Raw genomic sequence first — 57671 nt, 5'->3', positions numbered from 1 at the left:
AGTTCTGGTCGGTCTACATCCCCGCCGATGCGCCCCGCGCGGTCGAGATGACGCTGGAGGAGATCGATATCGTCCGACGCTTCGTTGCCGCCAATCCGGCGACGTTCGAACTCGCCACGACTGCCGCGGATATCCGGCGGATTGAGAAGGCCGGGCGGATCGCGTCGCTAATCGGCGTCGAGGGCGGGCATCAGATCGATGGGCGGCTGTCGGTGCTGCGCCAATATCGCGCGCTCGGTGTCGCCTATATGACGCTGACGCACGGCAAGAGCTTGAACTGGGCGGACAGCTCGACCGACGCGCCACGTGCGAACGGGCTCAGCGACTTCGGGCGGCAGGTAGTCGCGGAGATGAACCGGATCGGGATGATCGTCGACGTCTCCCACGTCTCGGACGCAACGATGGCGGCGGCTTTGGCAGCGACCAAGGCGCCGGTGATCGCCTCGCACTCCAGCGCACGGGCGATCGCGGATGCGCCGCGGAATATCCCCGACGACCTGCTCCGCGCGATCGGCGCGAACGGCGGCGTGGTGATGGTGAACTTCTATCCGTCGTTCCTGTCAGGCGAGTGGCGGGCCTGGGATGTGGCACGCTCGGCCTATGCGAAGTCGGTCGGCGTGCCGGCGAACGTCTACGGTGCGAAATCGCCCGCGCCGCTGGTGGCATGGGACACGGCGCATTCGGAGCCGCAGGTCACCGCCGCAACGGTCGCGGATCATGTCGAGCATATCGCGAAGATTGCCGGTCACGATCATGTCGGGATCGGCGGCGATTTCGACGGCATCCAGGGAACCGGACCGATCGGCCTAAAGGGGGTCGACGGGTATCCGCTGCTGTTCGCCGAACTGGCGCGGCGGGGGTGGAGCGATGGCGATATGGCAAAGCTCTCGGGCGGAAACGTCCTGCGCGTCATGGAGCGGGTCGAAGCGGTCGCGAAGAGCATGGCGGGTATGCCGCCCATCGACGCGACCGACGTGGCGTCGCGGTAAAGCGGGTTCCCGCTCTCAAGTCTGAGCGAAGCCGGACCTCTTCTTCCCTTCCTGGAAGGGAGGGAGCGGGGGTGGGTCGGGTTCCGCGAATTCCAGTGCCGGTGTCTCAAACTGGCCAACCCACCCCCAACCCCTCCCTTCCAGGGAGGGAGAATCTATTCATCAAGGATCCGGCATCCGCTGCGGCGCCGGCGGCTCGACCACCAGCGGCGGCACCGTCCGCAGCACCAGCCCGATCACCAGCGCGGCCACGCCGAGCAACAGGCAGAACGCCGTCACCCCCGGCCATCCGGCATGCGTCCAGGCGAACCCACCGGCGGACCCCAGCACGCTCGACCCCATGTAATAGAAGAACAGATAGAATGCCGCCGCCTGCCCGCGCGAGCCCTGCGCGCGGCGGCCAACCCAGGCGCTCGCGATCGAATGCGCGCCGAAAAAGCCGATCGTCACCACCGCGATCCCTGAGATTACCAGCACCAGCGGGGTCATCGCGGTTAGCGCGACGCCGGCGATCAGCAGCACGACGGGTATCCAGAAGACCTTCCGCCGCCCTAGTCGGCCGGCCAGCGTCCCGAACTTCGCCGAACTCACCGACCCCAGCACGTACAGCAGGAACACGCCGCCGACTGCCGCCTGACTGAGGCCGTAGGGCGGGCTCATCAACCGGAAGCCGGCGTAATTATAGATCGTGACGAACACTCCCATCAGCAGGAACGCCTCGAGATACAGCAGCGGCATCGCGCGGTCGGTAAATAGCGACCCGGCACTGCGCAGTAACGCGCCCGGTCGTCCGACGCTCGGCGTGAAATTGCGCGAGAGCGGCGCGAGCCGGCGGAACGCCTCCGCCATTGCGAGGCCAGCGACGCCGACTGCGGCGAGCGCCCAGCGCCAGCCTTCGAGATCGGCGACGATGCTGACGACCAGTCGCCCGGCCATTCCGCCGAGCGCACTGCCGGCGATATACAGTCCCATCGCCGCGCCGACCGAGCCCGCATCAACCTCCTCCGCGACATAGGCCATCGCCACCGCGGGCACGCCCGCAAGCGCGATGCCGGTCAGGAATCGGAGCACGAGCAATCCGCTCCACCCGGGCACGACAGCCGCCGCCAAGGTCAGTGCGCCCGCCGCGAACATCGCCGCGATCATCAGCGGACGCCGGCCCACGCGATCCGATACGAACCCGGCGAACAATATGCCGATCGCCAAGGGCCCGGTCGCCAGCGACACCGCGAGCGATGCGCCCTCCGCGGTCAGTCCGAACTGTGCAGCGAACAGCGGCAGCAAAGGCTGTACCGAATACAGCAGCGAGAAGGTCGAGAACCCGGCGAACAGCATCGCCAGCGTCAGCCGACGATAGGCGGGCGTGCCGATCGCGATAGGCGCGTCAGAACCCATCGAGGAAGCTCGCGACATTGTGGCCCAGCGCGTCGACCGCGTAGCCCCCTTCCATGACGATGACGCTGGGCCAGCCACGCGCGGCGATGTCGCGCGCGAGGACCGCATAGTCGGGCGTGGTCAGCGCGAAATGCGAGATCGGGTCGCCCTCCCACGTGTCCGCGCCGAAGCTCACCACCAGCAGGCCTGGGTCGAACGCGGCGATCGCGTCGAGCGCGGCCGTTTGCGCGGCCCGAAATGCATCGATCTGCGTGCCGTGGGGGAGGGGGAGGTTCAGCGTGGTGCCGATCCCTTGGTCTTCGCCGGTTTCGTCGGCATGCCCCCAGTAGAACGGATAGTCGGTCTTGGGATCGGCGTGGACCGAGGCGTAGAACACGTCGCCTCGGGTGTAGAATATGTCCTGCGTGCCGTTGCCGTGGTGATAGTCGATATCGAGGATCGCGACGCGGTCGACGCCGGCGTCGCGCGCGGCCTGCGCAGCGATCGCGGCGGTGTTGAGGTGGCAGTACCCACCGCAGTAATCCGCGCCGGCGTGATGACCGGGCGGGCGGCACAGCGCGAATGCCGCGCGGTCACCGTCGAGGACCGCGTGGGTCGCGGCGAGTGCGGACTGCGCGCTGCCATAGGAGGCGGCCCAGCTCTCGGGGGTGATCGGCGTGGTCGCGTCAAAGCTGTGTGCGCCGATCAGCGCGTCGATCCGGGTGAGGTCGAGCGGACGGCGGCCGCGGATCGGGAAGGTGTAGGGGATCGCGTCGCCGTCTCGCCCCGCCTCGCGCCACAATCGCGCGGCGTCCTTCAGGAACGCGACATAGGGCGCGGAATGGACGGCGAGGATCGGCGCTTCGCCGCGGTCCTCCGGTGCCTCGACCAGTCCCAGCGCGCGCAGGATCGCATCGATGCGGGCAGGCGTCTCCGCATAGGCGGTGAACGCGCCGTTGTGGAGTTCGCGTGCGGGCGCATGGGTCCGCTGGGCCTTGTCGAAGAACAGCCGCATCTTTGCTCCTTGGTGCGCGGTCACGAGGGAAGAACCAACCGATCGCTTCCGGGGTCCTACGGGATCGCGCGCGCGCGGCAAATTCGAAGGCTCAGAACAGCGCCAGTTGCCGATCGTCGCCGCCGCTGAGCAGCCAGCGGCCGAGCACGTCGTGTCGCGTTCGCCCTACATGGCTGTGGACCAGTACGAAAGCATCCGCCGTCCAGCCGATCGGCGCGATGTCTTGCGTGAACGGCGCGCCGTCGCGGTAGCCGAGCGTCATGTGAGCACTCGAGCGAAAGTCAGCGCGGGCGCGTAGCCCCGCCGCCTCGCGCGCTACGGCGATCCGCTGATACAATGCAGCGAAGGATGCGTTCTGCCGGCGGGGACGCATCGCAATGGATCGATCGCTGCCGATCACGGTATCGAACTCGATCGCGAACGGCGCTGCCTCGACCGCATCGCCGATCGCCTTCAGGTCCCGCTCCAGCGCGGTCGATACGCGGTCTTGGTCGTCGAGGATATCGATAGTGACGTGCAGATGCTCGGGGCGCAGCTTGTCCCCGTCGGTCTCGAACCACGACGCTGCAGCGGTGATCTGGCGCGCTAGCGGGAGTGGCGGGCGGAGCGCGAAGAACAGGCGATGACGCGCGAGCGGTCGATGGAACATGCCGGTTTCCGAATCGAGGGGGCGGGTTTGTTGCTAATATGTTCTACAATTTTTGTCGAGTGATATGGCCGTCGTACCGACCTTCAGGCCACCACCTCGGCGAAGGCCTGGGCCCAGTTGGAAAGGCCTTGGTAACGACGCTCTGCGCCCGGTTAGGAACGTTTCCCAACTGGGCCCCGGCCTTCGCCGGGGTGGTGTTTCTGAAGGGAGTGGTGCGACTTGGCGAGCTCGGCCTTACCGCGCCAACGCTTCCGCGATCAGTTTCCGCGAGTTCGCCACGCCGTACAGCGCGATGAAGCTGCCCATCCGGGGACCCTGCTCGGACCCAAGCAACGTCTCGTACAACGCCTTGAACCAGTCGCGTAGGTTCTCGAACCCGCCCGTCTTGCCGATCTCGTAGACGATATTCTGTATGTCCTCCGCGCTTGCCTCCGTCGGCAATGCGGCGAGTTCCGCATCCAGCCGCTCCAGCGCCGCGACCTCGACACCCTCGGGCGCACGGCGCGTCAACGTCGGCGCGACGAAATCGCGGCTATAGGCCAGCGCATAGCCGATCAGTCGGTCGAGCTCGGGATACTTCTCCGCCGACGCGTCCGGCACGTAGTTCGCGAGATACCCCCAGACCTGCTCCTCGCTCGCATCGCCCATCACGCCGACGAGGTTGAGCAACAGTCCGAACGTCACCGGCAGCTCGCCCGTCGGCAGCTTACCGTCATGGATGTGATGGACCGGATTGCCGAGCTGCTGCTTCAGGTCCTGGCCCGCGTAATTGCCGCGGAACTGCCAATATTCGTCCACCGCGCGCGGGATCACGCCCATGTGCAACGACTTCGCCTTCTTCGGCTCGCGATACGCGTAGAAGGCCAGCGATTCCTCGGGGCCGTAGGTCAGCCACTGCTCCAAGCTCAGCCCATTGCCCTTCGACTTCGAGATCTTCTCGCCATTCTCGTCGAGGAACATTTCGTAATTGAAACCCTCGGGCGGGCGCCCGCCGAGCACGCGCGCGATCTTGGACGACTGCGTAACCGAATCGATCAGATCCTTGCCCGCCATCTCGTAATCGACGCCGAGCGCGACCCAGCGCATCGCCCAGTCGACCTTCCACTGGAGCTTGGCCTTGCCGCCGAGTACCGACTGTTCGATCCGCTGACCGTCGTCCTCGAACGCGATAAGCCCGGCTTCGGCGTCGATCACTTCGATCGGCACCTGCAACACGATGCCGCTGGTCGGCGAGATCGGCAGCACCGGCGAATAGGTCGCGCGACGCTCTGCCCGCAGCGTCGGCAACATCACGTCCTGGATGCCCTGGAAGTGGCGAAGCACGCCCTTCAGCGCCTCGTCGAAGCGACCGCCGGTATAATATTCGGTCGACGAGGCGAACTCGTAATCGAAGCCGTAGCGGTCGAGGAATTCGCGCAGGATCGCGTTGTTGTGCGCCGCAAAGCTTGAATGCGTGCCGAACGGGTCGGGAATCTGCGTTAGCGGCTTGCCGAGATGCTCGCGCAGCATGTCACCGTTGGGGACGTTGTCCGGGACTTTCCGCAAGCCGTCCATGTCGTCCGAAAACGCGATCAGCCGCGTTGGCGTATCGCTCAGCGCGTGGAAGGCGTTGCGCACCATCGTCGTGCGCAACACCTCGTTGAACGTGCCGATATGCGGCAGGCCCGACGGTCCATAGCCCGTCTCGAACAGCACCGGATCGCCCGACTTACCGTTCGGATACCGCTTGAGGAGTTTGCGCGCCTCCTCGTACGGCCAGGCTTTGGACTCGAGGGCGGCGGTGCGGAGGTCATCGGTCATAGCGCATCGCGACTAGCGCTTGCGCTGCTATCCGTCACCCCCACACTGCCGCATGTGCCTCAGCGGCAACGATCCTTCGCGGTGATCGTCCGGTCTACCGCACGGCCACCGAGCGCACCCGCTGCGCCGCCGGCCAACGTGCCGAGCAAGCCGCCGCCGACCGCGTTGCCGAGCACCGCGCCGCCGACGCCGCCTGCGACCAAGCCGGTCGTGCCGCTCGAATGACGGCAACGCTTGGCGCGATAACGACGGTCATGCCCGCGGTATTCGCGCTTCGAGCGTGCTTCGGCCTTACCCGTGGGGATCACGGCAGCGGCTGGGATTGCGAGCGAGAGCGCGCTCAGCGCCATTAGAAACTTCCGCATGATGATCGTCCCTGTTGATGTAGGTGAAGTTCAGTATCGATGAGTGCGCAACGCACGTGCTTCATGTCGGTTGCGTAACAGCGCGGAGCTGGCGGCGCTGTTTGTAATTAGACGATTAAGCGGCGCATTCTTAGCGGCGATGACTTCAAATTAGCATGTTCACGGCACAAAAGGTTGCCCTTTCGTTCCCCGTCCCGCAAGGTCGGGCGGTGCTTCGCTATCCTGCCCTCCACGCCAGCCACGCCGGCATCTGGATCGCGAACGCGGATGGCGCGCGTCCTATAGGGCGGGGCGAGGCGATCCGGATCGCGGCCGACACGCCGGTCATCATGCTCAACGCGCCGCTGGTCGGGCAGCGGCTCGGCTATCCCGATCTGTCGGGGCTCGACCTGCTCGAACTCTATGCTTTCCTTCGCCCCGCGCAGTTCGCCGTGCCGACGCCGAAGGGGATCGCGCGGGTCACCGGCCTCGACGTGCCGACCGAGGACGCGGAGGTCGCGCCGTTCCTCCTGCGCGCGGCCGAGGCGATGCTGGCGCTTACCGATGACGACTGGCTCGAGCGTGAGGGCGCATGGACCGCAGCGCAATCGCTGTTCCGCCTGCGCTGGCCCTGGGCACCAGTCGTTGCCGAACGGCTGAAGAAACCCGCGGTAAACGAACGCTGGCTGTTCTCGTCGCTTCCCGAATGGGAGGAGCACGCCCCGCGACCTGCCCCGCGTACTGTCACGATCGAGCCCGGCGATGCCGAGGCGCGGCTGGTCGACCTCACCGGCCACGGTGCCGAGGAACGTCCCGGGCAGCGCGCCTATGCCGGCGCCGCCACCGCGGCCTTCGCACCACGGGCAATGCGCGATACGCCGAACCTCGTCCTCGCCGAGGCTGGTACCGGGATCGGCAAGACACTCGGCTACCTCGCCCCAGCCTCTCTCTGGGCGGAGAAGGCCGGCGGCGCGGTGTGGATCTCGACCTATACCAAGACGCTGCAACGCCAGTTGGGACAGGAAACCGCGCGCCTTTATCCCGACGCTGCGATCCGGAAGGCCAAGGTCGTCACGCGGAAGGGGCGCGAGAATTATCTCTGTCTGCTGAACCTGGAGGACGCGTTGCAGGGCGGGTTCGCAGGCCGCGCGGCGATCCTCGCACACCTCGTCGCGCGCTGGGCTGCCTATAGCGCGGATGGCGACATGGTCGGCGGCGACCTGCCCGGCTGGCTGCCGACGCTGTTCCGCCGCAACGGCTCGACCGCGCTGACCGACCGGCGCGGCGAGTGCGTGTATGCCGGCTGCCCACACTACCGGAAATGTTTCATCGAGCGCGCCGCCCGCGCCTCGTCCGACGCCGATATCGTCATCGCCAACCATGCGCTGGTGATGGTCAACGCCGCGAGAGGGCGCGAACTCGCGACCCGACCGACGCGGTATGTGTTCGACGAGGGGCATCATATCTTCGACGCGGCCGATTCGATGTTTGCCACCGCACTGACGGGTGCGGAGACGATCGAACTTCGCCGCTGGATTCTCGGCCCCGAATCGAGCGGTCGCGGGCGGCGGCGGGGTCTTGCGGCGCGCTTGTCCGATCTCGCCAGTTATGACGAACAGGGCGCGCGGGCGATCAGTGATGCGGTCACCGCGGCGGGGGCGCTGGCGTCCGACGGCTGGCTGCAACGCCTCGGCGAGGGCGCGCCGTTCGGACCGATCGAGACGTTGCTCGCCGCCGTCCGTGGCCTCACCTACGCGCGGGCTGAACAACCGGGCGACGCGGGGTACGGTCTGGAGACCGAACTGGCCGAACCCGACGCGACTCTGATTGAAGCCGCCGCACCTGCCGCTGCGGCACTCGACGCCCTCGTTCGTCCGCTCGTAACGCTCGGTCGCCGGCTTGAAGCCGTGCTCGCCGAAGCCCCCGACTGGATGGACGCGCCCGCCCGCGCGCGAGTCGAGGGCGCGATCGCCTCGATCGGCTGGCGTGCGGAGACGGTGGCGTCGTGGCTGTCGCTGCTCGCGCGGGTCGGCGGACCCGTCGACGGCGATTTCGTCGACTGGCTGGCGGTCGACCGGATCGAAGGCCGCGAGTTCGACATCGGCCTCCACCGGCACTGGCTCGACCCGACCCGTCCGTTCGCGGAGATCGTGCTCAAGCCCGCGCACGGTGCGCTCGTCACGTCGGCAACGCTCACCGGCGGCGGCGACTGGGAGGTGGCCGAAGCTCGGAGCGGCGCGCCGCATCTGCTTCGCCCCGCCGCACGGTTCGAGGCGAAGAGCCCGTTCGATTATACGCGCCAAGCCGAAGTTCTGATCGTCACCGACGTGAAGCGCGGCGACATCGGCGCGCTTGCCAACGCCTATGCGCAGCTGATCGTCGCCAGTCGGGGCGGGACGCTCGGGCTGTTCACTGCGATCCGGCGGTTGCGCGGCGTGCATGGCCGCATCGCCGATCGACTCGCCCGCGAAGGCCTGCCGCTCCACGCGCAGCACGTCGATCCGATCGACACCGGCACTTTGGTCGACATTTTTCGCGACGATCCGGGGGCGAGCCTGCTTGGCACGGATGCGCTGCGCGACGGCGTCGACGTGCCCGGCGAGTCGCTGCGGCTTGTCGTGATGGAGGGCGTACCCTGGGCTAAACCTTCCGTTCTGCACGCCGCTCGCAGGCTGGCTGGCGGTGGTTCTGCCTATGACGACCGTCTCGTTCGCGCACGTCTGGCGCAGGCGTTCGGCCGGTTGATCCGCCGCGCGGACGATTCGGGCGTCTTCGTGATGCTCTCCGCCGCAATGCCGTCGCGGTTACTCAGCGCGTTCCCACCAGGCGTGCCGATCGCCCGCGTCACACTCGAAGAAGCGGTCGCCCGAGTCGCAAGCCGGCTTTCCTCGCGGGCATCGGTAGGGCATAAAAGCCGCGAACCGGCTTGAGGATTGCCATGAAGACGTTGACGCTGTTGCGCCACGCCAAGTCCGGCTGGGACGATCCGGTCGCACGCGATTTCGACCGCCCGCTCAACGCCAAGGGCAAGCGCGCCGCGGCGATGGTGGGGCGACACATGCGGTCACTGGGTCTCGCGTTCGATCATGCGATCGCGTCGCCGGCGGTGCGGGTTTCGGAGACTTTGGAGCAGATCGAATCGGGCTATGGCCGGACGATCGCGCCGGACCTGGATCGGCGGGTGTATCTCGCGTCGGCGGCGACCTTGCTGGATGTGGTCCACGGGTTTCCGGCCGAGGCGGAGAGTGCGTTGCTGGTGGGGCACAATCCCGGGTTGGAGGATCTTGTTTTGATGCTGGTCGCCGATGGGGCCGATCCGCTGCGCGACGCGGTCGAGGACAAGTATCCGACGGCGAGCATTGCCGAGCTTCAGTTCGAGGGGGAATGGGGGGATGTCGCGGCCGGTACGGCTCGGCTCACCCGCTTCATCCGGCCGCGCGATCTCGACCCGACCTTAGGCCCCGACGCGGACTAAAGCATTCGCGGGAGAACAAGGGGGTGGTAGATTCCTCCAAACTCACACCACCCCGGCGAAGGCCGGGGTCCAATTGGGGGACGTTGCTAACGAAGGGCAGCGCTTCGTTACGACCACCCTTCCAACTGGGCCCCGGCCTTCGCCGGGGTGGTGCAGGTGGTTGGGGTAAGCTCACTCTCAACAAGATTAAGGCGCGGAAGATACTCAGCTCTTCCCCGCCATCCGCGCCTTCAGATCCGAAAAAGCATTTGCCGGCCGGAACTCGTCCTCGCTGATGACCCCCGCCGCCGCCAGCGCCGCCGCCGCATTGGGCCCACGCGGGAACGGATCGATCGCCAGCGCAAGCGTGTCCGCCGCAGCTTCGCCAAGGTCGATCGTGCCGCCCTGGATCGCGACCATGTCGAGTGCGTCGTCGGACAGTTCGACCTCGTCACCCTCGGATACCAACTGCGCTACGAACAACAGCGCGACCGGCTCGTCGATCTTCGTATCGAGCGGTTCGTCGGTCACCGAGCACGCCTGCACCGCCGCGCCGGTCACGCGGCCCTTCACGACAATGCCGCTGTCGGTGCGCTTGATCCCCAATCGCGCGTCGAGCCGCTTGATCGAAAGCAGCGCGAACCGCTTCGCCAGCGCCGCACGCTCGTCCTCGGTCGCGGCGATCTCGACGATCCGCTCGCGCTCACCGATCGTGTCGAGGCGTTCGGGGCGGCTGAACTCGGGCTTCACGGCAATTCTCCAGATAACAGATTCGGTAAAGGCATCGCCGCCAGCCCGGCATGGAAGGCAATCACCGAGTCGCGAACATGCGTCAGCGCGGCGTCGTCTGGTGCTGCGCCCCGGTACAGGTTGCGCACCAGGGCCGGCGCGATATCGCCCGCTCCGAGCCCGTCACGATATGCACCGAGCCGCCCGCCGAGCATGCTCATCATCTTGCCGATATGCTTGCCGACGATGATGTCGCCGATCCCGATCTCGCGGAGCTGTCCGTCCATGTCGTCGACGAAGCGTTCTGCAAGGCGGGCGGCAGGCTCGCCACCCGCCGGTTCCGTCTCGAGCCGCAGCATGACGATCGCCAGCAGCGTCGCGATCATGTCGAAGCGGCCGTCGACGGTGTCCGGCACAGCGCCCTCCCGGTACCAATGTTCCGCGCGGGCCCGGCCGACGACGGCGGTGTACAGCGGCAGCGCCTCGTCGGGCTTCTCGCCGAGCAGTCTTCCCAACCAGCTCAAAATCTATCGTCCTCAACACGAAGCCGCGCTTCGGCTTGTTTGCCCGCGCATCCTCGCATATCGAGGCGATCGGCGGCCGATGCAATCGCGTGGGACCCGTCACGTGTTTTCGCGTGCCCCGGTTGGGAGTTTATATGAGCGTGTTTTCCGCCCGTACGGGTCTCGCCGCCGCACTTGCGGTCGCCGCATTGGCCAGCGGGGGCTGCACCCAGCTGCGCTCGCACCAGGGCTATGTGGTCGATACCGACCTCGTCAACTCGGTCCAGCCCGGCGTGGATAACCGCCAATCGGTGCTCCAGACGCTCGGCAAGCCGACCATCGCCGGTCAGTTCGACCAAGGTGACTGGTATTATCTCGCGCGCGACAACCGCAACTTTGCCTTTCGCAATCCACGCCCGAACGCGCAGATCACGCTGCAGATCAGCTTCGACCAGAAGGGCACCGTCACCGCGATCCGCCGTGGCGGGCTCGAGCAGGTCGTCTCGATCAGCCCGTACGGCAAGAAGACGCCGACGCTGGGTCGCGAGCGCGGCTTCTTCCAGGATCTGTTCGGCAATATCGGCACGGTCGGCGCGGCAGGGGCGGGCGGCGGTGGCAACACCGGCGGCGGCGGCGGTCGCAACCGGCCCTAAAGATCTGCTGCCGATGGCCGGTATGGTCCTGGCCTAAACCGCACCACTCGCGACGGGGTGGTGCGGTCAGGCCGGGCATCGTCGGCGTTGATCCCGAAAGGGGAAAGGGATCCACCGTGTAACGTCCACCGAACGCGATGGTTCGCGGGGGTGATGCTTTCCTTGCAAAAATCGTGAAACATCCGATTTCGACGCTACTGAATCCGGAACGGACGTAAATCTACTGTATCCCATCGGCGGGGGTAGGATGTGGCCGAGTCTCTGTGGGTGATCGATGCATTCGCACGCGAAACGATGTTGTTCGCCAGCGTCGGGCTGTTCATCGGCGGCATCGACGATCTGCTGGTCGACCTGCTCTATCTGGCTCAGCGCGTGCGGCAGGGCGGTCGGCGCCGTCTGACCATCGCGACGCTGCCGCCGCCGCGCAGTTCGGGACGAATTGCGGTATTCGTGGCCGCCTGGGACGAGATGGCGGTGATCGGGGCCATGCTCTCGACGGCGCTCGATCGCTACGACCATGACGATTACCGGATATATGTCGGCGTCTACCCCAATGATCGCGGTACGATCGATGCGGTCGCGGCGGTCGCGGAGCGGGATGCGCGCGTCCGTGTCGTGATCGGTGCGCGCGACGGGCCGACCACCAAGGCCGACTGTCTCAATAGTGTGTGGCGGGCCCTCCGACGCGACGACGCGCGCGATGCGGTGAAGACCAAGGCGATCGTGCTGCACGATGCGGAAGATGTCGTGCATGCCCAGGAACTGCGCGTCTTCGACAGCCTGATCGACCAGTACGAGGTGGTCCAGCTTCCCGTCCTGCCGTTGGTCCATTGCGGGTCGCGCCTGGTCTCGGGGCATTATGCCGACGAATTCGCGGAGTCGCATGCCAAGCAGATCCTGGTGCGGACCGCTTTGGGGGCAGGCATGCCGCTTGCCGGGACGGGATGCGCGATCGCCCCTGACGTGCTGGCGATGATTGCGCAGGCGCGGGGTGGGAATCCGTTCGACGCATCCAGCCTGACCGAAGACTACGAACTCGGGCTGCGACTGGCCGAACTCGGCGCGCGGGGAGTCTTCGCACGCGTTGCAGCGGACGATGCCGGCACGGTCGTCGCCGTCCGCGCGTATTTTCCTGGCACGATGCGCGAATCGATTCGCCAGAAAACGCGCTGGATGACGGGTATCGCGCTTGCCGGTTGGGATCGAACCGGCTGGGCGAGGCCGCGGGCGTTGGCCGACCACTGGATGCGGATGCGCGACCGGCGGGCACCACTCGCGGTCGTGGTTCTGGCCGTCGCCTATGTCGCGATGCCGCTATGGACCCTGTCGATTATGGTCCATTGGCTGATGGGCGCGCCGGTGCAGGACGCGAGCAGAGCCGATACCACATCGCTCTGGTTGTTCCTCGCCAACGCCGCGCTGCTGTCGTGGCGACTTGCGCTCCGGATGCTGTTCACGGGCCGCAGCTATGGCGTGCGCGAAGCCGTCTGGTCGCTGCCGCGTTTTTTCGTCGGGAATTTCGTGTCGCTGGTCGCAGCACCGAACGCCGTGTTGCGCTATATCGGCATGCTGCGCGGCGCGGCGCCGGTGTGGGACAAGACCCGTCACGAATTTCCCGATCTCGCCCCTCCGGCGAGCCAGCACGCCGGTGACGCGGACTTTCGGGATGCCGCAGGGTTTGCGGGGGGATGACGGGCGGTCGCCCGTTACGCTTCCTGGCTGTGTCCCTGGGCGGGTGGGTGATGATCCGGATTGCGGTGTTGCTACCCGAGATAGGGTCGCACCCGAGCATCGAAATCTTGCCGCGTTTGATCGCAAGTCTCGTCCCCGCCAGTGTCGCAGCCGGTCATGCCGGACCCAAGTTCGTGGCATCGACCGTCCCCGCCAGACCGCTTGCGCGTCCGATCGTCCGATCCTTGCCGCAACAACCGGCGCCACGCCGCGCTCGATCGATCGAACAGCCGCCGGACCCGGTCATCATTCTGGCCGCGCACGTCGCCCCTGGTCTTCAGACCGTCCGAATCCCCTTGGCACTCGCGCCGCCGACATCGGTTCGAGGGCCGGGTCGGCTGAACGGCAGCGCGTGGCTGCTCGTCCGCGGTGGACCTGCCGGGACCGTATCGGGCGGTCAACTCGGCGCGTCGCAGGGCGGCATGCGGTTCACCTACGCGCTTGGCGAGCGGCGCAGGGTCGCCCTGGCCGCCCGTATCGCGGCACCACTCAAGGGCCGCGGCCGTGAAATCGCACTGGGCGTCGATTGGCAGCCGACGACGTTGCCGATCCGCCTGATTGCGGAACAGCGTTTCGTCCTCGATGGGGGGCGCGGCGGACCGACGGTCGGCGTCATCGCCGGCTATGGTCCGTCCGAGATCGCGCGCGGCGTCCGGATAGAAGCCTACGGCCAGGGTGGCGCGATCGCGCGGGGCGGCATCGAAGGCTTTGTCGATGCCTCGGCACGGGTCACGCATCCGATCGGCAGCATCGCGGGTGGGCACGTCGATATCGGCATCGGCGCCTGGGGCAGCGCGCAACGTTCGGTCTCGCGCTTCGACATCGGACCGTCGATCGTCGCCACGCTGCCGATCGCGCATAAATCTCTTCGGCTCGCGCTCGACTGGCGCGAAAGGGTCGCCGGACGAGCGCGCCCCGGTTCTGGCCCCGCGTTGTCGATCGGTACCGATTTCTGACGCGGTTCATCGTCAAGTGCGTGCTCGCGAGCTAGCGCTGGTTGGACTGTATGGTTTCGAACCGGCGAGAAACATCGGCTCGAGGGCTGCGGCAGCGCCGTATCGATGCGATCATGGCCGAGTCCCGCTAGCCCCGCCTGCGCAAATCGGTGTAACGCTATGTCCGTGGATCTCTATCTCCCCGTCGCCAACCTGTCGGTCAACGCGCTTGTCATCATCCTGCTCGGCGGCGGCGTCGGGTTGTTGTCGGGCATGTTCGGGGTCGGCGGCGGCTTTCTGACGACGCCGCTGCTGATCGTCTACGGGATCCCGCCGACCGTCGCCGCCGCCTCGTCCGCGAGCCAGGTGACCGGCGCGAGCGTGTCGGGGGTGTTCGCGCATTTCCGGCGCAAGGGCGTCGATACCAAGATGGGCGGGGTGCTGGTCGCGGGCGGTATCCTCGGTTCGTTCTTCGGTGCCTGGCTGTTCCGGCTGCTCCAGCAAAGTGGTCAGATCGATACGGTGATCGCGATCGTCTATGTCGTCATGCTCGGTTCGATCGGCGGCCTGATGGCGAAGGAATCGATCGGCACGATCGGTCGCGCGCGTACCGGGCGCCCGCCGAAAGCGCGCAAACGCCGCCATCACCCGCTCGTCGCCGCACTCCCGCTGCGCACGCGTTTCTATGCGTCGGGCCTCTATATCTCGCCGCTCGCACCGCTGTTGCTCGGCTTCTTTACCGGTATCCTGACGATCCTGCTCGGTATCGGCGGTGGTTTCATCCTTGTCCCGGCGATGATCTATCTGCTCGGCATGGCCACCTCCGTGGTGGTCGGCACGTCGTTGTTCCAGACGCTGTTCGTGACCGCCGTCGCGACGATGGTGCATGCGACCACGACCAAGGCAGTCGACATCGTCCTCGCCGGGCTTCTCCTGCTCGGCTCGGTGGTCGGCGCACAGATCGGTGCGCGGTTCGCGACCAAGTTCCGCCCCGAATATCTCCGCCTCGCGCTGGCCGTGATGGTGCTGCTGGTCGGCGCGCGTATCCTGCTGGGGCTGGTCTGGCGGCCCGAGGAGATCTTCTCGGTCACGCTTTCGTGAGGCGCGCGCGCTGGCTCATCCTGCTTGCGCCGTTGCTGATGGCGCAGGCGAAGCCGGTGCTCGTCCCCGACGTGTCGCAGCGCAATATCGAGATCGCCTACAGCTTTACCGGCGCCGAGCTGCTGCTGTTCGGCGCAATCCTCTATCCTGGCGGGCGGTTGCCGAGCGACGAGCATCCGACCGATGTCGTCGTCGTGGTGAAGGGCCCGACCCAGTCGGTCCTGATGCGCGAGAAGGAGAAGGTCGCGGGCATTTGGGTCAACGCCTCGCGGCTGCGTTATCGCTCGGCCCCCAGTTTCTACGCGATCGCCTCGTCCAAACCGATCGACCGCCTCGTCGACGATCGGACGCGCGCAATCTACGAACTCGGGCTCGACAGCCTGCAATTGTCGCCCGCGTCCAGCGCGCCGGCCGATACGCAGGACCGTTTCCAGAAAGGCCTGGTCGATCTCAAGCGCCGCGCCGGCCTGTATTACGAGGCGCCACGCGCAGTCGAGATCACCGACGGCGTGCTGTACCGCGCGCGCGTCTCGATCCCGGCGCGCGTGCCGGTCGGCCGCTTTACCGCGGAGACGTTCCTGATTCGCGACGGCCGCGTGCTGGCGGCGGCGGTGCGTGACATCGAGATTCGCAAATCGGGCTTCGAGCGATTCGTCGCCCGCGCCGCGGAGCGCTCGTCGGTAATCTACGGGCTGGTCACGGTCGCGCTGTCGGTGTTCCTTGGCTGGGCGGCAGGCTGGATCGCACGAAGACTGTAGCGCGCGTTCACCATCGTCACCGGATGTTTACGCCTTTGCGGGCAGGGTATCGATGGAATGACTGGGGATCTTGCCCGAATGAGCCAAATGCCGGGATCGGACGCGTTCTTGCGCGCAATGTCGCTGGACGCTGGTCGCGCCAGCGCGGATGCGGTTGCCACGCCGATCGGGGTCGTCTTCGCGATCGCCGGATCGAGCAGCCGCGTGCTGTTCGATCGTGCATCGATCGGGGGGCTGTTCGACGATCCCGACCCCGTCGTCGCGGCCGCCGGCCAGGTCGGTAGCCAGGTCAAGATGCGGGTCGGCGGAACGTGGCTGGTCGCCAATGTCCGCTCGCTGAAACTCGAGGACGCGGCTGGCACATGCATCGCCGCCGAGGTCGATTTTCTGGGCGAGGGCGACGAGGAAAAACTCACCGGCAAGCTCTACCGCTTCCGTCGCGGCGTCACGCGGTATCCGATGCCGGGCTGCGAAGTGTTCCCGATCACCAGTTCCGATCTGGAACAGGTCTATGCCGCCGACGACCGCGTCAACATCACCGTCGGCACGGTGTATCCGACCGAGGACATCCGCGCCGCGCTGTACGTCGACGCGATGCTCGGCAAGCATTTCGCGCTCGTCGGATCGACCGGCACGGGCAAGTCGACCGGCGCTGCGCTGATCCTCCACCGGATCTGCGAACTCGCGCCGCAGGGTCACATCGTGATGATCGATCCGCACGGCGAATATGCTGCCGCGTTCAAGTCCAACGGCGCGATCTACGACGTCTCGAACCTGCAGATGCCGTATTGGCTGATGAACTTCGAGGAGCATTGCGAGGTTTTCCTCACCAGCAGCGGCTCTGCGCGGCAATTCGATGCCGACATCCTCGCCAAATGCCTGCTGGCGGCGAAGGCCAAGAGCCGGCTCGGCCAGGAGATCGCCAAGCTCACGGTCGACGCACCCATTCCCTATCTGCTCAGCGACCTGACGACGATCATCAACGCCGAAATGGGCAAGATGGACCGCGCCGGCGACACCGCGCCCTATCTGCGGCTGAAGACCAAGATCGACGAGATCAAGGCCGATCCGCGCTATGGCTTCATGTTCTCGGGCATGCTGGTCGCGGACACGATGGCGAGCTTCCTCGCCCGCATCTTCCGCCTGCCTGGCGACGGCAAGCCGATCTCGATCATCGACGTTTCGGGCGTGCCGTCGGACATCACCGCGGTCGTCGTGGCCGTGCTTGCGCGCATGACGTTCGACTTCGCGATCTGGTCGCGCAACGAGCCGCAACGCCCGATCCTGCTCGTCTGCGAGGAGGCACATCGCTACATCCCGGCGGGCCAGGAAACCAGCAGTGCGGTCGGGCGGATCCTCGGCCGGATCGCCAAGGAAGGCCGCAAATACGGCGTCTCGCTGGGTCTGATCACGCAGCGTCCGTCGGACCTCGCGGAAGGCGTGCTGTCGCAGTGCGGGACGATCATCGCGATGCGCCTCAACAACGATCGCGACCAGGCGTTCGTCCGCGCGGCGATGCCGGAGGGCGCGCGCGGATTTCTCGATTCGATCCCCGCGCTGCGCAATCGCGAGTGCATCATCTGCGGGGAAGGCGTGACGATCCCGATCCGGGTCAGCTTCGATCGGCTCGAGGAATCGAAGCGACCGGCGTCGAGCGATCCGCTGTTCTCCGAACTCTGGCGCGACGTCGGTGACGAAGACCAGATCATCGGCCGCATCGTCCAGCGCTGGCGTGCCCAAGGGAAATAGCGGCGCAAATCGGCGAACGGAGTTTTGCGGCGGGCTGCGACGCCAGTATGGTCTCTTCGCTATCGGCGGCCAGGCATCGTCACCCGGGTCGTTGCGATCGCACCGAGCACCATCAGTGCGCCGCCGAGATACAGGATGTTGCGCGGTTCGCCGCCGAGCAGCGAGTGATAGAACAGCGGCACGGTGAGGCTCTCGATGATCATCGGGATGACGATGAACATGTTGAAGATGCCCATGTAGACGCCGTTGCGCTCGGGTGGGATCATGTCGATCAGCATGATGTACGGGTTGCCCATCATGCTCGCCCAGCCGATGCCGATGCCGAGCATCGCCACGAACAGCGCGGGTTCGGTGCGCAGGCCGGGGATCGCCAGCATCGCCACGCCCGACGCGAGCAGGCAGGCGGCGTGTGCGCTCTTGGCGCCCCAGCGACGGGCGAGCGGGACAAGCGCGATCGCCGCGACGAACGCGACGGCGTTGTAGAACGCGCCGAGCTGGCCGACGGTGAGCACGGTATCGCGGAACGCTTCGCTCTTGGCATCCGACGTGCCGTGCAGCGACCTTGCGACCGCGAAGGTGATGAACTGCCAGTACGCGAACATCGCATACCATTGGCACAGCATCGCCAGCGCCAGCTGTCGCATCGGCTTCGGCATCTCGACCAGTGCGGTCTTGAGATCACGCAGCGTGCCGCCGAGCGTCAGCGGTTCCTTCGCCAGCCGTGCCTTTTCCTCGACCGGCAGCGGCAGTTCGGGGACGCGGACGACCGACCATACGATCGTCGCGAGCGACAGCACCGCGCCGATCAGGAACGCGATCCGCGTGATGTCGGGGATGCCGTTGCCGTCGATGGCGTCCTTGTTGAAGCCAATCCACACCAGCAGCGACGGCGCCAAATAGGACAAGGTCTGCGCGAGGCCCGTGAACGCGGATTGCGTCAGGAAGCCGGCGGCGCGCTGGTCGTCGGGGAGGCGATCACCGACATAGGCGCGGTACGGCTCCATCGTCACGTTGTTGGCCGCGTCGAGTACCCACAACAGGCTGGCGGCGACCCACAGGGTCGGGCTGTACGGCATCGCCAGCAGGCACAGGCTGCACAGTATCGCGCCGACCAGGAAATAGGGGGTGCGGCGGCCGATCCGGGTCGAGGTCCGGTCGCTCATCGCGCCGATCAGCGGTTGGATCAGGAGCCCGGTCATCGGTCCGGCGAGCCACAGCAGCGGCAGGCTGGCTTCGTCCGCACCGAGATAGCCGTAGATCGGCGCCATGTTGGCCTGTTGCAGGCCGAACGAGAATTGTAGCCCGAGGAAGCCGAGGTTCATCTCGATCAGCCGCATCAGCGAGAGGCGGGGCTTGGTCAGGAGGCCGAGGTTCATTGTCATGCCTCTTGTGCGAGATGGCCCGGCGTGGACCTATCGATCCTCCCCCGCCAGGGGGGGGTGGCGCCGAAGGTGACGGAGGGGGAGGACACGGAACCCGCGTTTCGCATGCCTCCCCCTCCGTCTGGCAAGAGCCAGCCACCTCCCCCTTGCGGGGGAGGATTGTGGGTTCGCAGGTTCATGCTGCGGGGCCTGCCCAGATGACGCCCCAGGGTTCGACCGCGAGCGTCGCGCCGCATGGCTGTTCGGACAACCGATCTTGGCAGCCCGCCAACCCTTCGATCGAGACGGGCGTGTCGGAGAAGTTCAGGAACACCCTGTCGCTGCCGCAACCGATCCCGAGCAGTGCGGGGGAGCCCGTCGCTATCGTCGTCGGCGAACCCGCGCCGCCGCTCGCTATACGTGCCGCGCGTAACGCTTCCAGGTCGCCGCTGATCCGCCGCGCGACCACGCCATCGAGCGCCTTCCAGTCCATCTCTGGCCGGTGCAGCCAGCGGCCTTCATGCGCGCGCTCGGGGTCGCTGAGATAGCTGGTGTCGTTGAGCAGTCCCGCCTCGTCACCCATGTACGTCGTCGCCAGACCGCCGCTCGCAATCGACAGCGCGTTGAGCAACGCGATCCGCCGGAACGCCATTTCGCGGGCATCATCGTCTTTGGCCGCTTCAAGTCCGGCCAGCGATGCCATCGTTCCGTTCGAGCCGTGCAGCACCGACCCGTCCGACTGGAACGGCGCGCCGCGTGCCCAGCTGCCGTCGCCGCCTTCGAGGAAGCGCGCCGCGACCTTGAGTCGCGCGACCGGATCGGGGTCGATCCCAGCGAGGTCGCCGATCACTGCGCCCCAGCCGATATCGTCGTGGCACCGCGCGTAACTGAGCCAGTTGGCACCACGCGGCAGGCCACCGCTCGCCTCGACGATCGCGTGGGGGAGGGTGGCGGACTGTTCGGCCAGTGCGACCCAGCCGGCGACCATCAGCGAGTTGTTGTAGACGAGATGGCATTCGGGCTCGAACCCGCCGTCCCAGTCCGCGCCTTCGTCGGCGCCGAAATAGGGCGGTACGAGCGCGGTCGGGACGATCGCCTCGGCCTTCAGCAGCGTTGCCGGAGCGACGATGTCGAGTGCCGCCCTGAGCGCGCGGACGATGAAATGCGCTTCCGGACGGTTGCGGCAATCGGTGCCGATCTGCTTCCATAGGAACGCGATCGAGTCGAGCCGGAACGCCTCGAAACCGTGGTTCGCCAGCCTCAGCATCGTGTCGACGATGGCGAGCATGACTTCGAGATTGGACCAGTTCAGGTCCCACTGGAACGGATAGAAGGTCGTCCAGACCTGCCCGCCCATTGCCGGCACTTCTGTGAAGTTACCCGGTGCGGTCGTCGGAAACACTTGCGGAAGGTCGGCTTCGTACGCCTGAGCCTCGTCTGCGCTCAGGACATGATAAAAGGCACGGTAGTGCGGGTCGCCCGCCAGCGCCGCCTTCGCCCAGGCGTGATCGTCCGCCGTATGGTTGAGCGCGAGATCGACGCAAAGGCTGATTCGCCCCTCGCGCAGCCGCGCTGCAAGCCGCTCGACATCGGCCATCGTCCCGAGCCGGGGCTCGATCGCGAGATAATCCGCGACCGCGAACCCGCCATCGCTGTCGCCCTCGCGCGCCTTGAGCAACGCGAGCAAATGGAGGTAACGCACGCCGAGCGATTCGAGATGGTCGACGCGGTCGATCAGCCCACCGACGGTGCCGGCGAACCGGTCGACATAGGTCGAATAGCCGAGCATGTCGGGCGCGACGAACCAGTCGGGATCGGCCAGTCGCGCTTCGTCGAGCGCGACCATCGCCGCCGGCCGCTCGGCCGCCCGGCCGCGGAGGATCGTCTCCATCCGCGGCCAGAGCGTCGCCAGCCGATCGGTGCCGTACAGCCGTTCGAGCTGGCGTTTGAGGAGGGGGGCGAGCGCATCGAGACGGCGCTCGGTGGAGGTCATAGTCACGCTCACCCGCCCGATCAGAAGCCGACGCGGACCGCGGCGGAGATCGTCCGGCCGGTGATCGAGCGCGCGCGGACGATGCCGTTGGTCGGGATCGCGCCCTCCTCGGCTTCGGTGATGCCCTTCACGTCGAACAGATTGTTGCCGTTGACCGACAGCGTGACGTTCTCGGTCGGATGCACCGACACGAACGCGTTGACCTGCGTGTAGCCCGGCATCTTGAGGACGTTGTTGTCCTGCGCGAAGCTGTCGGTGGTGCCGATCACGTTCGCGCCGACGGTGAGCCGGCCGACATCGACCTGCGGGGTCGCCTGGAAGATGAACTTGGCCTGGCGACGCGGGCGATTGCCCTCGACAGCGGGGTTGAGCACGTCCTTGGTGATCTCGGCATCGGTGTAGGTGCCGCCCGCCGACAGCGAGAACGGTCCGCGTGCGATCCGACCCTCGAGCTCGACGCCCTTCGCTTCATATTGGCGATTGAAGAAGCGCTGCGTCGTCGCCTCGAAATTCTGCTCCTCGGTGCGTGCCCAGAAGCCGGTGGCGTAAAGCGACAGGCCGTTCTGGCGGAACTTGAAGCCGCCTTCGAGCTGGCGGACGAAATCGACTGCCGCGCCCTCGTCGGTCAGGCCGCCGGTGGTCGTGTTGATCGACGGGCCGAACAACAGGCGATCGGCATTGGCGCGACCGCCGCGGCTGTAGCGACCGAAGATCGCGGTGCTGTCGGTCAGGCGGAAGTTCGCGCCGCCCGAGTAGGACAGGTAATCATAGTTGTAGTCGAGCGGCGAGCGGCGGTTCGGGATCACCGCGACCTGGCGCTCGGCGGCCGAGATCACGCCGTCGCCGTTGATGTCGAAGGTCGTGATGCCGCTGCCGAAGCCTGCACCGAGATCGGCGCCGGCAACGCTGCCGCGTGCCCGACCGAAATCGTAACGCAGCGAACCGTCGATGTTGAACCGACCGATCTCCAGACCGAGCTGCGCGAACGGTGCGTAGGTCGTGTAGTCGAGATCGTATGACCGGCGGCAGCAATTGCCGAAGCCGAATGCCGAGTAGCCCGGCGTGCCGTTCTGCGTGACCGGAACGCCGGCTGCAGTGCGGATGTCGACCAGCTGCGAGCGGCCGTCATCGGCGACGGTCTGGACGAACGAGTTCCACAGCCAGTCGCTCTTGATGTCCTGACGCGAGGCGTAGAAGCCGCCGGTGATCGCCAGCGTTCCGGTACCCACCGGCACCGAGCCGTTGAGGCGGATGTCGTTGGTGATGTTGTTGAGGCTCTTCAGGTCGACGTCGAACAGCACGACGTTGGCGAGCAGGCCGTTGCCGTTGAGCGACGCGGGATTGGTGATCCGCTGACCGGTCTGCGGTCCGCTCGCGTAGAACAGCTGCGACCCTGCGCCGCCGATACCGTTGGCAATCGTCTGCGCCGAACCGACGGCCGATGGGAAGGGCGAGGTGAAGCCGCCCGAGATATCCGAATAGCGGAACCGCTCGACGATGTTCCAGCCGTCCGCGACCGGGATCTGCGTCTCCAGACCCGCCGAATAGACCACTGGGTGCTGGCCATCGCGGATCGAGCGCGTGACGAGCTGGTTGTTACCGTCGAGCGTCTGGACGGTGCGGATGTCGGCGCTGTGCAGCGTGCCGTTGTTGATCGAGAAGTTGGTGATGTTGCTGTAGGTTGGGTCGCTGTTCGTGCCGGTCACCTGCACCGGGTTCGGCAAATAGCCGATCGCGCGGTCGTCGAGATACTTGCCGTACAGGCGGACATAGCCGCCGTCGCCGAACGACTTGGTGATGTTCGCCTTGAACTGGCCGCCCTTGACGCCGTCGAAGCCGACTTCGCGCTGGCCGTCACCGATCCGGTAGAAGCCGCCGAAATGATAGGTCAGCGTATCGGACAGCTTGCCGCCCTGGTCGAAATCGACGCGGAATTCACGGTAGTCGAGCCCGCTGGTCAGCTGGAACGCACCGCCTTCCTGATCACCGGTTTTCGAGATGAAATTGATGACGCCGCCGGGCGAGTTCGACGCGAAGGTAGAGGCGGAACCGCCGCGAACCGACTCGATCGTCCGCACGTTGAAATCGGCGCGCAGAAAATTGTCTGCGTTGCCGAACGTGATGTCGCCGAATTCGAGGATCGGCAGGCCATCTTCCTGCAACTGGAGGAACTTCGAGCCACCCGATGCGACCGGCAGGCCGCGGACCGAGATGTTGGCATTGCCGTCGCCGCCCGATGCCTCGACCCGGATGCCGGGGAGGTTGCGGAGAAGTTCACCCGAGGTGCGCGGCGCGAGCTGGACCAGCGCATCCGACGTGATCGAGCTGGTGGTGATCGATGTGTTGAGCTTGTTCGTGCCGCGCGCGACCGCGGTCACGACGATATCGTCCTGCGGCGCATCTGCGGCGGGAGCGGCAGCGTCGACCTGCGGATCAGCCTGCGGTGCGGTTTGTGCGGCGCCTGCGGTGGCGAACGACGCGGCGGCGATGCCAGCCAGCAATGCGTGACGAACTTTCATGCGATCCTCCCTGCGACGGCTTTCTGAGAAGCCCAAGGCCGCCTCCTACGCTCTTCGCAATCGATTTCAACACGGATCTTGCAATCGATTGCGAAAATCAGGCGGACTGTCTCGTAATGAGCACAGGCGGAACGATCGCGGACTCGGTCGGCTCGCCGGCGATCCGCTTCAGCAGTCGGTCGACCATCAGTTCGGTCCCGATCTCAAGGTCCTGGCGGATCGTCGTCAGCGACGGCGAGGTATGTGCGGCGAGCGTCACGTCGTCATAGCCAATGACGGCCGTGGTCCCGGGAATGTCGATCCCGGCCTCGGTCAGTGCGCGCAGCACGCTCATCGCGGCGACGTCGGACGCGGCGAAGATCGCGTCGGGAACGCGACTTTCAGCGAGCCGCCCGGCCATGGCCGCATGCACCATTTCAGGCATCATCGGCGTTGCCAGCACTTCGCACGACAGCCCGGCCTCGGCGGCGGCCGCGGCGAATCCGGCCAGCCGGTCTGCGAACTCGGGCGGGGCAGGGTCGCCGACGAACAACAGCCGTGTGCGCCCTTGCGCGATCAGGTGTTTCGCCGCCATCGCACCGCCCGCGAAATTGTCCGAGCCGATCGTCAGATGATGCTGGCCCTCCCGGTGCGCGCCCCACACCACCAGCGGACGATAGCGTTGCGCGACCCGCTCGATCGCCGCGAACTGGTCCGACTGGCCGACCAGCAGCAAGCCGTCGATCCGGCCACTGTCGACCAGTCGCTCAAGCCAGTCGTCGGCATCGGGAATGACGCGCGACAACAGGATGTCGTAGCCGCGCTCGACCAGCAGGTCGGCGAGGAAGCCGAGCAGCGACAGGAAGAACGGATCGGTCAGATGCTGCGTCCGCGCGTGCCCGAGCGGCAGGACCAGCCCGATCGCGCCCGTACTCTTCAGCCGCAGATTGCGTGCGAGCTGGTTGGGCCGCACGTCATGCTCGCGTGCTAGAGCCAGGATCCGCGCCTGCGTCTTGGCATTGACGGAGCTATGCCCTGCCAGCGCACGCGATACGGTCGCGGTCGAAACGCCGGCGAGCACGGCCAGATCGGCGAGTTTCATTGCGATGGGAAAGTCCTCGTCGTCGCGGTACCTGCCCACGTCGTACAGTCGACGCCTGCGGGCGGCAATTGCATGCGCGTCGTATCGATCTGCACGCTTTTCTGTCCCGACCCGGCCCTATGTAACAGGAGTGTCGCGGAGCGTTCGCTGAAATGACGCGGACGATACCTAGGGCGCCGACGTGGCAGCGGTGCCACCGGGGACCTTATTGCAATGCGTATGTTGAAGAGCCTGCTTCGGGCATCGGGATCGCTGATCCTAGTATCGGGCGGCGTTGCCGCGCAGGCACAGGACCGCGTCGATGGTGTGAAGCCGACGAGCACAGTCGCGTCCGACAAGACTGGTGCGACAGCCACCGGCACCGACGAAAACGGCGAGATCGTCGTCACCGGCAGTTACGCGCGCAGCCTGCGCGCCGCGACCGAGACGAAGCGCCGCGCCGATTACGGCGTCGACTCGATCAGCTCGACCGACATCGGCAAGTTCCCGACGCAGAACGTCGCCGAGGCGCTGCAGATGATCCCCGGCGTGACGATCACCCGGCCGCGCGGCGAGGGGCTGTACGTCAGCGTCCGCGGGCTCGGGCCGCAGTTCCAGAGCACGCTGCTCAACGGCAGCACGGTCGCGCTCAACGACATGATCGAGAATGGCGGCGCGAACGGTCGCCAGTTCCGCTTCGAGATGCTTCCCGCCGAATTCACCTCGAGCATCGACGTCGTCAAGACGCCGACCGCGAACATGACCGAGGGTGCGCTGGGCGGGAACATCGACGTGAAGACGTTCCACCCGCTCGACGTCGGCACCAAGACCACGGTCAACCTGCGCGGCACCTATACGAGCCAGACCGACAAGGTGAAGCCGAACGCGACGGTGATCACCAGCGCGACCAACGCCAGCGGCACGTTCGGCATCCTGGCCGGCGCGCAATATTGGCAGAAGGCGGTGCGCAACGACCGCTTCCTGAACTTCGGCTGGAACCTGGACAAGTTCACCGCGCCCGCGTCGGGCGGTCTCGCGACCGGGCTCTACACGCCGACTCGCACGCGGCCGACGATCGAGACCGAAGATCGCAAGCGCATCTCGGGCATGGTCTCCGCGCAATGGCGGCCGAGCCCCGAGTTTCTGACGACGCTCGACATTCTCGCGACCCGGCTCGACGTCGCCTATGACGAATTCGGTCTCGACATCTATCCCGACGACGCAAGCGTCGCGGGGCATCGCCCGGTGATCGTCCCCGGCAGCGTCAAGCTCGACGGCGATACGGTCGTCGGCGCGACGATCAACGACGTGCGCTTCATGGCATCGCGCGAATACAGCCTCAACCGCCACGACCTGCTTAACATCGGCCTGCGCCAGACCTGGGATTCGGATGCCTGGCATGCGTCGGGTGCGGTGAACTGGTCGAGCGCGCACAGCTATCACCCGAACTACGACGAGGGCACGGTTCGCAGCCGCGCGATCTTCTTCGCGCCGCTGACCTATGACGCGTCGGCCGGCTACAAGACGATCCCGACCTTCACGACCACGACCGATGCGACCAACCCGGCCAATTACCAGCTGTACCAGTTCAACATCGCGCCCAAGGACAGCAAGGACTGGGATTTCTACACCCGCGCCGACCTGTCGCATGATTTCGACGGGTTCATCACCAAGCTGGCGGCGGGCGGCGAATATCACTGGCGCAAGCGCGACTATTTCCGCCGCGACTTCAACGTCAATCCGGCTGCCAACACGCCGCTGTCGAGCCTCGGGTCGGGCGCCTACGAGCAACTGCCGTACGACGATTTCCTGAAGGGCGTCTCGGGCAACACGGTGCGTACATTCCTGGTGCCCGTCACGCAGGCCTATCTCGACGCGTTCTTCACCCCCGCGGTGCAAAATTCGCCGCTGACCGCAGGCGACCTGCGCTCGTCGTTCGTCGTGAAGGAGAAGATCTGGGGCGCGTATGCCCGTGCCGACTACGGCTTCGACGTCGGCGCGGTGCCGGTCACCGGCAATCTGGGCGTGCGCTATGTCCACACCGATCAGGTCGCGAGCGGCACGCTCACGACGGGTAGCGTTGCGACGCCGGCGAGCTTCCCCAAGACGTTCAACAACTGGCTGCCGAGCTTCAACCTGCGCGCCGAACTGACGCACGACCTGATCGGGCGCCTTGCCGCGAGCCGCGTGCTGACCCGCCCGAACGTCACCGACAGCGCGCCGCGGATCACCGTGTCGACCGACGCGCCGACCGCGAGCGGCGGCAATCCGCAGCTGGTGCCGTTCCTGGCCACGCAGTTCGACGGATCGCTCGAATGGTATTTCAACCGCGCGGGGTCGCTGACGGGCGCGGTATTCTACAAGGCGATGGACGACTATATCACGCAGCAGAACGTCAATATCGACATCCCCGGTCGCGGCACGGTGTTGCTGTCGACGCAGGTCAATGGCGGCGATGCCAAGGTGTACGGCGTCGAGGCGGCGTACAACCAGGTCTTCACCTTCCTGCCGGCGCCGTTCGACGGTCTCGGCGTGCAGGCATCCTATACGCACACCTCGGTCAAGGCGCGCTACACCGCGGGCGCGCGACCGATCCGCGACGAACTGATCGGGTTGTCGAAGAACAGCGCCAACATCACCGGCTTCTACGAGAAGGGACCGATCTCGACGCGGCTGTCGTACGTCTGGCGCGACCGGTATCTGTCGGGCACCGGCAGCACGACGCAGGCGCCGGTCTACACCGCGCCGTTCGGATCGCTCGACGGCAATATCTCGGTCAAGGCGAGCGACCGGGTGACGTTCAGCCTGGAGGCGATCAACCTGTCGGGTGCGCATCTCTACACGTATAACGACGACGAGAACCGCTTCGGCGAGATCAACTATTGGGGCCGGACCGTGTTGTTCGGCGTGCGGGCAGAATTTTGATGCGGACCTTCGTACGCGTAGCGCTGTTGGTCGGTCTGTCGATCGGTGGCTCGACCCAGGCCGCCAGACCCGATCGTGCACCGGGGCAGGGGCCGGCGCGGATGAACGACGTCCAGGTCGTCGGCTCGCACAACAGCTTCAAGGCGAAGATCCCCGATGCGGTGATGGCCGAGCTGCGACGGCGGGATCCGAAGACCGCGGCTGGGCTCGATTATTATCATCTGCCGCTGACCGCGCAGCTCGATCGCGGCGTGCGGCAGCTGGAGATCGATATCTTCGCCGATCCGAAAGGCGGGCGCTATGCCGATCCGAAGGGCGAGCGGATCGCACGGGCGGCGGGGGAGACGACCGCGTTCGATCGCGCGGCGATGCTGCGGCCGGGGTACAAGGTGTTTCACGTTCCCGACATCGACTATATCTCGACCTGCGTGACGTTGCAGCGCTGCCTCGGCGAGGTGAATGCCTGGTCGCGCGCGCACCCGCGTCACCTGCCGATCATGATCACGATCAACGCCGCCGATACGCGGGCCTCTGCGCAGGTCGCAGCACCGCTGCCGCTCGACGATGCCGCGCTGCTCGACTCGCTCGACCGTGAAATCCGACAGGCGATACCGGGGCGGCGGCTGATCGTGCCGGACGAGGTTCGCGGCAAGGCCAAGACGTTGGCGGCCGCCGTGCACGGCAAGGGCTGGCCGACGCTGGAGGCTGCGCGTGGGCGGATCTACGTCCTGTTCGACGTCCGCTCGGCGGTCTCGAACGTTTATCGCGCGGGTCATCCGTCGTTGCGGGGCCGGGCGATGTTCGGCTGGTATCCCGACGGCGAGCCCGAAAGCGCGATCCAGATCGTCCAGGATCCGCTGGTCGACGGCGCCCGCATCCGCGACTGGGTGAAGGCCGGCGTGATCGTCCGGACGCGGACCGACGCCAATACGGTCGAAGCGCGCACGCACGACATGACCAAGGCGAAGGCGGCAGCGGACAGCGGCGCGCAGGCGGTCAGCACCGACTATTATCCGGGCGCCCCCGACCCGCAGGGGTTCGGGTTCGCGGTGACGCTGCCCGGTGGAGCGATGGCGCGGTGCAATCCGGTGCTGGTCGCGGCGCCCTGCACGATGGAACCCTGAGATGCGCTTGACGAAACTTCTGGTCGGGCTGGCGATCGTCAGCGGCGCGGCGGTGCCGGTGCGCGCCCGTCTCGTGACCGAACGCGCGGTGCTGGTGATGCGGCACGGCATTCGCGCACCACTGCCGGGGGAGGTGCCCGACGGCACGCGCACCGCAGCGCCCTGGCCGCGATGGGCCGTCGCCGACAGCCGCGTGACACCGCACGGCGTTCGAGCGCTGGAGATCGTCGCCGCGGAGGACCGCAAATGGCTTGCGGCACGCGGGCTGTTTGCTGCGAAGGGATGTCCACGCGAGGGGACGATACGGATCGCCAGCAACAGTTCGGACCGCACGATCGCCAGTGGCGACGCCTATGCGCAGGGCTTCGCGCCTGGTTGCGGTCTGCGCGTCGAGCACCGGGCGCCCGGCGTGGTCGATCCGATGTTCGAACCGCTGCGCGCGCATGCGACCGCGTTCGACGCGGCCAAGGCGATCGCCGATATCGACCGCGCGACCGGCGGCATGCCGGCGCTCGTCCGCCGGCACCGCGACGCGATCGCCGACCTCGACCGCGTGCTCCGCTGCGGAGGGAGATGCGTACCATCGGGACCGGCGCGAATCGTGTCCGATGACGATGGTCACGGCATCACGCTCGAAGGGGCGATCCGCGGCACGTCGGGCGTCGCGCAGGTCTTGCTGCTGCAGTATCTCGAAGGCCTGCCGGCGCGCGACGTCGGCTGGGGACGCGCCGACGCCGCGACGTTGAAGCGGCTCGGGGCGCTGCATGCGGCCTTGTTCGCGGTGTTCGCCAAGCCGCCCTACATGGCGGCGCACCAGTCGTCGGTGATCGGGCGGCGCGTGATCCAGTCGCTCAACGACGGTCCGCGGCTCGACGTGCTGATGGGCCACGACACCAACGTCGCCGCGCTGGCGGCTGCACTCGGGGTCGATCTCGTCACGCCGGGCTATGCGACCAACGACGTCCCGCCCGGCGGCGCGCTGTTGTTCGAACGGCTTCGCGACACGCGTACCGGGCAGATTTCCGTGCGGGTATCCTATCGCACGCAGTCGCCCGAGGTCCTGCGTGCCGGCGGGCGTCGCGTGACGATCACGCCGCTGCGGATGGCTGGCTGTGCAAGGACACTCTGCCCGGCGGCGATCTTCACCCGGTCGCTCGAACGGCACCTCGCTCCGATCTGGAACTGATCATCCGGGCGGGTCGGACGCTACCCGCCGACCCGAACGGCGAGCAACTGCGCGACCTTCGCCTTGAACGCGCGCAATTTCTCGCCGGACAGTTGCGCGACGCTCGCGAACGAGACCGAGCGCGGATTGATCGCGCCGCCGTTCTTCCACACTTCCCAGTGCAGATGCGGCCCGGTCGACATGCCCGTGGAGCCGACATAGCCGATCACCTGGCCGGCGCGCACGCGCGTGCCCGAGCTCACCGCGATTCGGCTCATATGGCCATAGCCGCTCGCCATCCCGCCGCCGTGCACGAGCTTGACGAAATTGCCATAGCCGCCGGTCCGCCCGGCGAACGCGACCACGCCGTCGGTCATCGCGTGGATCGGCGAGCCGTAGGGCGCACCGATGTCGAGCCCCTTGTGCATGCGGGTGAAGCCCAGCAGCGGGTGCATCCTGAGCCCGAAGCTCGAGGTGATCCGCCCGATCACCGGCATGCCCGAGACGGCGCGGCGCTCGGTCTGGCCGTTGGCGTCGAACCAGCCGCCGCGGCTGGTCTCGTCGTCGACGTTCGCCGCGTCGGGGGCGAACCGTACGAGTTGCACCGCGCGGCGGCCCTGGTCGATCCCGGCGAACAGCAGGTCGCCGATCCGCGTCTCGCCGGTGGCGGCACGCTCGCGTTCGACGATGAGGTCGAACCGGTCGGCGGCGGTGACGTCGCGGCCGATCGACAGCCGTGTCGAGATCGCCTTGATGAACGACTCGACCGCCTTTGCGGGTACGCCGGCGGCGCGGGTGGACCGGTAGAGGCTGGAACCGACGAGGCCCTGGATCCGCAACGGCGTCGAGTCGACCGCGATCGGCTTGCGGTTCACGGTCAGTCCGCCCGCACCGCGCGTCAACGACAGCGCGAGATCGAACCGCGCGCGGACATCGAGTTGCTCCAGCGGCCGCGCAACGGTGCGGTCCGGCCGGCGTCCGAGGGTGAGCGCGATCCGTGTGCCGGCGGGGATGGCTTTGGGATCGACGGACTGTGCGACGAGCGCGGCGGCGGCCTCGGCATCGTTACGGCCGACGCCGGCGCGGATCAGTGCCCGGTCGAACGCGTCGCCCTGGCCCAGCGTCGCGGACAGTTCGAGCGTCGGGCGTTCGGGTACGTCCGCGAGCGGCGCGACGAGATCGTTCGCCGCCATCCGCCGCCCGGTCGTCGCGCCCTGTGCCAGCGGCGCTATGCCTTGCGCGCGCGTTTCCTCCCACTCGGCGCCGGCGAGCGGGGTCGGCACCGCGCCGACCAGCGGCCGCATGCCGGGCGACAGCATCCAGGTCGCGGCACACAGCGCGGTGCAGGTGACGAGGCCGCGCCACCAGTCGAGGCTGCCGATCCGCGCACCGAGATCGGGCACCCAGTCGATCCGCGTCGCTCGCTCGCGCAACAGGTCCGCGCGCGTCGGCTGGGGCGGCGGCGGTGCGAGCGCGCGGCCGAACCCAGGCGCAGCGCTCGCGAGTTCGAAACCCTGATCGTTACGAAGATACACGCAGGCCCGCCCCGATAGTGCCGGTCCCCCCGGCGTCAGGCGGTGGTTGTGGTCGCAACCTGCTAAAGTCAAATTAACCGATGTGTACGCCCCGCTCCGATTGCGGCGAGGTGTGCCCGCGTGACGACAAATCGTTAATGCCGATGAAACTCGTTGCAGGTCATTGCGCCGCCACGCTTTACCCCCGATGTTGCGGCGATGAACGACGGCGCGAACGACTTGGTCACGGCGGTTCTCGGCCCGACCAACACCGGCAAGACGCACCTCGCGATCGAGCGGATGTGCGCACACTCCAGCGGCATGATCGGCTTTCCGCTGCGCCTGCTCGCCCGCGAGGTCTATGACCGCGTGGTCGCGATCAAGGGCGCGAACCGGGTTGCGCTGGTCACTGGCGAAGAGAAGATCGTGCCGCCCGACGCGCGCTGGTTCCTGTGTACCGCCGAATCGATGCCCGATCGCGACGTCGCGTTCGTCGGACTGGACGAGGCGCAGCTGGGGGCCGACCCGGAGCGCGGGCACGTGTTTACCGATCGCCTGATGCGCGCGCGGGGGCGGGAGGAGACGATGATCCTTGGCTCGGAAGCCTTGCGGCCGATGATCAAGAAGCTCGTCCCCGGCGCGGAGATCGTCAATCGACCGCGCTTCTCGACTCTGACCTATGCCGGCGCGAAGAAGATCAGCCGGTTGCCGAAGCGCTCGGCGATCGTCGCGTTCTCGGCGGAGGAGGTGTACGCGGTCGCCGAGATGCTGCGGCGTCTTCGCGGTGGTGCGGCGGTGGTGATGGGGGCCTTGTCGCCGCGCACCCGCAACGCGCAGGTGGCGATGTTCCAGGCGGGCGAGGTCGATTATCTGGTCGCGACCGACGCGATCGGGATGGGGCTCAACATGGACGTCGCGCATGTCGCGTTCGCCAGCCTCAACAAATTCGACGGCAAGCGCCAGCGGCGCCTGACGGTGGCGGAGATGGCGCAGATCGCGGGCCGCGCCGGGCGGCATCAGCGCGACGGCACGTTCGGCGCGCTGTCGGACGATGGTCCGGGCGCGTTCCTGCCCGAGGAAGTGCTGGCGATCGAGGAGCATCGGTTTCCGCGACTCGAGAACCTGTACTGGCGGCAGGGCGAGCCTGATTTTTCCAGTATCGATGCGCTGGTGGCGAGTTTGGAGGCGCGGCCGCCTGCGGGCGTCCTGCGCGCCGCGCCGCAAGCCCTCGATCTCGGGGTGTTGAAGCGGCTGGCCGAGGAGGGCTGGGTGCGCGAGCGGGCGCGGCACCCGGCGATGGTCGCGCGGTTGTGGGCGGCGTGTGGTTTGCCCGATTTCCGGAAAGTCGGTCTCGATCCGCATGCGCGGTTTGTGTCGCGGGTGTTCGGGCATCTGAGCGAAGGCCGCGGGCATATCCCGCACCAGTGGTTCGCCGACGAGATCGCGCGGCTCGATACGGTGGCGGGCGATGTGCCGGTGATCGCGGGGCGGATCGCGGCGACGCGGATCTGGGCGTATATCGCGCAGCGCGCCGACTGGCTGGCCGAGCCGACGCTTTGGGCGGCGCGGACGGCGGCGCTGGAGGAGCGCCTGTCGGATGCGCTGCATGCGAGCCTGACGCAGCGGTTCGTCGACAAGCGCACGACTGCGCTGATGCGTCAGATCGGTGCGGATGCAGGCGCGTTGCCGGTGGTGATCGGGCCCGAGGGCGAGGTGATGGTCGAGGATCATCCGATCGGTCGGCTCGACGGGTTCCGGTTTACGGTCGCGGCTGATGCGCGGGCGAGCGACAAGCGGTTGCTGCTGGCGGCGGCTGAAAAGCGGCTGACCGGCGAGCGGTCGCGGCGCGGGCAGTCGCTGGTCGATGCGCTGGACGCCGATATCGCGCTCGACGATGCGGCGCAGGTTATCTGGGCGGGGCATCCGGTCGCCAAGCTTGGCGCGGGACCGTCGTTCGCGCGGCCGAAGCTGATCCTCGATCGCTCGCTCGACTGCCTCGACAAGGCTGCGCGGGAGCGGATCGAGGCACGGCTGGCGCGCTGGCTTGGCACGATGCTCGACCGGCGACTCGGGGTTCTGGTCAAGCTCGCCGAGGCCAGTCGCGATCCCGCGGCGACGTCGGCGTTGCGGATCGTCGCGAGTACGATGGAGGCGGCGGGCGGGATCGTGCCGCGGCTGCCGTTGCGATTGTCGCTCGACGCGATCGACGCCGACGAGCGGAAGTGGCTGCGCAAGATCGGGATTACCATCGGTGCGCTCGATCTGTTCGATCCGCGGCTGACGAAGCCCGAGGCCGCGCGCTGGCGGCGGGTGCTGGCGGTCGCGCGCGGGGCGATCATCGCGGCACCGCGCGAGGGCGCGACGGTGTTGGCGCGGGGCAGCGAGGGCGCTGTGCTGGAGGCGGGGTTCCGCCCGCTGGGGCTGCAAGCGGTGCGCGTCGACCTGATCGAGCGGATCGCGCGGGCGGCGCACGACTCGCGGCAGGGACGGACGCCGTTCGCGCCCGATCCGGCGCTGGCGACGTCGATCGGGCTCGACCCGGCGTCGCTGGAGCGGTTGATGGCGGAGCTCGGGTTCAAGGCTTTGGCGGGGGACAGGCCGAGGTGGGTCTGGCGTGGACGCCCGCCCGCGCGCGCCGTCGCGCCGACGCCGATCGATCCTTCGCGGCAGAATGCGTTTGCCGGACTTGCCGCACTGGTCGGCCATGGTTGAAGGCGCGATGCGGATCGATCGGTTCCTGTGGTTCGTGCGGCTCGCAAAAACGCGCAGCGCCGCGCAGACGATTGCGGAGAAGGGGCATCTGCGGATCGATGGACGCCCGATCGATCGTGCGCATTGTCCGGTGCGGGTGGGTAATGTGCTGACGTTTGCGGTGGAGGACCGGGTGCGGGTGATCCGGGTGGAGGCGCTGCCGGCGCGGCGCGGGCCGGCGCCCGAGGCGCAAGGGTGCTATCAGGATTTGATCGCGGGGAAGACGCCGGCCGGTACCGTCCGCGATCCGGCTTCCGAGTGACCGACAAGGCTCACACGAGCGGCCGCCGTCATCCTGACGAAAGTCAGGACCCAGAGCCACGAGACGCTGCCCTTGGTATCCTGGGTCCTGACTTTCGTCAGGATGACGGAGGAGGGGTTGGGCAGGGTGTGATCGGAGCGACAAAGCCTGATAACGTCTCGCAGAAGGCTTGCTATGATTGACGCGAGGGGCAGGCGCGCATAGTCGCTGGCGCGTTCGTCGCCGGAAAGGAATCCGGCCCAGGAGTTCTGCAATGACCTACGTCGTCACCGATGCCTGCATCCGCTGCAAGTACATGGACTGCGTGGAAGTGTGCCCGGTCGACTGCTTCTACGAAGGCGAGAACATGCTGGTGATCAATCCCAGCGAGTGCATCGACTGCGGCGTGTGCGAGCCCGAATGCCCCGCCGAAGCGATCCTGCCCGACACCGAGAGCGGGCTGGAGCAGTGGCTCGAGCTGAACACGACGTTCTCGGCGCAATGGCCCAACGTCACGCGCAACGACAACCAGACGCCGCCGGATGCCGACGCCATGAAGGGCGTCGAGGGCAAGTTCGACAAGTATTTCTCGCCCGAACCCGGCGCAGGCGACTGATAAGAGGCGGCGAATCCCGAAAAGGGCAAGCCGCCTGCCACGTTCGGCTGGTAATTTTGTTGCAAAGCTGCTAGATGGGTCCGCGACGGGCGCGATGATTCACGTCATCCGCTTGACGTGTAGACCTATCCCTCCCCCGATGCAGCAGCGACGAGTCCTTCGTCGAGGCGTCGCGGCGAGGCTTGATCCGGAAAGGCCCCAAATGGCTGCCAAGGCACTGTCCTTCGATGTCGGTGATTTCGTCGTTTATCCCAAGCACGGAGTCGGCCGTGTGATCGAGCTCCAGCGCTCGGAAATCGCCGGCATGACACTGGAACTCTACGTCCTCCGGTTCGAGAAGGAGCGCATGACGCTCCGCGTGCCGACCAACAAGGCCGAAAGCGTCGGCATGCGCAAGCTGTCGTCCGACAAGACGATGCGCGAGGCGATGGACACGCTCAAGGGCAAGCCCAAGGTCAAGCGCACCATGTGGTCGCGCCGTGCGCAGGAATATGAAGCGAAGATCAACTCGGGCGATCTCGTGTCGATCGCCGAAGTGGTCCGCGATCTGTTCCGTGCCGACGACCAGCCCGAGCAGAGCTATTCGGAGCGCCAGATCTTCGAAGGCGCGACCAGCCGTCTCGCGCGCGAACTGGCGGCGATGGAAGAGCTCGACGAGCCCAAGGCGCAGGAGAAGATCCTCGACATTCTCCGCGCCGCGGCCGCGATCTACAACAAGGACAAGGTGCCGGCTTAACTGCCGGGCGCTTTGCCGAAACGAAAGGGCGGTCCTGCGGGGCCGCCCTTTTTCGTTTGCACCGAACTCAGCGATCCTCCCCCGCAAGGGGGAGGTGTCGCCGAAGGTGACGGAGGGGGAGGGCGCGGAACAGAGGTTAGCCTTTCCGCCCCCTCCGTCTGGCAAGCGCCAGCCACCTCCCCCTGGCGGGGGAGGATTGCGCCGTACCTCTCCTGCCACCCCGGCGGAGGCCGGGGCCCAATTGGAGGACGTCGCCAACTTAAGGCAGCGCTCCGTTACCCCAGCTTTCCCAATTGGGCCCGGCCTTCGCCGGGGTGGCGCAAGTGGGGGTGTGCAACTATTGCAAGTATCCGTTGCAATATACGTTCTCGGTTCCGCAAATCTGAACGTAACCTTGCCATACATCAAGAAAGCGACCGGCAGTCTCGTTACGCCTCAAATTCAATCGCAGGCTCCATCGCTGGCCAACTCTCGCCGCACGGAGCGAACGTCTCGCCGGATATCGATTGTTATTCCGCCGACTCTCCGCTGACTGACGCCATCCATGTTTGGAAAGGTTAAGTCTATGCGTACGAATCTCCCGAAATACCCGACGGTCGCCCTGATCCTTATCGCCGGTATCGGCCTTAGCGGTTGCGCCACCAAGGGCTTCGTCCGCGATCAGATCGCGGTGGTGAACACGCGGATCGACGGCATGGACGGCCGCCTGCGCACCGTCGAAGGCACGTCCGGCCAGGCACTCGCCCAGGCACAGGCCGCCGCCGGCCAGTCGCAGCAGAACGGACAGCGCATCGATCAGCTGACCGGCCGCGTCGACGGCATCGACCAGCAGGTCCAGCAGCAGGCGAAGCAGCGCCAGCGCAAGCCGCGCGGCTAAGTCTATCTTCGCACGCGCTTGCATCGACGGACGGCCCTGTTGGACACGCCTATCTTGATCCAGGGCATCTTGATCCGGGGCATCTTGATCCGGGGCGTCAGGTCCACAGGGCTGTTTCGTCACGCTTGTCGTATGGCGGCGACCGTCGGGGTAGCGCTGGCGCTGGTTGCACCGGCGTCGGCGGCTCCGACCAAGGTTGCCCCGAGTGCGACCAAGGCGCGCGCGGCCAAGGTTACGGCGCGCTCGCGGGCCAAGGGCAAGGCGAAGGCCGTTGCCGTGGTGGCGCCGCCGTTGCTGCTCCCCCCGCAGTCCGAACCAGCGACCCGTATGCTCGCGTGGATCGCGGCCGAGCATGACAATAAGGGCCTGCCCTATGTCGTGATCGACAAGCCGGCCGCGTCGCTCCTCCTGTTCAGCGCGAAGGGCGAGTTTCTCGGCCAGACGCCGGTATTGCTTGGCGTCGGGATCGGAGATGATTCTTCCCCTGGGGTAGGGGCGAAGGACCTTGCCGACATCGGTCCTGCCGAACGCACCACCCCGGCGGGACGATTCGTCAGCAAATTCGGGCGTGCCTTCGGGCATCAGCGCGTGATCTGGGTCGATTATGCCAACTCGGTCGCGCTCCATGCGGTGATCACCACGCACAAGAGCGAGCACCGCATCGAGCGGCTGTTGTCGCCGACCCCCGACGACAACCGGATCAGCTTCGGCTGCATCAACGTCGGCACCAAATTCTACACCGGCAAGCTGACGCCGGTGTTCCAGAAGAAGGGCGGCATCGTCTACATCCTGCCCGACACCAAATCGCTCGACGACGTCTTCCCCCGCGTGCGCCTGCTGCCCTATGTCGGCGCTGGGGTCGCCAGCTAGAATGCCCGGCCCGAAGGGAACGTCATGATTCTGCTGATGCTTGCCGCCCTGTCTGCGGCGCCCGATCGACCGGTCGTGGTGAGTTCGCTGACGACCCAGCAGCTGCTTGAATATTGCGAAGGCAAGGACAGCGATCCGACCGCCAATTTCTGCACCGGCTACATCCTTGGCGAGTTCGATGCCTTATCGCTGTCGGGCGGCATCTGCCCGCTGCCGGCCCGCGCCTCGAACATAGAGGTCGCCGCCACGGTGCGCAGATACATGCGCGCGCGCGCGAAGAAGACCGGAACCGGCGCACCGTCCTTCGTCGTCCGCGATGCGTTGCGCGACGCCTATCCCTGCAAGCGCAAATAGAGCGACCAACACGTTCCAGTTGACCGTTCGGCGAAGGATTTGCAACTGCGGCGGCGCGCGCGATTTCGCTTTGTCGCACTGAAGTTCAGGTGTATTGCTAAAACAATACACAGGAGGATGCGATGAACTTTCTTGCGCTCGGGCTGATCATTCCTCTCGCGGCATGTTCGTTCGCCTGGAACGGCGACGGCGATAATTCCGGCGCTGCGGCGGCGGGGTCGGGGTCGGGGACAACCCGCACCTTCCAGGTGGCAGGGTTCAACGGCATCGACCTGCGCGGTTCGGATGATGTCGACGTCCGCGTCGGTACCGGCTTTTCGATCCGAGCCGAGGGACCGAGCGAGCAACTCGATCGCCTGCGCATCGAACGCGATGGCAACACGCTGAACATCGGTCGCAAGAACGGCGCGAGCTTCGGCTGGAGCAAGGGCGCGAAGGTGAAGGTGTACGTCACCCTGCCGCGGCTGACCGATGCGAACGTCTCGGGATCGGGCAACATGGCGGTGGATCGCGTCGAGGGCGGCGGGTTCAAGGGCGGGGTGGCGGGATCGGGCAACCTCGACATTGCCGCAATCCAGGTCGACGACGCGAAATTCTCGATCGCGGGATCCGGCAACGCGCGGGCGAGCGGCATCGCGCGCGATCTGAAGATCGAGATCGCGGGATCGGGCGATGTCGACGGCACGAAGCTGCAGGCGCAATCCGCGACCGTCGAGATCGCCGGTTCGGGGAGCGCGCGCGCGGTGGTTAACGGCGCGGCAAAGGTCGACCTGATGGGTTCGGGCGATGTCGATCTCGGCCCGAACTCACGCTGCACGATCTCGAAGATGGGCTCGGGGAACGTCCGCTGCGGGCGGTGAACCGCGGTCGGACTTGCGCGCGGACGGAGATACGGCGACGGTCGCGCGCATGAGATATCTGCTCGCCGTGCTGCTCCTGTCGTCGCCTGCATCCGGCCAGTCGGTCGCGACGAGTCGAACGGTTTCGGTCGGCAGCTTCGACCGGGTCCGGGTCGAGGGACCCTTCGAGGTGCGCGTCACGATCGGCTCGCCGCGCGCGACGATCACCGGCGATCCCAGCATCGCCGAAAGCGTGGCGGTCCGCGTGGACGGGACGACGCTATCGGTGCGCAAGGGTACCGGCGGCTGGGGCGAGCAACCGCGCGGCGGTGGTAGCAGCAGCGGCAGGGGCGGGGCCGGGCCGATCCTCGTGACGCTCTCGACACCCGGGTTGACCTCGGCAAGCGTCGCGGCGGGCGGGCGGCTGACGATCGCGAAGATGCGCGGGATGCGCGTCGACGTCACGGTCACCGGCAACGCCAGCCTGGCGCTGATCGCGGCCGATACCGACCAGCTGAACGCGACGCTGATCGGCACCGGCCAGATGACGCTCGCCGGCCGTGCCGCGCGGGCGCGACTCGTGACAAGCGGGCCGGGGGCGATCGATGCGTCGGGTCTGGTGGTCGACGACCTGACGGTGCACCTCGACGGGGTAGGGGAGACGAAGGCCGCAGCGCGCTATACCGCGCAGGTGACGAACAGCGGGCTGGGAAGCGTGACGGTAACCGGCAATGCGAAATGCCGAGTGGATGCCGCGGCCGGCGGGCCGGTGGTTTGTGGAACAAGAGGGGCTGGCGTTTCTGCGCCCTGAAAGTCTGCTCTCCGGAAACGCATGCGGTTTCCGGTAGATGCCGCTGCTCCCCCTAAACCCATCACCCCAACGAAAGCTGGGGTATCTCAAGTGGCACGCGACACACGTCGAACGGGGGAGACGAAGCTTTCGCCGGAATGACGGGGAAGGCGGCAGATACGCCTCAGATCAGCGCAAGCTCGGCTAGCTTCGTCATCAACGCCGGCGGCATCACGTCCAGCCCGGTCGCGTCGCCACCCAGATCGAGCGGGGCATCGGCGCCTTCCAGATAGCGCCATCCCTGATGCGCGCGCTTGGGTCGCGCCTGGACCAGCACCAGCTTCGGATCGATGTGGATCGCGACGCGCCCCTCTTCGGCCTCACCGAAACCAAGAATCGGCGAGCGGGCGATCAGCTGGTGCTTGAGGATCCAGAACATCGACCCCTGACCCGCGACCTCTTCATGCCGCTTGGGCAGATAGCGCGTGGTGAGGAACACCGGCCCCTCCTCGCCGCGCAGGCGGAGCCGCTCGGCAAGATGGTCGACGCTTTCCGCGCCGAACGCGACTTTGGTGAGGTGGAGCGGCATGGCGTTGGAAATGGGGCCTAAAGACCGACGATCAACCGTGCAGACCCCAAAGACTGGCGAGCCCGAGGAACGAGAAGAACCCCATCGTGTCAGTCATCGTGGTCACGAACACCGCGGACGACACCGCCGGATCGATCCGGAACTTGTCGAGCGTCACCGGCACCAGCACGCCGCTGAGCCCCGCGGTGATGTTATTCACCAGCATTGCCGCGGCGATGACCAACGACAGGTCGGTGTTTCGGAAAATGACATACGTCCCGAGTCCGATCAGCGTGCCCAGCATCACGCCATTCGCCGCGGCGATGCGGAACTCACGCCCGATCATCCGCGCGGTATTCGAACTCGTCAGCTGGTTGGTCGCGAGCGCACGCACCACCACCGCCAGCGTCTGAGTCCCCGCATTGCCGCCCATCCCCGAGACGATCGGCATCAATACCGCAAGCAGCGCGAAGCTCGCGATCGTCCCCTGGAACAGGCCGACCACCGACGACGCGACCATTGCGGTGCCGAGATTGACCACCAGCCACGTGAACCGCGTCCGCACGGTCAGCCGGATCGGCTCGTTGATGTCGCCGTCGCCGGCGCCGGCCAGACGCAGCGTATCCTCGCCTGCTTCTTCCGAGATGATGTGGACGATGTCGTCGACCGTGATCATCCCGACCAGCCGACCGCCATGATCGACCACCGCCGCCGAGATCAACGCGTATTTCTGGAAGCGCAGCGCGACTTCTTCCTGGTCCATGTCGACCGGGATCAGCGTCTGCTCGCGCTTCATCACGTCGGCGATCGCGATCCCGCGCGGGGTGCGCAGCATCCACGACAGCTGGCATGTGCCGATCGGCTTGTGCGCGGGATCGACGACGAAGATTTCCCAGAAATCGGTCGTCAGTTCCTCATGACCGCGCAGGTAATCGATCGCGTCGCCGACGGTCCAATGCTCGGGCACCGCGATCAGCTCGCGCTGCATCAGGCGACCGGCGGACTCCTCGGCGTAACTCAGCGCCTCCTCGATCGCCGCGCGATCGTCCGGATCCAGCGCACGCAGCACCGCGCGCTGTTCGTCCTCGTCCATGTCCTCGATGATCGCGACGGCATCGTCGGTATCGAGTTCGGAGGCGAGATCGGCGACCTGGTGCGGCTCGAGCGCGTCGATCAAATCCTCGCGGACGTAATCGTTCATCTCGGCGAACACGTCGCCGCCGAGCAGGTCGGTGACCGCACGTGCGAGGGCCGCGCGATCCTCCTGCGGGGTCAGCTCGAACAGATCGGCGATGTCGGCCGGGTGCAGCGGCTCGACCAGCGCGCGCGCGGCCTCGTCGTTGCCGTCCTCGACCGCATCGAGCACGGCGCGGACGAATTCTGGCCGCAGATGGTCGTCGCGATCGAGCTGGTTTTCGGGCTGGGTGTCGGTTTCGACCTCGGGAAGCTCGAGTTCGCTCATGGCTGCCTCCCTTAAAAGATGCGCGTCTGGGCCCTAACGCGGTGCGCGGGCATTTGCCAGTCAGCGCGCGGCTCCCTATCTGCCGCGCATCAATTCAGGAGAAGAGACAAATGGCTGACACCCCAGAAACGCTGACGCTGACCCTCGAAGGCGGCGACGTCACGATCAAGTTCCGCCCCGATCTGGCGCCCAAGCATGTCGAGCGGATCGCCGAGCTGGCGAACGAAGGCTTTTACGACGGCGTCCCCTTCCACCGCGTGATCCCGGGCTTCATGGCGCAGGGCGGTGACGGTGGTAACGGCGACGGCACCGGCGGCTCGACCAAGCCCAACCTCAAGGCGGAATTCTCGGCCGAGCCGCACGTCCGCGGCGTCTGCTCGATGGCACGCACCAACCAGCCCGACACGGCGAACTCGCAGTTCTTCATCGTGTTCGACGACGCACGCTTCCTCGACAAGCAGTACACCGTCTGGGGCGAAGTCACCGACGGCATGGACCTGATCGACGCGCTGCCGAAGGGCGAGCCGCCGCGCACGCCGGGCACGATCGTCAAGGCACGCGCTGCCTGAGCTGAATTCCCCTTCCGCTTGCGGGAGGGGCTAGGGGAGGGCGCGACGTACGTACTGGCGTCCGGTCAGTGCGCCACGCCCTCCCCCGACCCCTCCCGCAAGCGGGAGGGGAGTAGCGGGTCAAACCTCCGCCACCGTCCGTATCAGCCAGTCGTGAAACAGCTTTACCGGCTTGGTCTGCAGCGCCCGTGGGCGGCACACGAACCAGTAGCTGTACGGGCTCTCCACCTCGATATCGAACAGCCGGACCAGGCGAGGATCGTTCGCGTCCTCGAAGTGGCTCGCGTGCATGAACGCGACGCCCAGACCCTGTGCGGCGGCCTCCAGCATCAGCGCTCCCGAATCGAAATGATCGATCGCCAGCGGCTCGATGTCGTCTAGCCCCGCCGACGTCCGCCAGGCCGTGAAGGTGTCCGTCATGTCGCGGTGCACCAGCGCCGTCAGCGTCGAGAGTTGTTCGGGCCGCGTGACCGGGTCGGCGCGCTCGAGCAGGCTCCGCGCGCCGATCACATAGACCGAATTGCGGTCGAGCCGCCGGGCGTAAAAGGCCGGATCGATCTCGCGCGACAGGGCGATCACCGCATCGAGCCCGTCGCCGAGCCGCGAGACCAGATGCGCCGCGGTATCGATGTCGAGATGCAATTCGGGATGCGTCGCACGCAACTCGCCCAACCGGGGAAACAGTTTTTGCGACGCATAGAGCGGCAGTATCCCGAGACGCAGCCGCAGCACCTCGCTCGTGCTGGTCAGCGATTCGACCGCGTCCGACAGCGAATCGAGTACCGGCGCAATCTGCGCCAGCAGCCGCTCGCCATCCGCGTTCAGCACCATCGCCTGATGCCGCCGCGCGAACAACGGTTTGGCGATGAAGCGTTCCAGGCTCTGCACGCGCCGGCTGAGCGCAGGCGCGGACAGCGCCAGATCCTCGGCGGCGGCCTTGATCGACCCCAGCCGCGCGACCTGCACGAACGCCTCGATAGCCCCCAGTGGCGGCAGCCTGCGCATGATCCCTCTTTCGACTCGACGAGTGTGACACTGACCGCTGAACGCATTCATGCATGCGATTGCAGTTAGCGCAATCGTAGCTGATCCCTTCGCACTTGCAACACGAACCGTCTCGACGCAAAAAGACCTCGCCTTTCAGGCATCCTCTCCTAAAAACTTTCATGGGCTGGCCTTCATTGGCCGGCCCTTTTTTTGTGTTTTCAACCCCTGACAAGGCTGGAACCGGCCCCCTATCTCGGACGCTACGAGATCGAATGGAGTCGACATGGCCGATAGCGAAACCCCCACGCGGAAAATTCAGGTCGCCAACGCGCGTCCCGAAGACAGCGGCCGCGGCCTGGCGCATGTGCCGCGCGCTCTGATGGCGACGCTCGGCATCGGCGAGGGCGACGTGATCGAGATCCTCGGCAAGCAGAACACGCCCGCGCGTGCGGTCGGGCCGTATCCTGAAGACGAAGGCCTCGACATTCTCCGGCTCGACGGGCTCCAGCGTGCCAATGCCGGCGTCGGCTCGGGCGATTACGTCGAAGTGCGCAAGGCCGAGTCGAAACCGGCGACACGTGTCGTCTTCGCGCCGGCACAGCAGAACCTCCGTCTCCAGGGTTCGACCAACGCGCTCAAGCGTACCTTCCTCGGCCGGCCGATCTGCCAAGGCGATATCGTCGCGACCGCGGGGCATCAGCGCGTCGGCAACATGCCGCCCAACGTCCAGCAGTTCATGAACGCGCCGGCGTACGCGCTCCAGGAGATCCGCCTCGCGGTGATCGCCGCCAGCCCAAAGGGCGTGGTGCACATCGACGAGAATACCGAGATCGAACTGCGCTCCGAATATGAGGAGCCGCAGGCCGCACGGCGTGCCGACGTCACCTATGACGATATCGGCGGCATGGCGCAGACGATCGACCAGTTGCGCGAGATGGTCGAACTGCCGCTCCGCTACCCCGAACTGTTCCAGCGGCTTGGCGTCGATCCGCCCAAGGGCGTGTTGCTGCATGGCCCTCCCGGTACCGGCAAGACGCGGCTCGCGCGTGCTGTCGCCAATGAATCCGACGCGCAGTTCTTCCTGATCAACGGCCCCGAGATCATGGGCTCGGCATACGGCGAGTCGGAGTCGCGTCTCCGCGAAGTGTTCGAGGAAGCGGCGAAGGCGGCACCCTCGATCGTGTTCATCGACGAGATCGATTCGATCGCGCCGAAACGTGGCCAAGTTTCGGGCGAGGCGGAGAAGCGTCTTGTCGCGCAGTTGCTGACGCTGATGGACGGTCTTGAATCACGCGCGAACCTCGTCGTGATCGCGGCGACCAACCGCCCGGAGGCAATCGACGAAGCGCTGCGTCGTCCGGGCCGGTTCGATCGCGAGATCGTCGTCGGCGTGCCGGACGAGCGTGGCCGCCGAGAGATCCTCGGTATCCACACGCGCGGTATGCCGCTGGGCGATCGTGTCGATCTGGATGAGTTGTCGCGCACCACCTATGGCTTCGTCGGCGCCGATCTCGCCGCACTGACTCGCGAGGCGGCAATCGAGGCGGTGCGGCGGATCATGCCCAAGCTTAATCTCGAGGAACGGACGATCCCGCCCGAGGTGCTCGACGAACTGTCGGTCACGCGCGAGGATTTTCTGGGGGCGCTGAAACGCGTCCAGCCCTCGGCGATGCGCGAAGTTATGGTGCAGGCGCCGACCGTGCGCTGGGCGGACGTGGGCGGTCTCGACGATGCGCAGATGCGGCTGAAGGAGGGCGTCGAGCTCCCGCTCAAGAACCCCGACGCGTTCCGCCGTCTCGGCATCCGCCCGGCCAAGGGCTTCCTGCTCTACGGCCCGCCCGGCACCGGCAAGACGCTGCTCGCTAAGGCAGTCGCGCGCGAGGCGGAGGCGAACTTCATCGCCACCAAATCGTCCGACCTGCTGAGCAAATGGTATGGCGAAAGCGAACAGCAGATCGCCCGCCTGTTCCAGCGCGCACGTCAGGTCGCACCGTGCGTGATCTTCATCGACGAACTCGATTCGCTGGTGCCTGCGCGTGGCTCAGGTGCGGGCGAGCCGCAGGTGACCGAGCGCGTCGTCAACACGATCCTCGCCGAGATGGACGGACTGGAAGAGCTACAGTCGGTCGTCGTGATCGGCGCGACCAACCGCCCCAACCTGATCGATCCGGCGTTGCTGCGGCCGGGCCGGTTCGACGAACTCGTCTATGTCGGCGTGCCGGACAAGGCCGGCCGTCGCCGGATCCTCGGCATCCAGACGCAGAAAATGCCGCTGGCATCGGATGTCGATCTCGATCGCCTGGCCGACCGTACCGACCGGTTTTCGGGTGCGGACCTCGAGGACGTCGTCCGCCGTGCGGGCCTGGTCGCGCTACGCCGCTCAATCGACTCGACCGACGTGACGATGGCCGACTTCGACGGTGCGTTGAAGGAGTCGCGCGCCAGCGTGACGCCGGAGACCGAACGCGAATACGAACAGATGGCCGCCCGTCTCAAGCAGGACGCGACTGCGATCCAGCCAATCGGTTTTGCCTTTCCCGCGAAGAGTGCGGAATGACTAGCGCCCCCCTCCCGGCGGAGGGGGGCTACCCATCGGCGATCCGTGTCTGCGCCGCTATAAGTTGACATTACGTCATCCCGCTCCGATGTAACTTTCATGTACGCTCCTGCGACACATAAGCGTTTCCGCGACCATTCCGGGCAACTCGCCGCACGTGGTTAGCCCGAGCTCGCGGCTATAGGCCGTTCGAGTTCGGGCTTTATTCGATCTGACCTTTGGGCGTTGTTCTGCACGCCCATGATCTCGAGTAAAACGGAAACCACATAATGTCAGACTCCGCCTCGAAATCCGGCGATCATCCGTCGGTGCGTCAGGATATAGACGATCACGCTTATTCGCCTCGGCCCTTCTTGCGGATGCGGCCAAGGCATTTCTTTTCCAACAAGTTCGACATGGATATCGTCGAAGACTATTCGGAAGCGGATGCGGACGATCATTCCGTGCAGCGGCCGAAATGGCTGAACCGACTTATCCAGATGAACTTGTTGTTGATGATCCTGCTGATCGGCGTGCCGGTGCTTTTGTACTGCATCATGGTTTCCGCAAAATAGCGGCCGATTGCGAGGCGGTAGACCGGAACACGAGCGCTGCCTGAGCGAGTGGAGGGCGCACGCGTAACGATAATGCGTGCGCCCGAGATGCGTTTCGGGCCGATCCGTTCTAACTGTCTCTGGCATCTTTCAGCGACGCCCAGGCATAGCCGATCATTACGACGCAGGCCGCGCCCGCGACCAGATAGGGTAGCGAGTGTTGCGCTTCGTACAGGCCGACGCCGATCGACGGCCCCAGCACGAAGCTGGCGCCGTTGATCGACGTCACCTTGCCCGCAACCGAGCCTTGCGCATTGGCGCCGACCGCAAGCGATGAGCCCGCGGTAAAGCCTGGCCGCGTGAAGCCGAAGCCTAGGCTCGCCAGCGCATAGGCGGTGGCGATCGTGTACAGCGATGTCGCGATACCGGTCAGCGCGGTTCCTGCCGCCGCCAGCACGAGCCCGGTCAGCACGAGTTGACGCGGGGTCATGTTAAGGCGCGGGATGATGCCCCATTGCGCGAGCAGCGCGGCGCCCGCCCCCATCATCAGGACGATGCCGGTCGGCTCGAGCGCGAGGGCAGGGGCGAGGTGGAGTCGATCAATCACGAGGAAGCCGATCGCCTGGCCCGTCATCGCCTGCGCGTGGCCCATCACCAGCCCGGCGATCATCCACGCGCGGATGCGGGGATCGGTGTAGCCGACATGCTCGACATGCGATCCCGTCGCGGCGGCGACCGAGGCGCCGGTCGGGGCACCGCCGATCGAAGGGTAGGCCGAACTCGCGCCGTGTGTGTCATGCGGGGCGACGATCTTGTCGTCGGGGAGCATTCGCCGCACCGTGATCCACACCGCCACGCCGAACACCGCGAACAGGAACGCCGGGCCGGCCAGCCCGATCTCGACTCCGCCGATCGAGCCGAGGATCAGGTACGGCGCGATCGCGGGGCCCAGGATGGTGCCGAGCCCGAACGCCGAGGCGAGCAGAGTCAGCGCCTTGGTCCGTTCGTCGCGCGTCGTCTCGCCGGCGACCAGCGCTTGCACCGCCGGGGGCGCAGCCGCGCCAAACGCCCCGTAGATCAGCCGCCCGCCGATGAAGCACAGGAACGCGGTCGTGCCGCCGATCCAGGCGTTGATCCCGGCGAGCAGGAACACACCGCACAGCGTGAGCGATACGCTGAACCCGCCGACGCCGAGCAGGATCATCGCGCGCCGACCGTGCTTGTCCGACCGGTTCGCCCAGAACGGCGCGGCGATCACCCACAGCAGTGCCGACACCGAGAACGCCGCCGCGACCGCGCTGTCCGCAACCCCGAGTGACCGCCCGAGCGCGGGCAGCACCGATTGCAGCGCGGTATTCCCCGCCGCGATCGTCAGCATGACCAGGAACATCAGGGCGAAACGGCGATCGATTTTGGGGCCTTCCGTTGCGGAGCCGATCATGGTCGCACCCAGTCATAGGCCCGTTCGATCCGCGAGACGTTGACGAAATAGCTGTCGTACCAGAGTGCCCGTCCGTACTCACGAATCGCGGTGTGCTCGGGATGGTCGCGCCACGCGATCGCCGCGGCGTCGTCGGCCCAATAGCTTACGGTGATCCCCATGCCGCCTACCTCGCGCGCACTGTCGATCCCGCGATAGCCCGGCTGCGTTGCGGCGAGTGCATCCATGGCCGCCGCCGCTTCACCATAGCCTGCGGCGTCCGTGTCGTTACGGATCGACACGAAAATAACCGCAATCTGTCCTGTACGATCGTCATTCATGCTCGGTGCTTAAGCGATGCCGTACACTTGGCAAAGCTGCCAGAACCGCTTGGGGCCGCACGACTTCCGCTTCGGTTCGTCGCCCGATGCAACCTGCGGGCCTTGAAACGCGTTCGGAATTCGTGCGACGGGAGGGCCAAAGCCTCGCCAGCGTGCGGGACCCCTGACCGTAAGGAACGCGATGCCCAGTTCGACCACCGCCACCCGGCGTGCACGCAGCCGACCAGCCGGCGTGCCGTCCCCGTGGCAGATGTTCTTTTCAGGGTTCCTGAAACACCCGGTGATGGTCGGGTCGATCGTGCCGTCGTCGGACAAGCTGATCCGCAAGATGCTGGGACCCGTCGACTGGGCGAACTGCAAGCTGTTCGTCGAATACGGCCCTGGCGTCGGCACGTTCTGCCGTCCGATCCTCGACCGGATGGCGCCCGACGCCAAGCTGGTGGTGATCGATACCAATCCCGAATTCATCCAGTATCTCCGCCACACGATCACCGACCCACGCTTCTTCGCGGTGCTGGGGTCGGCTGACGAGGTCGAGACGATCGTCGCGGATCACGGCTTCGAAAAGGCGGACTACGTGTTGTCGGGTCTCCCGTTCTCGACGCTGCCCCCCGGCGTCGGCCCGGCGATCGCGACCGCGACGCATTCGGTTCTGCGGACTGGTGGCGCATTCCTGGTCTATCAGTTCTCGCCCAAGGTTAAGGACTTCCTGACCCCGCATTTCGACGCGATTGATCACGACATGGAGTGGTGGAACGTGCCGCCGGCGCAACTGTATTGGGCGTGGAAGGCCTGACGCAGGCGCGGCCACGCCCGTGCCGCTGGGCAAAGCGATAGCGGCGCACAGCGTCAGGCCCGGCCGGCGGATCGGCTGATAGCCGAACCCGTCCGACGGCGGCTTTGCCGTCGGCGATGGTGTTGCTCCGGGTCAGGTAAATAGAAACCTCGCCCAAATCCCCTCCGTCATCCCGACGGAAGTCAGGACCCAGAGCCAATCAGGATGGCGTTCTCGACCCTGGGTCCTGACTTTCGTCAGATGACGGGAGAGAGTGGATTTCCCTTGGCCCTTGGCCCCCTATTCGTCGATCCCGAAGTTCAGTCCGCGCGACAGGCTCGGGTCGACCACCGCCACCACGAAGTATGCCCCGAGCTGCTTCAACCGCTGCATCCAGCCGGTGTTCGCCTGGTACAAGGCCTTGGTCACCTCGGTCGACTTCGCCACTTCGCCGTCGATATACCCCCGGACATGCGCCGCGAACGCCGCATCCTCGATCCGCAGCATCAGCTCGAGATTGATGAACAGACTGCGCATGTCGAAGTTCGCCGAGCCGATATGGACCGCATCGTCGATCACGTAGAGCTTCGTATGCAGCTTGGTCGGCTGGTATTCGAACAGCCGCACGCCTTTGCGCAACAGCCCCGCATAGGTGAACCGTGCGGCCGCGATCGTCGCGTTGTTGTCCGATTTGCTGGCCGTGACGATCCGTACCTCAGCCTGCCGGCGCCCGGCCTTGTCGAGCCGTCGCAGCAGCGCGGGGCTCGGCGTGAAATACCCGGCGATGATATCGATCCGGCGTCCCGCTCGCATGTCGTCGCGCACCGCTCGTGCCCAGGGCGACAGTTTCCGCGTCGGGCCGCCGATCAGCCACCGCGTCGCGCCCCTGGTCTCGCTCCAGTGCGACAGCGCGGCGTTGAGCCGGCGCAGCTTGCCCTTGGGCTCGTGGATCCAGTCCTTCAGCGCATCGAAATACCCGGCCAGTCGTCCAGCCGCCGGCCCTTCGACGAGCAATCCGAGGTCACGCCAGGCTTGTTCGGCAGCGGTGCCGAAATAGTCGTCCTCGATGTTGAACCCGCCGATGATGATCCGCGCTTCGTCGGCGAGCGCGAGCTTCTGATGGTTGCGGAGCAGGTAGCGGCGGCCGAACCGTGCGGAGAACCGGCATACGGAGATGTTGGCGGCTTCGAGCGGTTCGAAGAAGGCGTGGGGCGCGTCGTCGCTGCCGAATCCGTCGACGATCAGCGCGACCTCGACGCCGCGCTTGGCAGCCGCGATCAGCGCGGCGTTGACGCGCTTCCCGGAGTCATCGTCGGCGTAGATGTAGTAGAGCACGCGCAACGTGCGCTCGGCGCCGTCGATGAGTGCGAGCACGGCGTCCAGACGGCGAGGCCCGGTGTCGAGCAGCGTCATCTGGTTGCCGTCGACGGCGAATGTCGGCTGTTCGGTGGGATCGTCCATGGCGTGCGTGATGGACATGGGGGGCTCGGGTGGCAACCCAGGTACGCTGATCCGCGCATTTCTTGACTTTGCAGGCCACCCCCCGTAGGCGACGCATTCTCATTCTATCGTTGTTACGAAGGAAGCCGCATGGCGCGCGTTACCGTCGAGGATTGTGTCGACAAGATCCCCAACCGGTTCGACCTGGTGTTGTTCGCGGCCCAGCGTGCGCGCCAGATTTCGGGGGGCGCCGAACTGACGCTCGACCGCGACCGCGACAAGAACCCGGTCGTCGCGCTGCGCGAGATCGCCGACGAGAACGTCAAGCCGACGCATCTCAAGGAACAGGTCATCCAGGGCCTGCAGAAGGTTCGCGTCGACGACGACGACGAGGTCGATGCCGTCGGCAGCCTGGCGGCTTCGGCCGAGGCGCTGCGGCTTACCGCTGCTGCGCCGCCGCGGAACCAGAATCTGGGTGCGGATTACGAGGGTTGAGGCAGCGGGATTAGCGAAAGCTAATCCGCGGCTCGGCCGAAACCCCGGCCGGCGGGCATAGCCCGACCGACGACGCCGCTTTGCCGCGGCGCGAAATAGAGAGAGCCCGTGGACCCAAGTCCGCGGGCTTTTTCTATGCCGTCTTCCTGAAGGGGAGAGGGAAGGGGCCCGCGGCGCTTGTCGTGAGAAGGGTGAGGACACGCGATCGGCCAGTCTGCCTGCCCCAGCCGTCATTCACGCGGAGGCGGGAATCCATACCGGCTGGCCTCGCGAAGGATCGCAGACGCCCGAGCATATGGATCCCCGCAGCTGCGGGTTGTTGATCGACGTATTACTTTAGGCGAATCGCCCCCCTTGTTCTCCCGTGAAGGCGGGAGCCCAGTCTGGATCCCCGCCTTGGCGGGGAAACATGCTTGTGCTTCATTCCAGCAGCATCGCTTGCGACTACCCTGAGGTAGAGCGCCACGGCGAAGCCGCGTCGTCAGTCGTTGCTGCGCAACGCTGGCCGGGCTTTCGACTGGTCCGAAAATAGCTGCGCTATTTCGGGTCTCGGCCTTTAAACCCCTGCGCCACCACGAACCACTCGACCGACCCCTTGCGGCTCGCCGGCGGCTTGGCATGCTTCACCGTCTTGAAGTTCCGCTTCATCTCCGCGACCAGCTCCGAATCTGCGCCGCCCGCGAACACCTTCGACACGAAGGTCCCGCCTGGCTCCAACACCTCGCATGCAAAATGCAGTGCGGTTTCCACTAGCGCCATCGTCCGCAACGCATCGGTCTGCGGATGCCCGACCGTATTCGCTGCCATGTCCGACAGCACCAGGTCCGGCGCACCGCCCAAAGCTTCGATCAGCTTGCCCGGCGCCGCATCGTCGAGGAAATCCATCTCGAAGATCGTCACGCCCTCGATCGGATCCACCGGCAGCAGGTCGATGCCCACGACCGTCGCCTTGGGAATCCGCCGCCGGATCACCTGCGCCCAGCCACCCGGCGCGAGGCCGAGATCGACCACGCGCTTCGAGCCGCGGATCAGCTCGAACCGCTCGTCGAGCTCGATCAACTTGTATGCCGCCCGGCTGCGATAGCCATCGGCCTTGGCGCGCTTCACATAGGGATCGTTCAGCTGCCGCTCGAGCCAGCGCGTCGACTGCGCGGTCCGCTTGCGCGCGGTGAGCACGCGGACATGTCCGCCGGACCCGCCCCGGCTCATGCCGCGACTCCCGTGGCTTTGCCGGGCTTGGGCGAACCCATCAGTCCGCGCAGAATACCCTCGCGAATACCGCGGTCGGCGATGCCGAGCCGTTCGGCGGGCCACAAATCCATGATCGTCTCCAGAATGGCACAGCCCGCGACCACCAGGTCGGCGCGCTCGTTGCCGATGCACGGCAGCTTGGCGCGCTCCGTGATCGACATATGGGAAAGGTCGGCGCTGATCCGGCGCATCGCCGACGCAGGCACGATCAGCCCGTCGACTACCGAGCGGTCATAATGGCTGAGTCCGAGATGCACGCTGCCAAGCGTCGTGACGGTGCCGCTGGTGCCGAGCAGCCGCGGCCGCTCGATATGCCGGGGCAGGCGGCTAGCGAACCCTGCGAAACTGTCCGCGACGACCTGCCGCATCCGCGCATAGGCGGCGCGGCGACCGTCCTCACCCTCGCCACCACCAGCATGTTCGGTCAGCGACACCACGCCCCAGGGAGCCGAATGCCAGTCGAGCACGGTCGGGATCGGCGTCGAGGTATCGACCAGCACAAGCTCGGTCGACCCGCCTCCGATATCGAACACGAGCGCAGGGTCATCCCCCGGCTCGATGAGCGCGTGGCAGCCTAGCACCGCCAGCCGCGCCTCTTCCTCCGCGGAAATGATATCGAGGTGGATCCCCGTCTCGGCGAGCGCACGCGCAATGAACGCGGGCCCGTTCGACGCCTGCCGACACGCCTCCGTCGCGACCGACCGCGCCAGCGTCACGTTGCGGCGCTGAAGCTTTTCCGAACATACGCGCAACGCGGCAATGGTCCGCTCGATCGCCGCGTCGCTCAACTTGCCGGTCGACGCCAGGCCCTCGCCAAGCCGGACGATTCGCGAGAACGCATCGATCACCGCGAATCCGCCGGCCTGTGGTCGCGCGATCAGCAATCTGCAATTGTTGGTGCCGAGATCCAGCGCGGCAAACGCCTGCGCATCGGCCCACCGCCCACGAGAGGGCCGGGTCGCCGCCGGACGGGCAGGACTACCCTGCCGGAACGGCATTCGGGCGGAAACATCCCCCATCGCCGTAAAACTCGCTATCTATGTCTGCCGCCGCGGGAAAATACCCGCCCGGTGCTTGGATGCGAATGTAGCGCAGCCGCACGATTACGCAAGCGAAGTGGCGGATCGACATCATCTTGGCGTTGACAGCGCGAAACCGCCCGCCTAGATCGCGCCCTCGCTGATGCCCCGTCGTCTAATGGTAAGACTGCGGTTTCTGATACCGCCTATTGAGGTTCGAATCCTCACGGGGCATCCAGCGGTCGATTCGGTTCGAACGACCTGCGGCGATCCATACCTTCCATTGTCCGTCATATCCGTCGCTGTCAGGCGCGCGTGATCACTCTCGAAACGTAATGCCGCGTGTGATCGTTCGGCCATCGCTTCGACCGTCGGCCCATCGACGCCGGCACTAAGGCGACGGATTCCCTTCAGCGCGCCAGCATTTCCTTGCTCCGTCGCGCGCACCTTCATATGGTAGCGCTATCTACCGTAGTTCATCGCTCGGCAGGCCTCGCAGAAGGTCGCCCGACAGGAAGGATATACTGACTATGCGCCTTCGACCGCCCGCTTTCATCGCGACGTTGCCGCTTCTGTTCGTCGCCGGCCTCGCGCTCGCACAGAGTACGACCAAGGCCGAGCCCCGCAGCCCCGACGGCAAACGCTATCTGGCGCAGCCGCTCGTCACCAAGATCTACGTCGCCGATCCCTCCGCGCACGTCTTCGACGGCAAGATCTACGTGTATCCCAGCCACGACGTCGACGCCGGCATTCCCGACGACGATCTAGGCAACCAATATGCGATGCACGACTACCGGGTGCTGAGCATGGATCGCCCCGGTGGTCCGGTGACGATCCATCCGGTCGCGATCGACGTGAAGCAGATTCCCTGGGCATCCAAGCAGACCTGGGCGCCGGACGCGGCCTATAAGAATGGCACCTATTATCTCTACATGCCTGCGCGGGACAAACAGGGTGTGTTTCGCATCGGCGTCGCGACGTCGAAGTCCCCGACCGGCCCGTTCAAGGCCGAGGCGCAGCCGATCCGGGGCAGTTATTCGATCGATCCCGCGGTGTTCACCGACACGACCGGCGAGAGCTACATGTATTTCGGCGGCATCTGGGGTGGCCAGTTGCAGCGCTGGAGCAAGGGCAGTTTCGATCCGAAGGCTGGCGATACCGATCTGAAGCAGGACGACCGGCCGGCACTATCCCCAAAGGTGGCGCGGATGTCGGCGGACATGAAACAGTTCGCCGGGCCTCCGCGCGACGTGCAGATCGTCGACGAGGCCGGCAAGCCGCTGTTGGGCGGCGATCACGACCGGCGATTCTTCGAAGCCTCGTGGATGTTCAAGCGCGCGGGCAAATATTACTTCACCTATTCGACCGGCGACACGCATTTCCTGGCCTATGCGATCGGCGACAATCCCTATGGGCCGTTCCGCTATACCGGGCATATCCTGTCGCCGGTCCAGGGGTGGACGTCGCACCATTCGATCGTCCAGTTCAAGGATCGCTGGTGGCTGTTTTATCACGACACGCAATTGTCGAATAAGAACCACCTCCGTTCGGCGAAGATGACCGAGCTGACCTTCAATCCGGATGGCACGATTCGGCTGATCGATCCGTTCAAGGCATGATCCAGCGGGGTTCCGGTGCGCCGGAACCCCGTCTGTCAGGTAACGGGCAGGCTTAGTCGATCCGCGTCACGTCCTCGTCGTGGCCGCTGCCCGAACTCAGGAAGGCGAGCCCCATCAGCAGGCCGGCCATCATCACCGATCCGCCGACCCCGCCGATCACTGCCAGCATCGTCACCAGATGCAGCGGCCCTTGCAGGTACGCCATCGTCGCGATCACCGCCGCGACGCAGATCGCTGCGGCGAGCACCATCCATGCCATGATCCCGCGAAACCGCGCCCATGCGAACGCCGCATAGTGCGGATCGTCCAGTCCAGCGGGGAGTCCGTTCGGCAGGCTAGCCGGAGCGTCGGGCAGTCGATCGGTCATCGCTTCCCATTGCCGCGCAAACATGGTTTCCTCAAGCCACGCGCAACAGACGCAGTGGAGGAGAGGCGAAGATGACGATCGCGGCGATCCTGAAGGACCGGAAGGGTGGCATAGAGTCGCTGACCCCCGACACGACCGTGGCAGAGGCGGTGGCATTGCTTGCGGAGAAGCGGATCGGCGCGGCGCCGGTGCTTGATGACGGCCGCGTGGTCGGTATCTTCTCCGAACGCGACGTCATCCACTGCCTGCAAGCCGTTGGTGCAGCGGCCTTGGACCGACGGATCGGCGACGTGATGACCACGGCGGTGAAGTCGGTCGGCCCGAACGAGTCGGCGATCGGTGCGCTCTCGCTGATGACTCAGCGCCGGATCCGGCATCTTCCCGTGATCGACGGCGACACGCTGGTCGGGTTCGTCTCGATCGGCGATCTCGTCAAATACCGCATAGACCGGATCGAAGCCGATGCCGCGGCCATGCGCGAATACATCCAGTCTGCCTGACCAGGGCTCGTCCGAGTATCCTTCCCGTCAGAGGGAGGTGGACCGCGAAGCGGGACGGAGGGGGAGGACACGGCACCGATGTTTGATCCCACCCCCGCGGCTTAACCCTTACGGGATCCGCTCAACTCGCAACCGGCTGTTTCCGGACGATCGCAACCAGTTCCCGGATCCTGGACCGCGCGAAGACCAGCATCCAGCTCGCATAGACCGCGGCACCGACCGACACGAGCACGGCCAGCCGCCAATGCGCATCGAGCGGGGGCAGGTTGCGATCGACCAGCGCGACGATCACCGCCATCGCGATCGCCGCAATCGCCGGCGTTGCGACCGCGCGCACGACGTCACGCGCGCGCACGCCGATGACCGGCAGGGTCCGCCACGCACTGATCACCAGGTACACCGGATATGCCGCGATCCAGGCGATGCCCATGCCGGTCGGGCCCCATTGCACCCCGACCAGAAACGCGGTGGTCAGGATCATCGCGCCGGTCGCGCCGTTGCGTACGCCGATCCCCGGCCGGCCGCGTGCATCGGAGGCTGGCGTGAACAGCACCTGCAACGTCATGAACGGCATCGCCAGCGCGAGCAGGTGCACCACCGGGGCGGTCTCGCGCCATTTCTCGCCGAGCACGGTCAGCACCAGTGGCTCGGCGGTCGCGGCGAGCCCCATGTAGAACGGCATCGCGACGATCATCACCATCGCCGCGCCTTTCACGAACGCCCGCCCGATCGCATCGGGATCGCCTTGCATCCGCGCATAGGCCGAGAAGGCGACCTCGTTCAGCGGCGGCACGAACTTCGACACGAAGATCTGGGTGAGGAACAGGCTGGTCGTATAGATGCCGAGCATGTGCGGGGAAAAGCTGCGCCCGGCGATGAACACGTCCGCCTGGCTCTGCAGGAACCAGAACAGCTGTCCGGCCGCCATGACCCCGCCGTAACGCGCGATCGTCCCCGCGCCGCGAAAGTCGAAGCTCGGCCAGACCAGCGACCGGGCGCTCCACGTCATCATCGCGCCACGCACGCTGAACAGCACGATCGGCGCCAACACCAATGTCCATACGCCCAGCCCGTACAGGGCACCGCCAAGCGCTGCGCTGGCGGAGGCGATCGACGCGGTGATGTTCGCCTTGGCCTGGTGACGGAAATCCATCGCCCGCGACAGCAGCGCATACGGGAGCGCGATGAACGGCGTCGTCAGATAGAGCAGCGCCTGAACGCGGAGCATGTCGCCGACGATCGGCTGGCGGTAATAGGCGGAGGCGAGCGGCGCGAGCGAGAGCTGGGCGACGGCGAGCCCGACGTTCAGCACGATCAGCATCCCGAACAGCTGGCGGACTTCGCGCTGGCTGATCTCCTTCTGCTGGATCAGCCCGCTCGCCAGCCCATAGCCATTGAGCATCGCCATGAAGGTGAGGACCACCTGGCACATCGCGAACAGGCCATAATCGGCAGGCGCGAGGATCCGGATAACCAGGAAGGTCGCGCACCATTGCACCATCTGCGCGACGATCTGGCTGCCCGATCGCCATATGAGCGCGCTGCGGACTTGTCCCGCGAGCGAGGTTGGTCCGGAGGGCGCGCCCGGAGCGCCCACGGGCCCAGACGCCGACAGGGTCTCGGGCACGTTCGCCGGCGGGAGGGCAGGGATCGCGGTATCCATCGTATCGGGCATGTAGCGGTATGAGCCTTCACAAGCACTTAAGGCGAGACCCTAAAGACGGACGGTGCGTGTCGTAGGACGCGCAAATATCCTTAGAAGGCCCCCGGCGGGGGAATGCGGTGCAGTTACAAGCGCTTCGAACGGATCCGAAAAGCAGGCGTGGGGCGTCACAAACGCGCCAGCGCGAGAAAATTGCCACAAATATGAAAGATTGTGTTTGACGCGAATCGGAAGCGCTCTTAGAGGGGTGTCACCGCAGCGAACGGCCCCACGGTCTGGACGCTGCGGTCGCAAAAAACCAGATGCTGCAAGCTTTCCGAGAGGGGGGTTATGCGAGTGTCGGTATTTTTGTCGGCTCTTTGACATTGTAGGTTAAGATGAAGGGACATGTGGGCGGCGGCTTGCGGTTTCTGGGGTCCTCAAGGCTCCGGGTAATCGTTTAAAGCTAAGTCGTTCTCATATGTCCTTCACATATTCCATATGTAATGGACACTCTGTCTGGCTTTGGCCGGGTAGGGTGTCTGAATGATATTGTGCAGAGCGGCTCCTTGAGATGAGCTGGTTGATCGTGGAATTCCACTGCGAT

General features: G+C 66.2%; 50 protein-coding genes and 1 tRNA gene (1 of these 51 running past the window's edge). 29 read left to right on the top strand and 22 right to left on the bottom strand.

Annotated elements, in window-relative coordinates:
* Positions 1-989: the 3' portion of a dipeptidase gene (locus O6W96_RS10160; RefSeq protein ID WP_353469447.1), read on the top strand. Its footprint begins 253 nt before the window's first position; the window shows 989 of its 1242 coding nt (coding positions 254-1242); the start codon falls outside the window, past its left edge; its stop codon occupies positions 987-989.
* 162 nt (positions 990-1151) lie between these two features.
* Here the strand turns inward: O6W96_RS10160 and O6W96_RS10155 are convergent, their stop codons facing one another.
* The 5 genes from O6W96_RS10155 to O6W96_RS10135 form a co-directional block, all read right to left on the bottom strand.
* A complete protein-coding gene (locus O6W96_RS10155) occupies positions 1152-2384 on the bottom strand; it encodes an MFS transporter (protein WP_353469446.1) in 1233 nt (410 codons plus the stop codon).
* Entirely contained in the window at positions 2374-3378 is a 1005-nt protein-coding gene (locus O6W96_RS10150) for a histone deacetylase family protein (protein WP_353469445.1), read from the bottom strand. Before O6W96_RS10150 ends, O6W96_RS10155 begins: the two co-directional genes overlap by 11 nt.
* A 91-nt stretch (positions 3379-3469) precedes the next feature.
* Entirely contained in the window at positions 3470-4027 is a 558-nt protein-coding gene (locus O6W96_RS10145) for a 2'-5' RNA ligase family protein (RefSeq protein ID WP_353469444.1), read from the bottom strand.
* A gap of 234 nt (positions 4028-4261) precedes the next feature.
* Entirely contained in the window at positions 4262-5827 is a 1566-nt protein-coding gene (locus O6W96_RS10140) for a lysine--tRNA ligase (RefSeq protein WP_353469443.1), read from the bottom strand.
* Between the two features lie 59 nt (positions 5828-5886).
* Positions 5887-6192, bottom strand: coding sequence for a hypothetical protein (locus tag O6W96_RS10135; protein ID WP_056053958.1), 306 nt, complete (start codon positions 6190-6192; stop codon positions 5887-5889).
* 155 nt (positions 6193-6347) lie between these two features.
* On the opposite strand from O6W96_RS10135, the gene O6W96_RS10130 reads away from it, so the two are divergent.
* Together O6W96_RS10130 and O6W96_RS10125 are read left to right on the top strand one after the other, a co-directional pair.
* Positions 6348-9101: an ATP-dependent DNA helicase gene (locus O6W96_RS10130; protein ID WP_435372212.1), complete on the top strand. Its 2754-nt coding sequence runs from the start codon at positions 6348-6350 to the stop codon at positions 9099-9101.
* Between the two features lie 8 nt (positions 9102-9109).
* Positions 9110-9646 carry a SixA phosphatase family protein gene (locus O6W96_RS10125; protein WP_353469441.1) on the top strand — a complete coding sequence of 179 codons (537 nt, stop codon included), beginning with the start codon at positions 9110-9112 and terminating at the stop codon, positions 9644-9646.
* A gap of 204 nt (positions 9647-9850) precedes the next feature.
* Here the strand turns inward: O6W96_RS10125 and O6W96_RS10120 are convergent, their stop codons facing one another.
* Both O6W96_RS10120 and O6W96_RS10115 read right to left on the bottom strand, forming a co-directional pair.
* The gene (locus tag O6W96_RS10120) at positions 9851-10375 is read right to left on the bottom strand and encodes a DUF177 domain-containing protein (protein WP_353469440.1); all 525 of its coding nucleotides are present in this window, start codon (positions 10373-10375) and stop codon (positions 9851-9853) included.
* Positions 10372-10878 (bottom strand): ubiquinol-cytochrome C chaperone family protein, encoded by a 507-nt coding sequence (locus tag O6W96_RS10115; protein ID WP_353469439.1) that lies wholly within the window; start codon positions 10876-10878, stop codon positions 10372-10374. Before O6W96_RS10115 ends, O6W96_RS10120 begins: the two co-directional genes overlap by 4 nt.
* A 134-nt stretch (positions 10879-11012) precedes the next feature.
* Between O6W96_RS10115 and O6W96_RS10110 the strand changes: the two genes are divergently transcribed.
* From O6W96_RS10110 to O6W96_RS10085, 6 genes are all read left to right on the top strand, one after another.
* A complete protein-coding gene (locus tag O6W96_RS10110; RefSeq protein ID WP_353469438.1) occupies positions 11013-11510 on the top strand; it encodes an outer membrane protein assembly factor BamE in 498 nt (165 codons plus the stop codon).
* Between the two features lie 249 nt (positions 11511-11759).
* Positions 11760-13202, top strand: a complete 1443-nt coding sequence (locus O6W96_RS10105; protein ID WP_353469437.1) for a glycosyl transferase family protein — start codon at positions 11760-11762, stop codon at positions 13200-13202.
* Between the two features lie 107 nt (positions 13203-13309).
* On the top strand, positions 13310-14197 hold the full coding sequence (locus O6W96_RS10100; protein WP_353469436.1) for a hypothetical protein: 888 nt from the start codon (positions 13310-13312) through the stop codon (positions 14195-14197).
* 165 nt (positions 14198-14362) lie between these two features.
* Complete coding sequence (locus tag O6W96_RS10095) at positions 14363-15277, top strand: sulfite exporter TauE/SafE family protein (protein WP_353469435.1); 915 nt, start codon at positions 14363-14365, stop codon at positions 15275-15277.
* Positions 15278-15315: 38 nt separating this feature from the next.
* Positions 15316-16035 (top strand): TIGR02186 family protein, encoded by a 720-nt coding sequence (locus tag O6W96_RS10090; RefSeq protein ID WP_353469959.1) that lies wholly within the window; start codon positions 15316-15318, stop codon positions 16033-16035.
* A gap of 78 nt (positions 16036-16113) precedes the next feature.
* A complete protein-coding gene (locus O6W96_RS10085; protein WP_353469434.1) occupies positions 16114-17784 on the top strand; it encodes an ATP-binding protein in 1671 nt (556 codons plus the stop codon).
* A 59-nt stretch (positions 17785-17843) separates the two neighbouring features.
* Here O6W96_RS10085 and O6W96_RS10080 read toward each other — a convergent pair whose 3' ends face one another.
* The 4 genes from O6W96_RS10080 to O6W96_RS10065 all read right to left on the bottom strand — a co-directional run bounded on the left by O6W96_RS10080 (position 17844) and on the right by O6W96_RS10065 (position 24738).
* The gene (locus O6W96_RS10080) at positions 17844-19160 is read right to left on the bottom strand and encodes an MFS transporter (protein WP_353469433.1); all 1317 of its coding nucleotides are present in this window, start codon (positions 19158-19160) and stop codon (positions 17844-17846) included.
* 181 nt (positions 19161-19341) lie between these two features.
* The gene (locus O6W96_RS10075; RefSeq protein WP_353469958.1) at positions 19342-21138 is read right to left on the bottom strand and encodes an alpha-amylase family glycosyl hydrolase; all 1797 of its coding nucleotides are present in this window, start codon (positions 21136-21138) and stop codon (positions 19342-19344) included.
* A gap of 20 nt (positions 21139-21158) precedes the next feature.
* Positions 21159-23657: a TonB-dependent receptor domain-containing protein gene (locus O6W96_RS10070; protein ID WP_353469432.1), complete on the bottom strand. Its 2499-nt coding sequence runs from the start codon at positions 23655-23657 to the stop codon at positions 21159-21161.
* Positions 23658-23754: 97 nt separating this feature from the next.
* Positions 23755-24738, bottom strand: coding sequence for a LacI family DNA-binding transcriptional regulator (locus O6W96_RS10065; protein WP_353469431.1), 984 nt, complete (start codon positions 24736-24738; stop codon positions 23755-23757).
* Positions 24739-24951: 213 nt separating this feature from the next.
* Here O6W96_RS10065 and O6W96_RS10060 point away from each other — a divergent pair, with 213 nt between their 5' ends.
* Genes O6W96_RS10060 through O6W96_RS10050 form a run of 3 tightly spaced genes read left to right on the top strand, consistent with a single transcriptional unit; the run spans position 24952 to position 29952 of the window.
* On the top strand, positions 24952-27642 hold the full coding sequence (locus O6W96_RS10060) for a TonB-dependent receptor (protein WP_353469430.1): 2691 nt from the start codon (positions 24952-24954) through the stop codon (positions 27640-27642).
* Positions 27642-28766 (top strand): Ca2+-dependent phosphoinositide-specific phospholipase C, encoded by a 1125-nt coding sequence (locus O6W96_RS10055; RefSeq protein ID WP_353469429.1) that lies wholly within the window; start codon positions 27642-27644, stop codon positions 28764-28766. The genes O6W96_RS10060 and O6W96_RS10055 overlap by 1 nt, the downstream gene beginning before the upstream one ends.
* Position 28767: 1 nt before the next feature.
* Positions 28768-29952: a histidine-type phosphatase gene (locus O6W96_RS10050; RefSeq protein ID WP_353469428.1), complete on the top strand. Its 1185-nt coding sequence runs from the start codon at positions 28768-28770 to the stop codon at positions 29950-29952.
* A 20-nt stretch (positions 29953-29972) separates the two neighbouring features.
* Here the strand turns inward: O6W96_RS10050 and O6W96_RS10045 are convergent, their stop codons facing one another.
* Positions 29973-31466, bottom strand: a complete 1494-nt coding sequence (locus O6W96_RS10045; protein ID WP_353469427.1) for a M23 family metallopeptidase — start codon at positions 31464-31466, stop codon at positions 29973-29975.
* A 198-nt stretch (positions 31467-31664) separates the two neighbouring features.
* Here O6W96_RS10045 and O6W96_RS10040 point away from each other — a divergent pair, with 198 nt between their 5' ends.
* The 9 genes from O6W96_RS10040 (at position 31665) to O6W96_RS10000 (ending at position 39540) form a co-directional block, all read left to right on the top strand.
* Entirely contained in the window at positions 31665-34157 is a 2493-nt protein-coding gene (locus tag O6W96_RS10040; RefSeq protein ID WP_353469426.1) for a helicase-related protein, read from the top strand.
* Positions 34117-34458 carry an RNA-binding S4 domain-containing protein gene (locus O6W96_RS10035; protein ID WP_353469425.1) on the top strand — a complete coding sequence of 114 codons (342 nt, stop codon included), beginning with the start codon at positions 34117-34119 and terminating at the stop codon, positions 34456-34458. Before O6W96_RS10040 ends, O6W96_RS10035 begins: the two co-directional genes overlap by 41 nt.
* 253 nt (positions 34459-34711) lie before the next feature.
* Positions 34712-35053 carry a ferredoxin FdxA gene (gene fdxA, locus O6W96_RS10030; RefSeq protein ID WP_031393648.1) on the top strand — a complete coding sequence of 114 codons (342 nt, stop codon included), beginning with the start codon at positions 34712-34714 and terminating at the stop codon, positions 35051-35053.
* Positions 35054-35255: 202 nt separating this feature from the next.
* Complete coding sequence (locus tag O6W96_RS10025) at positions 35256-35789, top strand: CarD family transcriptional regulator (RefSeq protein WP_056053923.1); 534 nt, start codon at positions 35256-35258, stop codon at positions 35787-35789.
* Positions 35790-36354: 565 nt separating this feature from the next.
* Positions 36355-36666, top strand: coding sequence for a hypothetical protein (locus tag O6W96_RS10020; RefSeq protein ID WP_353469424.1), 312 nt, complete (start codon positions 36355-36357; stop codon positions 36664-36666).
* A 132-nt stretch (positions 36667-36798) separates the two neighbouring features.
* The gene (locus tag O6W96_RS10015; RefSeq protein ID WP_353469423.1) at positions 36799-37536 is read left to right on the top strand and encodes a hypothetical protein; all 738 of its coding nucleotides are present in this window, start codon (positions 36799-36801) and stop codon (positions 37534-37536) included.
* A gap of 24 nt (positions 37537-37560) precedes the next feature.
* Entirely contained in the window at positions 37561-37890 is a 330-nt protein-coding gene (locus O6W96_RS10010) for a Rap1a/Tai family immunity protein (RefSeq protein WP_353469422.1), read from the top strand.
* A gap of 122 nt (positions 37891-38012) precedes the next feature.
* Complete coding sequence (locus O6W96_RS10005; RefSeq protein ID WP_353469421.1) at positions 38013-38750, top strand: head GIN domain-containing protein; 738 nt, start codon at positions 38013-38015, stop codon at positions 38748-38750.
* Between the two features lie 49 nt (positions 38751-38799).
* On the top strand, positions 38800-39540 hold the full coding sequence (locus tag O6W96_RS10000) for a GIN domain-containing protein (RefSeq protein ID WP_353469420.1): 741 nt from the start codon (positions 38800-38802) through the stop codon (positions 39538-39540).
* A 163-nt stretch (positions 39541-39703) separates the two neighbouring features.
* On the opposite strand, the gene O6W96_RS09995 is transcribed toward O6W96_RS10000, so the two are convergent.
* On the bottom strand, positions 39704-40108 hold the full coding sequence (locus tag O6W96_RS09995; protein ID WP_056053914.1) for a DUF1489 family protein: 405 nt from the start codon (positions 40106-40108) through the stop codon (positions 39704-39706).
* Positions 40109-40139: 31 nt separating this feature from the next.
* The gene (mgtE, locus tag O6W96_RS09990) at positions 40140-41549 is read right to left on the bottom strand and encodes a magnesium transporter (protein WP_353469419.1); all 1410 of its coding nucleotides are present in this window, start codon (positions 41547-41549) and stop codon (positions 40140-40142) included.
* A 110-nt stretch (positions 41550-41659) separates the two neighbouring features.
* Here mgtE and O6W96_RS09985 point away from each other — a divergent pair, with 110 nt between their 5' ends.
* Entirely contained in the window at positions 41660-42118 is a 459-nt protein-coding gene (locus O6W96_RS09985; protein WP_353469418.1) for a peptidylprolyl isomerase, read from the top strand.
* Positions 42119-42238: 120 nt separating this feature from the next.
* On the opposite strand, the gene O6W96_RS09980 is transcribed toward O6W96_RS09985, so the two are convergent.
* Positions 42239-43123, bottom strand: coding sequence for a LysR substrate-binding domain-containing protein (locus O6W96_RS09980; RefSeq protein WP_353469417.1), 885 nt, complete (start codon positions 43121-43123; stop codon positions 42239-42241).
* Between the two features lie 265 nt (positions 43124-43388).
* Here O6W96_RS09980 and O6W96_RS09975 point away from each other — a divergent pair, with 265 nt between their 5' ends.
* On the top strand, positions 43389-45662 hold the full coding sequence (locus tag O6W96_RS09975; RefSeq protein ID WP_353469416.1) for a CDC48 family AAA ATPase: 2274 nt from the start codon (positions 43389-43391) through the stop codon (positions 45660-45662).
* 269 nt (positions 45663-45931) lie between these two features.
* Positions 45932-46216 (top strand): hypothetical protein, encoded by a 285-nt coding sequence (locus O6W96_RS09970; RefSeq protein ID WP_353469415.1) that lies wholly within the window; start codon positions 45932-45934, stop codon positions 46214-46216.
* Positions 46217-46325: 109 nt separating this feature from the next.
* On the opposite strand, the gene O6W96_RS09965 is transcribed toward O6W96_RS09970, so the two are convergent.
* Together O6W96_RS09965 and O6W96_RS09960 are read right to left on the bottom strand one after the other, a co-directional pair.
* Positions 46326-47636: an MFS transporter gene (locus O6W96_RS09965; protein ID WP_353469414.1), complete on the bottom strand. Its 1311-nt coding sequence runs from the start codon at positions 47634-47636 to the stop codon at positions 46326-46328.
* Complete coding sequence (locus O6W96_RS09960) at positions 47633-47956, bottom strand: antibiotic biosynthesis monooxygenase (RefSeq protein WP_353469413.1); 324 nt, start codon at positions 47954-47956, stop codon at positions 47633-47635. The genes O6W96_RS09965 and O6W96_RS09960 overlap by 4 nt, the downstream gene beginning before the upstream one ends.
* A gap of 181 nt (positions 47957-48137) precedes the next feature.
* Here O6W96_RS09960 and O6W96_RS09955 point away from each other — a divergent pair, with 181 nt between their 5' ends.
* A complete protein-coding gene (locus O6W96_RS09955; RefSeq protein WP_353469412.1) occupies positions 48138-48752 on the top strand; it encodes a class I SAM-dependent methyltransferase in 615 nt (204 codons plus the stop codon).
* 279 nt (positions 48753-49031) lie between these two features.
* Here the strand turns inward: O6W96_RS09955 and O6W96_RS09950 are convergent, their stop codons facing one another.
* A complete protein-coding gene (locus tag O6W96_RS09950; protein WP_353469411.1) occupies positions 49032-50192 on the bottom strand; it encodes a phospholipase D-like domain-containing protein in 1161 nt (386 codons plus the stop codon).
* A 129-nt stretch (positions 50193-50321) separates the two neighbouring features.
* On the opposite strand from O6W96_RS09950, the gene rpoZ reads away from it, so the two are divergent.
* Positions 50322-50666: a DNA-directed RNA polymerase subunit omega gene (rpoZ, locus tag O6W96_RS09945; protein WP_133020221.1), complete on the top strand. Its 345-nt coding sequence runs from the start codon at positions 50322-50324 to the stop codon at positions 50664-50666.
* A 537-nt stretch (positions 50667-51203) separates the two neighbouring features.
* Here rpoZ and O6W96_RS09940 read toward each other — a convergent pair.
* Both O6W96_RS09940 and O6W96_RS09935 read right to left on the bottom strand, forming a co-directional pair.
* Positions 51204-51875: an RlmE family RNA methyltransferase gene (locus O6W96_RS09940; protein WP_093398175.1), complete on the bottom strand. Its 672-nt coding sequence runs from the start codon at positions 51873-51875 to the stop codon at positions 51204-51206.
* Positions 51872-52915, bottom strand: a complete 1044-nt coding sequence (locus O6W96_RS09935; protein WP_353469410.1) for a Ppx/GppA phosphatase family protein — start codon at positions 52913-52915, stop codon at positions 51872-51874. The genes O6W96_RS09940 and O6W96_RS09935 overlap by 4 nt, the downstream gene beginning before the upstream one ends.
* A 185-nt stretch (positions 52916-53100) precedes the next feature.
* Between O6W96_RS09935 and O6W96_RS09930 the strand changes: the two genes are divergently transcribed.
* Together O6W96_RS09930 and O6W96_RS09925 are read left to right on the top strand one after the other, a co-directional pair.
* A tRNA-Gln gene (locus O6W96_RS09930) sits at positions 53101-53174 on the top strand.
* Between the two features lie 292 nt (positions 53175-53466).
* A complete protein-coding gene (locus tag O6W96_RS09925; RefSeq protein WP_353469408.1) occupies positions 53467-54555 on the top strand; it encodes a glycoside hydrolase family 43 protein in 1089 nt (362 codons plus the stop codon).
* Positions 54556-54607: 52 nt separating this feature from the next.
* Here O6W96_RS09925 and O6W96_RS09920 read toward each other — a convergent pair whose 3' ends face one another.
* Entirely contained in the window at positions 54608-54922 is a 315-nt protein-coding gene (locus tag O6W96_RS09920; RefSeq protein WP_353469407.1) for a hypothetical protein, read from the bottom strand.
* A gap of 71 nt (positions 54923-54993) precedes the next feature.
* Between O6W96_RS09920 and O6W96_RS09915 the strand changes: the two genes are divergently transcribed.
* A complete protein-coding gene (locus O6W96_RS09915; RefSeq protein WP_353469406.1) occupies positions 54994-55422 on the top strand; it encodes a CBS domain-containing protein in 429 nt (142 codons plus the stop codon).
* A 121-nt stretch (positions 55423-55543) separates the two neighbouring features.
* On the opposite strand, the gene O6W96_RS09910 is transcribed toward O6W96_RS09915, so the two are convergent.
* Positions 55544-57097 carry a lipopolysaccharide biosynthesis protein gene (locus tag O6W96_RS09910; protein WP_353469405.1) on the bottom strand — a complete coding sequence of 518 codons (1554 nt, stop codon included), beginning with the start codon at positions 57095-57097 and terminating at the stop codon, positions 55544-55546.
* Positions 57098-57671 lie beyond the last annotated feature (574 nt).

This window comes from Sphingomonas faeni (genome assembly GCF_040407495.1).
In the GTDB taxonomy this organism is placed as follows: Bacteria; Pseudomonadota; Alphaproteobacteria; order Sphingomonadales; family Sphingomonadaceae; genus Sphingomonas; species Sphingomonas faeni_D.
This window is presented reverse-complemented; position numbering and strand designations above follow the sequence as displayed.

Coding starts and splice junctions, on each gene's coding strand:
- O6W96_RS10155 (WP_353469446.1), bottom strand. CDS start 2,384: ATGGGTTCTGACGCGCCTATCGCGATCGGCACGCCCGCCTATCGTCGG.
- O6W96_RS10150 (WP_353469445.1), bottom strand. CDS start 3,378: ATGCGGCTGTTCTTCGACAAGGCCCAGCGGACCCATGCGCCCGCACGC.
- O6W96_RS10145 (WP_353469444.1), bottom strand. CDS start 4,027: ATGTTCCATCGACCGCTCGCGCGTCATCGCCTGTTCTTCGCGCTCCGC.
- O6W96_RS10140 (WP_353469443.1), bottom strand. CDS start 5,827: ATGACCGATGACCTCCGCACCGCCGCCCTCGAGTCCAAAGCCTGGCCG.
- O6W96_RS10135 (WP_056053958.1), bottom strand. CDS start 6,192: ATGCGGAAGTTTCTAATGGCGCTGAGCGCGCTCTCGCTCGCAATCCCA.
- O6W96_RS10130 (WP_435372212.1), top strand. CDS start 6,348: ATGTTCACGGCACAAAAGGTTGCCCTTTCGTTCCCCGTCCCGCAAGGT.
- O6W96_RS10125 (WP_353469441.1), top strand. CDS start 9,110: ATGAAGACGTTGACGCTGTTGCGCCACGCCAAGTCCGGCTGGGACGAT.
- O6W96_RS10110 (WP_353469438.1), top strand. CDS start 11,013: ATGAGCGTGTTTTCCGCCCGTACGGGTCTCGCCGCCGCACTTGCGGTC.
- O6W96_RS10090 (WP_353469959.1), top strand. CDS start 15,316: ATGGCGCAGGCGAAGCCGGTGCTCGTCCCCGACGTGTCGCAGCGCAAT.
- O6W96_RS10085 (WP_353469434.1), top strand. CDS start 16,114: ATGAGCCAAATGCCGGGATCGGACGCGTTCTTGCGCGCAATGTCGCTG.
- O6W96_RS10080 (WP_353469433.1), bottom strand. CDS start 19,160: ATGAACCTCGGCCTCCTGACCAAGCCCCGCCTCTCGCTGATGCGGCTG.
- O6W96_RS10075 (WP_353469958.1), bottom strand. CDS start 21,138: ATGACCTCCACCGAGCGCCGTCTCGATGCGCTCGCCCCCCTCCTCAAA.
- O6W96_RS10070 (WP_353469432.1), bottom strand. CDS start 23,657: ATGAAAGTTCGTCACGCATTGCTGGCTGGCATCGCCGCCGCGTCGTTC.
- O6W96_RS10065 (WP_353469431.1), bottom strand. CDS start 24,738: ATGAAACTCGCCGATCTGGCCGTGCTCGCCGGCGTTTCGACCGCGACC.
- O6W96_RS10060 (WP_353469430.1), top strand. CDS start 24,952: ATGCGTATGTTGAAGAGCCTGCTTCGGGCATCGGGATCGCTGATCCTA.
- O6W96_RS10055 (WP_353469429.1), top strand. CDS start 27,642: ATGCGGACCTTCGTACGCGTAGCGCTGTTGGTCGGTCTGTCGATCGGT.
- O6W96_RS10050 (WP_353469428.1), top strand. CDS start 28,768: ATGCGCTTGACGAAACTTCTGGTCGGGCTGGCGATCGTCAGCGGCGCG.
- O6W96_RS10040 (WP_353469426.1), top strand. CDS start 31,665: ATGAACGACGGCGCGAACGACTTGGTCACGGCGGTTCTCGGCCCGACC.
- O6W96_RS10035 (WP_353469425.1), top strand. CDS start 34,117: ATGCGTTTGCCGGACTTGCCGCACTGGTCGGCCATGGTTGAAGGCGCG.
- fdxA (WP_031393648.1), top strand. CDS start 34,712: ATGACCTACGTCGTCACCGATGCCTGCATCCGCTGCAAGTACATGGAC.
- O6W96_RS10025 (WP_056053923.1), top strand. CDS start 35,256: ATGGCTGCCAAGGCACTGTCCTTCGATGTCGGTGATTTCGTCGTTTAT.
- O6W96_RS10020 (WP_353469424.1), top strand. CDS start 36,355: ATGCGTACGAATCTCCCGAAATACCCGACGGTCGCCCTGATCCTTATC.
- O6W96_RS10015 (WP_353469423.1), top strand. CDS start 36,799: ATGGCGGCGACCGTCGGGGTAGCGCTGGCGCTGGTTGCACCGGCGTCG.
- O6W96_RS10010 (WP_353469422.1), top strand. CDS start 37,561: ATGATTCTGCTGATGCTTGCCGCCCTGTCTGCGGCGCCCGATCGACCG.
- O6W96_RS10005 (WP_353469421.1), top strand. CDS start 38,013: ATGAACTTTCTTGCGCTCGGGCTGATCATTCCTCTCGCGGCATGTTCG.
- O6W96_RS10000 (WP_353469420.1), top strand. CDS start 38,800: ATGAGATATCTGCTCGCCGTGCTGCTCCTGTCGTCGCCTGCATCCGGC.
- O6W96_RS09995 (WP_056053914.1), bottom strand. CDS start 40,108: ATGCCGCTCCACCTCACCAAAGTCGCGTTCGGCGCGGAAAGCGTCGAC.
- mgtE (WP_353469419.1), bottom strand. CDS start 41,549: ATGAGCGAACTCGAGCTTCCCGAGGTCGAAACCGACACCCAGCCCGAA.
- O6W96_RS09985 (WP_353469418.1), top strand. CDS start 41,660: ATGGCTGACACCCCAGAAACGCTGACGCTGACCCTCGAAGGCGGCGAC.
- O6W96_RS09980 (WP_353469417.1), bottom strand. CDS start 43,123: ATGCGCAGGCTGCCGCCACTGGGGGCTATCGAGGCGTTCGTGCAGGTC.
- O6W96_RS09975 (WP_353469416.1), top strand. CDS start 43,389: ATGGCCGATAGCGAAACCCCCACGCGGAAAATTCAGGTCGCCAACGCG.
- O6W96_RS09970 (WP_353469415.1), top strand. CDS start 45,932: ATGTCAGACTCCGCCTCGAAATCCGGCGATCATCCGTCGGTGCGTCAG.
- O6W96_RS09965 (WP_353469414.1), bottom strand. CDS start 47,636: ATGATCGGCTCCGCAACGGAAGGCCCCAAAATCGATCGCCGTTTCGCC.
- O6W96_RS09960 (WP_353469413.1), bottom strand. CDS start 47,956: ATGAATGACGATCGTACAGGACAGATTGCGGTTATTTTCGTGTCGATC.
- O6W96_RS09955 (WP_353469412.1), top strand. CDS start 48,138: ATGCCCAGTTCGACCACCGCCACCCGGCGTGCACGCAGCCGACCAGCC.
- O6W96_RS09950 (WP_353469411.1), bottom strand. CDS start 50,192: ATGGACGATCCCACCGAACAGCCGACATTCGCCGTCGACGGCAACCAG.
- rpoZ (WP_133020221.1), top strand. CDS start 50,322: ATGGCGCGCGTTACCGTCGAGGATTGTGTCGACAAGATCCCCAACCGG.
- O6W96_RS09940 (WP_093398175.1), bottom strand. CDS start 51,875: ATGAGCCGGGGCGGGTCCGGCGGACATGTCCGCGTGCTCACCGCGCGC.
- O6W96_RS09935 (WP_353469410.1), bottom strand. CDS start 52,915: ATGCCGTTCCGGCAGGGTAGTCCTGCCCGTCCGGCGGCGACCCGGCCC.
- O6W96_RS09925 (WP_353469408.1), top strand. CDS start 53,467: ATGCGCCTTCGACCGCCCGCTTTCATCGCGACGTTGCCGCTTCTGTTC.
- O6W96_RS09920 (WP_353469407.1), bottom strand. CDS start 54,922: ATGACCGATCGACTGCCCGACGCTCCGGCTAGCCTGCCGAACGGACTC.
- O6W96_RS09915 (WP_353469406.1), top strand. CDS start 54,994: ATGACGATCGCGGCGATCCTGAAGGACCGGAAGGGTGGCATAGAGTCG.
- O6W96_RS09910 (WP_353469405.1), bottom strand. CDS start 57,097: ATGCCCGATACGATGGATACCGCGATCCCTGCCCTCCCGCCGGCGAAC.